At 54.4% G+C, this 57,671-nt stretch carries 51 protein-coding genes (2 of these 51 running past the window's edge); 16 read left to right on the top strand and 35 right to left on the bottom strand.

All coding sequences use genetic code 11. From position 1 onward, the window contains the following. The 8 genes from ACRQU7_RS02530 to polA form a co-directional block, all read right to left on the bottom strand. Window positions 1-501, bottom strand: partial view of a 16S rRNA (uracil(1498)-N(3))-methyltransferase gene (locus ACRQU7_RS02530; RefSeq protein WP_444643435.1) — the 5' portion only. 222 nt of this gene lie to the left of the window's left edge; only the first 501 of its 723 coding nucleotides appear in the window; the start codon lies at window positions 499-501; its stop codon lies off the left edge, out of view. Window positions 502-633: 132 nt separating this feature from the next. Beyond that, the gene (locus tag ACRQU7_RS02525) at window positions 634-2,079 is read right to left on the bottom strand and encodes an NCS2 family permease (RefSeq protein WP_444643433.1); all 1,446 of its coding nucleotides are present in this window, start codon (window positions 2,077-2,079) and stop codon (window positions 634-636) included. A gap of 302 nt (window positions 2,080-2,381) precedes the next feature. Further along, window positions 2,382-4,145 (bottom strand): phosphoenolpyruvate carboxykinase (GTP), encoded by a 1,764-nt coding sequence (locus ACRQU7_RS02520; protein WP_444643431.1) that lies wholly within the window; start codon window positions 4,143-4,145, stop codon window positions 2,382-2,384. A 162-nt stretch (window positions 4,146-4,307) separates the two neighbouring features. Continuing rightward, a complete protein-coding gene (tsaD, locus tag ACRQU7_RS02515) occupies window positions 4,308-5,318 on the bottom strand; it encodes a tRNA (adenosine(37)-N6)-threonylcarbamoyltransferase complex transferase subunit TsaD (protein WP_444643429.1) in 1,011 nt (336 codons plus the stop codon). Window positions 5,319-5,393: 75 nt separating this feature from the next. Then, window positions 5,394-5,843: a ribosomal protein S18-alanine N-acetyltransferase gene (gene rimI / locus ACRQU7_RS02510; RefSeq protein WP_444643427.1), complete on the bottom strand. Its 450-nt coding sequence runs from the start codon at window positions 5,841-5,843 to the stop codon at window positions 5,394-5,396. After that, window positions 5,840-7,006, bottom strand: coding sequence for a hypothetical protein (locus ACRQU7_RS02505; RefSeq protein WP_444643425.1), 1,167 nt, complete (start codon window positions 7,004-7,006; stop codon window positions 5,840-5,842). The genes rimI and ACRQU7_RS02505 overlap by 4 nt, the downstream gene beginning before the upstream one ends. Continuing rightward, the gene (locus ACRQU7_RS02500; RefSeq protein WP_444643423.1) at window positions 6,985-7,833 is read right to left on the bottom strand and encodes a putative RNA methyltransferase; all 849 of its coding nucleotides are present in this window, start codon (window positions 7,831-7,833) and stop codon (window positions 6,985-6,987) included. The genes ACRQU7_RS02505 and ACRQU7_RS02500 overlap by 22 nt, the downstream gene beginning before the upstream one ends. Then, window positions 7,830-10,397 carry a DNA polymerase I gene (gene polA / locus ACRQU7_RS02495; RefSeq protein ID WP_444643421.1) on the bottom strand — a complete coding sequence of 856 codons (2,568 nt, stop codon included), beginning with the start codon at window positions 10,395-10,397 and terminating at the stop codon, window positions 7,830-7,832. The genes ACRQU7_RS02500 and polA overlap by 4 nt, the downstream gene beginning before the upstream one ends. Window positions 10,398-10,565: 168 nt before the next feature. Here polA and dusB point away from each other — a divergent pair, with 168 nt between their 5' ends. Continuing rightward, window positions 10,566-11,552: a tRNA dihydrouridine synthase DusB gene (gene dusB, locus ACRQU7_RS02490; protein ID WP_444643419.1), complete on the top strand. Its 987-nt coding sequence runs from the start codon at window positions 10,566-10,568 to the stop codon at window positions 11,550-11,552. A 225-nt stretch (window positions 11,553-11,777) separates the two neighbouring features. Here dusB and ACRQU7_RS02485 read toward each other — a convergent pair whose 3' ends face one another. Further along, window positions 11,778-12,626: a DegV family protein gene (locus ACRQU7_RS02485; RefSeq protein ID WP_444643417.1), complete on the bottom strand. Its 849-nt coding sequence runs from the start codon at window positions 12,624-12,626 to the stop codon at window positions 11,778-11,780. An 8-nt stretch (window positions 12,627-12,634) separates the two neighbouring features. Further along, window positions 12,635-13,477, bottom strand: coding sequence for a DegV family protein (locus ACRQU7_RS02480; RefSeq protein ID WP_444643415.1), 843 nt, complete (start codon window positions 13,475-13,477; stop codon window positions 12,635-12,637). A gap of 191 nt (window positions 13,478-13,668) precedes the next feature. Here ACRQU7_RS02480 and ACRQU7_RS02475 point away from each other — a divergent pair, with 191 nt between their 5' ends. Further along, a complete protein-coding gene (locus ACRQU7_RS02475) occupies window positions 13,669-14,727 on the top strand; it encodes a hypothetical protein (RefSeq protein ID WP_444643413.1) in 1,059 nt (352 codons plus the stop codon). A gap of 103 nt (window positions 14,728-14,830) precedes the next feature. Here the strand turns inward: ACRQU7_RS02475 and ACRQU7_RS02470 are convergent, their stop codons facing one another. Together ACRQU7_RS02470 and ACRQU7_RS02465 are read right to left on the bottom strand one after the other, a co-directional pair. Then, complete coding sequence (locus ACRQU7_RS02470; RefSeq protein WP_444643411.1) at window positions 14,831-15,784, bottom strand: ComEC/Rec2 family competence protein; 954 nt, start codon at window positions 15,782-15,784, stop codon at window positions 14,831-14,833. Window positions 15,785-15,899: 115 nt separating this feature from the next. Next, on the bottom strand, window positions 15,900-16,157 hold the full coding sequence (locus ACRQU7_RS02465) for a hypothetical protein (RefSeq protein WP_038321998.1): 258 nt from the start codon (window positions 16,155-16,157) through the stop codon (window positions 15,900-15,902). A gap of 215 nt (window positions 16,158-16,372) precedes the next feature. On the opposite strand from ACRQU7_RS02465, the gene ACRQU7_RS02460 reads away from it, so the two are divergent. Continuing rightward, window positions 16,373-17,014, top strand: coding sequence for a GNAT family N-acetyltransferase (locus ACRQU7_RS02460; RefSeq protein WP_444643409.1), 642 nt, complete (start codon window positions 16,373-16,375; stop codon window positions 17,012-17,014). Here ACRQU7_RS02460 and ACRQU7_RS02455 read toward each other — a convergent pair. Then, a complete protein-coding gene (locus tag ACRQU7_RS02455) occupies window positions 17,004-17,678 on the bottom strand; it encodes an ABC transporter ATP-binding protein (protein ID WP_279231019.1) in 675 nt (224 codons plus the stop codon). The genes ACRQU7_RS02460 and ACRQU7_RS02455 overlap by 11 nt on opposite strands. 75 nt (window positions 17,679-17,753) lie before the next feature. Between ACRQU7_RS02455 and ACRQU7_RS02450 the strand changes: the two genes are divergently transcribed. Next, window positions 17,754-19,277 carry a phosphomannomutase/phosphoglucomutase gene (locus ACRQU7_RS02450; RefSeq protein ID WP_444643407.1) on the top strand — a complete coding sequence of 508 codons (1,524 nt, stop codon included), beginning with the start codon at window positions 17,754-17,756 and terminating at the stop codon, window positions 19,275-19,277. Window positions 19,278-19,317: 40 nt separating this feature from the next. On the opposite strand, the gene spoVAD is transcribed toward ACRQU7_RS02450, so the two are convergent. Both spoVAD and spoVAC read right to left on the bottom strand, forming a co-directional pair. Beyond that, window positions 19,318-20,337, bottom strand: coding sequence for a stage V sporulation protein AD (gene spoVAD / locus ACRQU7_RS02445; protein WP_038322001.1), 1,020 nt, complete (start codon window positions 20,335-20,337; stop codon window positions 19,318-19,320). A gap of 17 nt (window positions 20,338-20,354) precedes the next feature. Next, the gene (gene spoVAC / locus ACRQU7_RS02440; RefSeq protein WP_042081179.1) at window positions 20,355-20,798 is read right to left on the bottom strand and encodes a stage V sporulation protein AC; all 444 of its coding nucleotides are present in this window, start codon (window positions 20,796-20,798) and stop codon (window positions 20,355-20,357) included. Between the two features lie 227 nt (window positions 20,799-21,025). Between spoVAC and ACRQU7_RS02435 the strand changes: the two genes are divergently transcribed. After that, window positions 21,026-21,853 (top strand): lytic transglycosylase domain-containing protein, encoded by an 828-nt coding sequence (locus ACRQU7_RS02435; RefSeq protein WP_444643404.1) that lies wholly within the window; start codon window positions 21,026-21,028, stop codon window positions 21,851-21,853. A gap of 133 nt (window positions 21,854-21,986) precedes the next feature. On the opposite strand, the gene ACRQU7_RS02430 is transcribed toward ACRQU7_RS02435, so the two are convergent. The 4 genes from ACRQU7_RS02430 to ACRQU7_RS02415 all read right to left on the bottom strand — a co-directional run bounded on the left by ACRQU7_RS02430 (window position 21,987) and on the right by ACRQU7_RS02415 (window position 27,883). Beyond that, window positions 21,987-23,885 (bottom strand): NAD(+) synthase, encoded by a 1,899-nt coding sequence (locus tag ACRQU7_RS02430; protein WP_444643402.1) that lies wholly within the window; start codon window positions 23,883-23,885, stop codon window positions 21,987-21,989. Window positions 23,886-23,971: 86 nt separating this feature from the next. Beyond that, window positions 23,972-25,021: a lysylphosphatidylglycerol synthase transmembrane domain-containing protein gene (locus ACRQU7_RS02425; RefSeq protein ID WP_444643400.1), complete on the bottom strand. Its 1,050-nt coding sequence runs from the start codon at window positions 25,019-25,021 to the stop codon at window positions 23,972-23,974. Window positions 25,022-25,045: 24 nt separating this feature from the next. Beyond that, window positions 25,046-26,035, bottom strand: a complete 990-nt coding sequence (locus ACRQU7_RS02420; RefSeq protein ID WP_444643398.1) for a glycosyltransferase family 2 protein — start codon at window positions 26,033-26,035, stop codon at window positions 25,046-25,048. A gap of 195 nt (window positions 26,036-26,230) precedes the next feature. After that, window positions 26,231-27,883 carry a VanW family protein gene (locus tag ACRQU7_RS02415; RefSeq protein WP_444643396.1) on the bottom strand — a complete coding sequence of 551 codons (1,653 nt, stop codon included), beginning with the start codon at window positions 27,881-27,883 and terminating at the stop codon, window positions 26,231-26,233. Between the two features lie 283 nt (window positions 27,884-28,166). On the opposite strand from ACRQU7_RS02415, the gene ACRQU7_RS02410 reads away from it, so the two are divergent. Next, window positions 28,167-29,288 (top strand): MGDG synthase family glycosyltransferase, encoded by a 1,122-nt coding sequence (locus tag ACRQU7_RS02410; RefSeq protein ID WP_444643394.1) that lies wholly within the window; start codon window positions 28,167-28,169, stop codon window positions 29,286-29,288. 167 nt (window positions 29,289-29,455) lie between these two features. Here ACRQU7_RS02410 and ACRQU7_RS02405 read toward each other — a convergent pair whose 3' ends face one another. Next, on the bottom strand, window positions 29,456-29,863 hold the full coding sequence (locus ACRQU7_RS02405) for a Fur family transcriptional regulator (RefSeq protein WP_444643392.1): 408 nt from the start codon (window positions 29,861-29,863) through the stop codon (window positions 29,456-29,458). A gap of 175 nt (window positions 29,864-30,038) precedes the next feature. On the opposite strand from ACRQU7_RS02405, the gene ACRQU7_RS02400 reads away from it, so the two are divergent. The 6 genes from ACRQU7_RS02400 to ACRQU7_RS02375 are packed head-to-tail and all read left to right on the top strand — an operon-like array spanning window position 30,039 to window position 37,026. Next, a complete protein-coding gene (locus ACRQU7_RS02400) occupies window positions 30,039-31,175 on the top strand; it encodes a cysteine desulfurase family protein (RefSeq protein ID WP_444643390.1) in 1,137 nt (378 codons plus the stop codon). A 13-nt stretch (window positions 31,176-31,188) separates the two neighbouring features. Beyond that, entirely contained in the window at window positions 31,189-32,364 is a 1,176-nt protein-coding gene (gene thiI, locus ACRQU7_RS02395) for a tRNA uracil 4-sulfurtransferase ThiI (RefSeq protein WP_444643388.1), read from the top strand. A gap of 13 nt (window positions 32,365-32,377) precedes the next feature. Further along, a complete protein-coding gene (locus ACRQU7_RS02390) occupies window positions 32,378-33,649 on the top strand; it encodes a competence/damage-inducible protein A (RefSeq protein ID WP_444643386.1) in 1,272 nt (423 codons plus the stop codon). 32 nt (window positions 33,650-33,681) lie between these two features. After that, a complete protein-coding gene (srtB, locus tag ACRQU7_RS02385) occupies window positions 33,682-34,722 on the top strand; it encodes a class B sortase (protein WP_444643384.1) in 1,041 nt (346 codons plus the stop codon). Continuing rightward, a complete protein-coding gene (locus tag ACRQU7_RS02380; protein ID WP_444643382.1) occupies window positions 34,719-35,216 on the top strand; it encodes a hypothetical protein in 498 nt (165 codons plus the stop codon). The genes srtB and ACRQU7_RS02380 overlap by 4 nt, the downstream gene beginning before the upstream one ends. Before the next feature lie 4 nt (window positions 35,217-35,220). Further along, window positions 35,221-37,026 (top strand): serine hydrolase domain-containing protein, encoded by a 1,806-nt coding sequence (locus ACRQU7_RS02375; RefSeq protein ID WP_444643380.1) that lies wholly within the window; start codon window positions 35,221-35,223, stop codon window positions 37,024-37,026. Between the two features lie 71 nt (window positions 37,027-37,097). On the opposite strand, the gene ACRQU7_RS02370 is transcribed toward ACRQU7_RS02375, so the two are convergent. Further along, entirely contained in the window at window positions 37,098-38,501 is a 1,404-nt protein-coding gene (locus ACRQU7_RS02370; protein ID WP_444643378.1) for a S1C family serine protease, read from the bottom strand. Window positions 38,502-38,779: 278 nt separating this feature from the next. Here ACRQU7_RS02370 and ACRQU7_RS02365 point away from each other — a divergent pair, with 278 nt between their 5' ends. Then, window positions 38,780-39,304, top strand: a complete 525-nt coding sequence (locus tag ACRQU7_RS02365) for a cob(I)yrinic acid a,c-diamide adenosyltransferase (protein ID WP_444643376.1) — start codon at window positions 38,780-38,782, stop codon at window positions 39,302-39,304. Between the two features lie 6 nt (window positions 39,305-39,310). Here the strand turns inward: ACRQU7_RS02365 and ACRQU7_RS02360 are convergent, their stop codons facing one another. Together ACRQU7_RS02360 and nifJ are read right to left on the bottom strand one after the other, a co-directional pair. Beyond that, the gene (locus tag ACRQU7_RS02360) at window positions 39,311-41,563 is read right to left on the bottom strand and encodes a vitamin B12-dependent ribonucleotide reductase (protein WP_444643374.1); all 2,253 of its coding nucleotides are present in this window, start codon (window positions 41,561-41,563) and stop codon (window positions 39,311-39,313) included. A gap of 155 nt (window positions 41,564-41,718) precedes the next feature. Then, the gene (gene nifJ, locus ACRQU7_RS02355; protein ID WP_444643372.1) at window positions 41,719-45,282 is read right to left on the bottom strand and encodes a pyruvate:ferredoxin (flavodoxin) oxidoreductase; all 3,564 of its coding nucleotides are present in this window, start codon (window positions 45,280-45,282) and stop codon (window positions 41,719-41,721) included. 343 nt (window positions 45,283-45,625) lie between these two features. Between nifJ and ACRQU7_RS02350 the strand changes: the two genes are divergently transcribed. From ACRQU7_RS02350 to ACRQU7_RS02340, 3 genes are all read left to right on the top strand, one after another. After that, the gene (locus ACRQU7_RS02350) at window positions 45,626-47,029 is read left to right on the top strand and encodes a hemolysin family protein (protein WP_444643370.1); all 1,404 of its coding nucleotides are present in this window, start codon (window positions 45,626-45,628) and stop codon (window positions 47,027-47,029) included. A 190-nt stretch (window positions 47,030-47,219) separates the two neighbouring features. Beyond that, a complete protein-coding gene (locus tag ACRQU7_RS02345; RefSeq protein WP_038322016.1) occupies window positions 47,220-47,738 on the top strand; it encodes a QueT transporter family protein in 519 nt (172 codons plus the stop codon). Window positions 47,739-47,757: 19 nt separating this feature from the next. Beyond that, a complete protein-coding gene (locus tag ACRQU7_RS02340) occupies window positions 47,758-49,143 on the top strand; it encodes a TrkH family potassium uptake protein (RefSeq protein ID WP_444643368.1) in 1,386 nt (461 codons plus the stop codon). Between the two features lie 86 nt (window positions 49,144-49,229). Here the strand turns inward: ACRQU7_RS02340 and ACRQU7_RS02335 are convergent, their stop codons facing one another. The 12 genes from ACRQU7_RS02335 to ACRQU7_RS02280 form a co-directional block, all read right to left on the bottom strand. Beyond that, the gene (locus ACRQU7_RS02335) at window positions 49,230-49,895 is read right to left on the bottom strand and encodes a potassium channel family protein (RefSeq protein WP_038322018.1); all 666 of its coding nucleotides are present in this window, start codon (window positions 49,893-49,895) and stop codon (window positions 49,230-49,232) included. Between the two features lie 41 nt (window positions 49,896-49,936). After that, the gene (locus ACRQU7_RS02330; protein ID WP_444643365.1) at window positions 49,937-50,560 is read right to left on the bottom strand and encodes a potassium channel family protein; all 624 of its coding nucleotides are present in this window, start codon (window positions 50,558-50,560) and stop codon (window positions 49,937-49,939) included. Window positions 50,561-50,682: 122 nt separating this feature from the next. Beyond that, window positions 50,683-51,135 (bottom strand): ASCH domain-containing protein, encoded by a 453-nt coding sequence (locus ACRQU7_RS02325; RefSeq protein ID WP_444643363.1) that lies wholly within the window; start codon window positions 51,133-51,135, stop codon window positions 50,683-50,685. A gap of 90 nt (window positions 51,136-51,225) precedes the next feature. Next, on the bottom strand, window positions 51,226-51,435 hold the full coding sequence (locus tag ACRQU7_RS02320; protein WP_038322021.1) for a helix-turn-helix transcriptional regulator: 210 nt from the start codon (window positions 51,433-51,435) through the stop codon (window positions 51,226-51,228). Next, window positions 51,432-51,752, bottom strand: a complete 321-nt coding sequence (locus tag ACRQU7_RS02315) for a DUF6442 family protein (RefSeq protein WP_444643361.1) — start codon at window positions 51,750-51,752, stop codon at window positions 51,432-51,434. Before ACRQU7_RS02315 ends, ACRQU7_RS02320 begins: the two co-directional genes overlap by 4 nt. A gap of 172 nt (window positions 51,753-51,924) precedes the next feature. Further along, the gene (locus tag ACRQU7_RS02310; RefSeq protein WP_444643359.1) at window positions 51,925-52,341 is read right to left on the bottom strand and encodes a pyridoxamine 5'-phosphate oxidase family protein; all 417 of its coding nucleotides are present in this window, start codon (window positions 52,339-52,341) and stop codon (window positions 51,925-51,927) included. Between the two features lie 232 nt (window positions 52,342-52,573). Beyond that, window positions 52,574-53,023 (bottom strand): helix-turn-helix transcriptional regulator, encoded by a 450-nt coding sequence (locus ACRQU7_RS02305; RefSeq protein ID WP_444643357.1) that lies wholly within the window; start codon window positions 53,021-53,023, stop codon window positions 52,574-52,576. 908 nt (window positions 53,024-53,931) lie between these two features. Further along, entirely contained in the window at window positions 53,932-54,798 is an 867-nt protein-coding gene (locus tag ACRQU7_RS02300; RefSeq protein WP_341547692.1) for a DUF1016 N-terminal domain-containing protein, read from the bottom strand. An 84-nt stretch (window positions 54,799-54,882) separates the two neighbouring features. Further along, window positions 54,883-55,254: a hypothetical protein gene (locus ACRQU7_RS02295; RefSeq protein ID WP_341547693.1), complete on the bottom strand. Its 372-nt coding sequence runs from the start codon at window positions 55,252-55,254 to the stop codon at window positions 54,883-54,885. 14 nt (window positions 55,255-55,268) lie between these two features. After that, entirely contained in the window at window positions 55,269-55,550 is a 282-nt protein-coding gene (locus ACRQU7_RS02290; RefSeq protein WP_341547694.1) for a DUF4314 domain-containing protein, read from the bottom strand. Window positions 55,551-55,649: 99 nt separating this feature from the next. Continuing rightward, on the bottom strand, window positions 55,650-57,269 hold the full coding sequence (locus ACRQU7_RS02285) for a recombinase family protein (protein WP_341547695.1): 1,620 nt from the start codon (window positions 57,267-57,269) through the stop codon (window positions 55,650-55,652). After that, window positions 57,251-57,671: the final stretch of a recombinase family protein gene (locus tag ACRQU7_RS02280; protein ID WP_341547696.1), read on the bottom strand. The gene runs 467 nt beyond the window's last position; only the last 421 of its 888 coding nucleotides appear in the window; its start codon lies beyond the right edge, outside the window; it ends in the stop codon at window positions 57,251-57,253. The genes ACRQU7_RS02285 and ACRQU7_RS02280 overlap by 19 nt, the downstream gene beginning before the upstream one ends.

Below are 57,671 nucleotides of genomic sequence, written 5' to 3'. Positions count from 1 at the left end.
GAGAATGATCTCCCCGGCTTGGGCCGCCTGTTTCACCGCCTGACGGAAATCCGTGAGCGGGGCGACCTGCGGAATGACTCCCCGGCCGCTCTGCTTGGCCGCTTCGTGTGCGATCTTCTGCCAGCGGATATTTTTTTTGGCCGCCGCTTTTTCGTCCGGCTTTGAGACACAGCGCGCGGTCATGACGGGCACAATCCCCACCGCGCCCGTTTCCACGGACTTCTGCACAATGCTGTCCATCTTATCCGCCTTGGGCAGGCCCTGGTACACCGTGACACGGACCCCCGGCTCCGCCACGCTTTTGCAGAAATTCAGGACGCGTACAACGACCCGGTCGTCCGCCACGCTCTCAATTTTGCCGTTGTAGTCCGTCCCGATGCTGTCGCAGAGAATCAGGCTTTCGCCAGACTGCATCCGCAGGGACCGCGCAATGTGGCGGGCGTCCTCCCCGGCGATCACCACCTGCTCCTCCGGAACATAGTTGATAAAAAATCTGGGCATAATCCACCTCAGGTTCCAATAATAAAATACAAATTTTCTGTGGCTATTATACCACAGGAAACCGCAGGAATAAAGAAAAAAAGGCCCCGCACGATGCCGTGCGGGGCCTTTCTAAAAAACAGGATGAACAAATCAGGAAATAACCGCCAGAATCGCGAAGTTCAGAACGAACAGGCCGGTGGCAACCCAGAGAATCGGGTGAATCTCCTTGGCCTTGCCGCGGAAAATTTTGATAAGGCAGTAGAAAATGAAGCCTGCCGCAATACCGTAGGAAATGCTGTAGCAGAACGCCATGAAGATCCCGGCAAAGAAGGCGGGAATCGCTTCTTCCAAATTGGTCCACTCAATCTCCTTGAAGGCGCTGAGCATCATAATGCCGACAACAATCAGGGCGGGAGCCGTAGCGGCGGAAGGAACCGCGCTGATCAGCGGGGCGAAAAACGCGCTGATGATAAACATGGCCGCGGTCACAACGCTGGTCAGGCCGGTACGGCCGCCCGCGCCGATGCCCGCTGCGCTTTCCACATAGGTCGTGGTGTTGGAGGTACCGAAGATCGCGCCGATGGAGGTCGCCGTTGCGTCCGCAAACAGGGCCTTGTCCATCTTGGACTTAAAGCCGTCGCTGGTTTCCAGTGCCAGCTGATCCTCTGCGGTGAAGATGCCGGTCTTGCGGCCGGTACCGATAAAGGTTCCGATGGTGTCGAAGGTATCGGAAAGGCTGAAGGCGAAAATAGTCATCAGTACAAGCGGGATTTTCGCCGGGTCGGCAAAGAGCGAAACCAGGCCGGGGTTGCCGAAAGCGGCGCCGAAGGTTTCCGGCAGCTGGGAGCAGGCTTCCGCGAAGCCCATGCTCTGGCCGACGGTGGTGATTCCCATCGGGATGCCCAGAATCGTGGTTGCAGCGATGCTGATCAAAATAGCGCCCTTGACGTTTTTGACCAGAAGAACGACGGTCAGCGCAAGTCCGAACAGAGCAAGCAGCACAGCGGGTGCGTTCAGCTTTACAATGGCCGGAACCGCGGCGCTGGAGGCGATGACTGTTTTGCTGTCCAGAAGGACATAAGTACCCGGGTCGGAGGTAAACTGAATCAGGCCCGCGTTTTTAATGCCGATGTAGGCGATGAAAATGCCGATACCACCGCCGATGGCATTCTGAAGGCTTTCCGGAATGGATTTGATGATGAGCTTGCGGATCTTGGTTACCGTAATGAAAATGTTGACAAGACCGCAGATGAAAACCATTGCGAGCGCTTCCTGCCATTTGAACTGTAAGCCGAAGCATACGGTAAACACAAAGAAGGCGTTAAGGCCCATGCCCGGAGCCTGAGCATACGGAACATTTGCAAACAGACCCATAATAAGAGTGCCGATTACGGAAGCAATGATGGTCGCAAGGAATACGGCGCCCCACTTCATGCCTGTCTGGGACAGCATGGTCGGGTTCACGATGATGATGTATGCCATTGCGAAGAAAGTGGTCAGACCTGCTCCGACTTCTGTACGGACATTCGTATGATTGCCCTTTAAATTAAAGAAGTCTCCCTTCGGATGGTATGCTGTTTCTGAACTGCCTGCCATAATTTTTCCTCCTGATAAATAAAAGTGCCCGACATAGCGCTGCCGGGTAATCACATGATTTATTTATAGTATAGAGCTTTCGGCAGGATATGACAATGTGATATTTACACAAACTTTTTGAATTAGAAACAATTTATTCATACTTTTTGAGACAATTTCGTTTGCAAAATGCAAAAATATGGGTTTGAATGCCAATTTTATAGTACTCTATCCCAAAACATGCATGAAACCGCTTTCAAGTTGCAAAACGTATAAAACAAGCGGCGGCTTTCCAACAAAGCCGCCGCCGAAAATCAGTATGATTATTTCAGGTTGTTCTTCAGAGTATCGAGCTGACTCCTCAGCTCCTTCGGAAGCTTATCGCCGAACTTCTTGTAGAATTCCTCAATGCCCTCGGACTCTTTGACCCACTGATCGTTCTTGATTTCAAGAATGCTCTTCAGGGTGTCTACGCTGAAGTCAAGGCCTTCCAGATTGATATCCTCCGCCTTCGGAACAAAACCGATCGGAGTCTTGACGGCGTCGGCCTTCCCGTCGCAGCGGTTGACGATCCACTCCAGCACGCGGAGGTTGTCGCCGAAGCCCGGCCAAATGAAGTGGCCTTCCTCGTCAAGACGGAACCAGTTGACGTTGAAAATCTTCGGAGCCTTATCGCCGAGCTTTTCGCCCATTTCGATCCAGTGCTTGAAGTAGTCGCCCATATGGTAGCCACAGAAGGGCAGCATCGCCATCGGGTCACGGCGGACTACGCCGACTGCGCCGGTTGCGGCAGCGGTTGTTTCAGAAGCCATGATGGAACCGACGAACACGCCGTTGTTCCAGTCGCGGGACTGATAAACCAGCGGAGTGGTCTGTGCGCGGCGGCCGCCGAAGATGATGGCGGAAATCGGAACGCCGGCGCCCTTGTCAAACTCGGGGCTGACGCAGGGGCAGTTCTTTGCGGGAGCGGTGAAGCGGCTGTTCGGATGAGCGCCCTTCTGGTCGGAAGTAGTGCCGTCCCAGGGCTCGCCTTTCCAGTTGATCGCATTCTTCGGGGGATTCTTGTCTAGGCCTTCCCACCAGACGGTGTTGTCGTCCAGATTCTGAGCAACATTGGTGAAGATGGTGCCGGACTGTGTGGAAGCAAGCGCGTTCGGATTTGACTTTGCGTTTGTGCCGGGGGCAACGCCGAAAAATCCGTTTTCAGGATTGATCGCGTACAGCCTGCCGTCCGGACCCTGGCGCATCCAGGCGATATCGTCGCCGACTGTCCAGACTTTATAGCCCTTCTTGCGGTAGCCTTCCGGCGGAATCAGCATCGCCAGATTGGTCTTGCCGCAGGCGGACGGGAACGCGGCGGCGACATATTTGATTTCGCCCTGCGGGTTTTCAATGCCGAGAATCAGCATATGCTCCGCCATCCAGCCCTCGGTCTTGCCAAGGTAGGAAGCGATGCGCAGCGCAAAGCATTTTTTGCCCAGCAGAACGTTTCCGCCGTAGCCGGAGTTGACGGAGATAATGGTGTTGTCCTCCGGGAAGTGGCAGATGTATCTCTTTTCCGCGTCGATGTCGCACTTACAGTGCAGACCCTTTACCCAGTCGGTGCTGTCGCCCAGCGTATCCCAGACCTTCTGGCCCACACGGGTCATAATCGCCATATTTAATACAACATAAATGGAATCTGTGAGCTCTACGCCGATTTTTGCGAGCGGCGAGCCGATCGGGCCCATGGAATAGGGAATCACATACATGGTGCGGCCCCTATAGCTGCCTCTTGCAATGTCGTAAAGCATTTTATAGGTTTCCTGAGGGTCCTTCCAGTGGTTGGTCGGGCCTGCGTCCTCTTCTTTGCGGGAGCAGATAAAGGTCCTGTCCTCAACGCGGGCAACGTCGTTTACCGCGGTGCGGTGCAGGTAGCAGCCAGGGAGTTTTTCCTGATTCAGCTTGATGAGCTCTCCCGAAGTACAGGCTTCGGCGCGCAATGCCTCAAGCTGAGCCTCTGATCCGTCAATCCAGACTAATTTATCCGGACCAACAAGTGCTTTCATTTCCTCAATCCAGTTCAAAACAGACTTGTTGCTTGTCATGACTCATTTCTCCTTCCGGTCCAATGACCTTCCAAAATTGATGATATTGGTTCTCATTATAATACATTGCGGCGTTTTAATCAATCTTGAAATATTGAATTTGTTAAAAATTTACCATAGTAAAATGCACAAAGCTTTTGCTCCACTTTTGGAGGATTTTCATCAGCTTCCTTCAATCGGCAGCGCAGCGTGAGCATTCAGGTCCATTTTCGCAATGTTTCCTGCAAGAAACTCATAGTATCCCTGCGCGCCGACCATGGCGGCGTTGTCCCCGCAAAGCTTCAGCTCCGGCATATAAAATTCCCAGCCGCGGTCCCCGCATTCCTTCTGCAGGCGGCTGCGCAGAAGAGAATTGGCGGAAACGCCGCCCGCGATCACCAGCTTGGTGCTGCCGGTATCCTGTGCGGCCTTGACAAAATTTTTGACCAGACAGTCGACCACCGCCTTGCGGAACGAAGCCGCCAGGTCCTGCACCGGCAAAGTCTGTCCCTTCTGCTGCGCGTTGTGGATCAGATTGATGACCGACGTTTTCAGCCCGGAAAAGCTGTAATCGTACGGCGAGCCGTCCACCGTCGGGTGCGGCAGCGGAAAGGCTTTGGGATTCCCGCCCTCGGCGCGCCTGTCCATCTCCACCCCGCCGGGGTAAGGCATCCCCATGGCTCTTGCAGCCTTGTCAAAGGCCTCGCCCGCCGCGTCGTCGCGCGTGCGGCCCAAAACATGAAGGTCCGTATAATCCTTTACCTCCACAATATGACTGTGGCCGCCGGAGACGATCAGGCACAGAAACGGCGGCTTCAGCTCCGGTGAAGTGATGTAGTTCGCGGCGATGTGTGAGCGGAGATGGTGCACCGGCACGATCGGCTTTCCGGAGGAGAGGGCCAGCCCCTTTGCAAAATTCACGCCCACCAGCAGCGCGCCGATCAGTCCGGGCGCGTAGGTGACGGCGATGGCGTCGACCTCGTCCAGCGTCATTCCCGCGTCGTCAAGGGCTTTCTGCGTAACGCCCACAATCGCCTCGCAGTGACGGCGCGACGCGATTTCCGGCACGACGCCGCCGTAAAGTTTGTGTTCCTCTACCTGTGAGGCAACCACCGAAGACAGAACCGTTCTTCCGTCCTCCACCACTGCGGCGGCGGTTTCGTCGCAGGAGCTTTCCAGTGCTAAAATCCGCATTCTCTATTTTCCCCTTATTCTTTAAAATAAAACCGTCCGGCCCGCTGTCTGACGGAAAACCGGCGCGTTCATCCTTTAATTCTGAAAAAATCTCGTCATCAGCAGCGCGTCCTCTTTCGGCGCCGTGTAAAAGTCCTTCCTGACCCCGACCGGCTCAAAGCCGAGCCCAGCGTAAAGCGCGACGGCGGCATCGTTGCTCCGACGCACCTCCAGCGTCATAAATTCCGCGTGGTTTTTGACCGCGGCATCTATTAAATACCGCACCAGCGCCCGCGCGATCCCCCTCCGGCGAAAGCCGGGGTGGACGCAGACCTTGTCGATATAGCATTCCCCGCAGATACAGTGCATTCCCGCACAGCCCACGGTTTCCCCCCCGCACTCTGCCGCGGCAAAACAGGCCGTATCGCTGGAGAGCTCCGCGCGGAGCCCCTCGGGCGGCCAGGGGTCCGAAAAGCAGAGGGCGTCGATGTTTTCCAGCGCGCCGAGGTGCTCCCCGCCCATCGGCACGATCCGCACCCCGCTCATCCCGGCACCTGCCCCGGCTGCTCCGACTGAAGGTCAATCTGCCGCACCGTGTGCCTTGCGACCTGTATCAGAATGAAAAGCATCACGACCGCCAGCAGCTGCACGCTGAAAAAGTCCGTATTGAACAGGTTGTGGCAGACGGCGTAGGTGGAGCTCAGCACCGTGACCACCGGCACGTAGAGCATCTTCGGGAAATAGAACGCAAAGACGACCGACAGGATATCCGCCAGATAGAAGTACCGCTCGTGCATATGCGGGAGGATGAACGGCAAAAACAGCGCAAAAAAGAGCGCCAGCGAAACAAACAGCTCGTCCGTAAAAACGAACTTCCTTTTATATAGATAGAACAGCGCGGAAATGGTCAGCGCGCCGGCCAGAATCACCGCGGCGGCGCTGATGTACTCCGGCGTGTCCTCCGGCAGCCAGGTGTACAGGTTCGGCAGGAACATGGCGATCATCTTATACTGCCCCGCCTGGGAAAAATATACCGTCAGAAGTCCCCTCATGCTGCGCCCCAGAAACATGGCGGGAAGGATGGCCAGCAGATACACGAACGGAATCATCAGGAAGGTGCTGAGGCGCACCCTGCGCTTGACGAGCAGGAGCAGCAAAAACGGCGCCAGAAACACCGCCTGTAGTTTAAAGACAAACGCGATGGCAAAAGCGGCGACCGCCTGATATTCCTTATCCAGCATGAAATAGTACACACAGGCGACGAGCGCGGCGGTAAAAATCGCGTCGCACTGCCCCCATACAGCCGAATTCAGCACCACGCTCGGCAAAAACAGAACAGCCGCGTATGCCATTCCCCCGTACAGAGGGTCGTCAACCTTCAGCCGGACCGTTTTCATCACGTAAACGGCCAGAACAATGTCCGCCAGGCTGGAAACAAGCTTAATGGCGGTCAGCCCGGAAACGGGAAGATATGTAAACCCGGCAAGCAGATAGAGATAGGTCGGCATATAATCGCCGATATTCATCCCCACCGCCGCAAAGCCTCCGTTCTCCTTCAGCGCGGTGTACCATCCCTGCAAAAACTGGTGATAATCCCCGGACTCAAACGGGAAAAGCAGAAAACGGCACAGCAGGGCCAGCACCGTAATCAAGACAAGGAAGCCCATGTTTTCAAACTGTTCGTTTGTCAGCTCTTTGCGCCTGCGCAATTTTCTCCCACCTTTTCATAGATTAGAAAATCAAATTTCAGATGCGTTTCCAGTGTCCGTACCTGTTTCAGCCGCTGTACGCCCTCCGCCCCGGTTTTGTAGAAATAAGGCGTCATGGCGAACAGGTCCTGAATCAACGCGCCGGAAATCACGGCGTTGGTCTGTGCCGGCACGCGGCCGATAAAGGCAAATCCGCTGTAATGCGCCTCAAAGGACTCGTTTTCATAGGGCTCGTCGTACAGGATTTCCTTTAACCCGTACAGATGACGGCGGCCCGGCACGGCTAAAATCAGAATTCCCCCCGGTTTGAGCACGCGATTCAGCTCGCTTTCCACCACCGGCGCGAACACGTCCAGTACGAGGTCCGCCGCACCGTCCGAAACCGGGATACCGAAGCTGCTGGCAACGGCGAAGGAGATCGCTTTGTATTTTTTCGCCGCGGCCTTTACCGCAAACTTGGAGATATCGAACCCAAAGACCTGCGGGGTAAACCCATGGGAAAGCAGTTCTTCGCGGAGCCGCCCGGTATAGTAGCCCTCCCCGCAGCCCGCGTCAAGGATGATTGGACTTTTTGTCCGGGAATATGCGCGCACCAGCTCATTGAGCTTGTCGCTGAAAAGCCGGTAGGCGCCGGATTCCAGAAAACGCCGGCGCGACGCGGTCATTTCCTGATTGTCGCCGGGTACTTTGGCGTGCATTTTGTTCGGCGGCAGAAGGTGGACATAGCCCTCCCGCGCAAGATCGTAGCTGTGCCCGTTTTTGCAGACATAGGCTTTCGCAAGCCTTTCCAGCTTTTCCCCGCAGACGGGACAGGTGAAAATGGTCATGCCTTCGCCTCGTACCAGGTTTTCCCGATTTTGGCCTCGGCAACCATCGGGACGGAAAGGGAAACGGCGTTCTCCATTTCCTCCGTCAGAATCCGCGCGGCCTTCTCCGCCTCGTCCTTCGGGGATTCCACAATCAGTTCGTCGTGTACCTGTAAAATCAGACGGGACCGCATCCCCTCTTTTTCCAGCCGCTTTTCCACTTTCACCATGGCGATTTTGATGATATCGGCGGCGGCGCCCTGAATCGGCATATTGCGCGCCACCCGCTCGCCGAACGAGCGCATGTTGAAATTGCTGGAGGTCAGTTCCGGCAGGTAGCGCCGGCGGCCGAACATCGTCTCGGCGTAGCCGGTTTCCTTCGCCAGCGCCACGACCTCTTTCATATACCGGTCAATCCCGGAATAGTGGGCAAGGTAATCCTTAATATAGGTATCGGCTTCGCTTCGCGTAACATGGATGTTTTTCGCAAGAGAAAACGCGCCAATACCGTACACGATGCCGAAATTGACCGCCTTGGCGCGGCTGCGCATCACCGGGGTCACCATCTGCTCCGGCATATGGAACACCTGCGCCGCCGTGCTGCGGTGGATATCGTCGTTATTCAAAAATGCCTGTATCATATTTTTATCGTTGGCAACGTGCGCCAGAACGCGCAGCTCAATCTGGGAGTAATCCGCGTCCACCAGCACCCAGTCCTCGCGCGCGACAAAGAAACGGCGCATTTCCCGGCCAAGGTCGGTGCGCACGGGGATGTTCTGCAGATTCGGCTCCGTGGAGCTGATGCGGCCCGTGCGCGTTTCCGTCTGGTTAAAATTGGAATGGATTCTTCCGTCGGGCCCAATCACCTTTAAAAGGCCCTCGCAGTAGGTGGATTTCAGCTTTGCCAGGCTGCGGTAATTCAGCACCAGCTCCACCGCCGGGTGCTCGTAGCGCAGGTTTTCCAGAATTTCGACCGCCGTGGAATAGCCGGTTTTCGTCTTTTTCCCGTGATTCAGCCCCAGCTTTTCAAACAGCGCTTCGCCCAGCTGTTTGGGGGAATTGATATTGAATTCATAGCCGACCGTTTCATAAATCTGCGTCTGGATCGTGTCGATCTGTGCCTGTAAAACCTCTCCGTACGAGCGGATGCCGTCCTTGTCCACGGCAAACCCGACGGTCTCCATGCGGGCCAGAACTTCTGCCAGCGGCATTTCGATGTTATTTAACAGCTCCGTCTGGTTTTTCTTCCCGATTTCACCGGCCAGCACGTCCGCAAGCGCGGGCATCACACAAGCGTCCGTCAGCCGGGCATCCTCCTGCCGGGTCAGGGCAACGTCGTACTCCTGCGCCAACCGGGACGGCTCATACCCGGACGCCGATGGGTTGAGCAGGTAAGCCGCCAGCATCGTGTCGATCCCGGGGTTTTTCAGCACGATATCCCGCGCCAGCAGAGCGGCGTAAAGCGGCTTGATGTCGTGCGTATTCTTGCGGATGCTTTGGTCCTCACAGAGCCGTTTGATCAATCCGGCGTCGTCGATCACATAAATCCGGCTGCCGCTGTTGAGATACAGCTTCAGGTTTCCGCCGTCATCCTCCGCGATAAAGTCGGCGCGGCCCGCCTTTTCAAGTTCCTTCAAAAGCGCCGCCGGGTCGGTGTTTTCCGCAACGCCCGGAGCGGCTTCCTCCGCCTTCTCCGCCTCCGGAGAAGCAGCGGGCTCGCGCAGACCCATTTTGTCGATCAGCGAGAAAAATTCCAGCTTTGCCATCAGGCGCGCGGCGGCGTCATTGTCGCAGGGCTGCGGAACATAGTGTGAAATTTCCAGATCGACCGGCGCGTCCGTGCGGATGGTCCCGAGGTAGCGGCTCAGATAAGCGGTTTCCTTGTCCCTGACCAGCTTCTGGCGCATTCCTTCCTTGATATCCAGCGTATCGATATCTTTATAAATAGAATCAAGATCGTGGTATTTCTGAATCAGGTCGCCCGCGCCCTTCGGGCCGATGCCCGCGACGCCCGGAATGTTGTCCGACGAATCCCCCTGAATCGCCTTGATGTCGATCAGCTGCTTCGGGGTCACGCCGTAGTCCTCCATAATTTTGGCCTCGTCGTAAACCGTGACCTGCGGCTGGCCGAATTTGGTCGCGGCAAGACGGACGTTGACACGCGGCCCGACCAGCTGAAGGCTGTCGCGGTCGCCGGTGGCGAGAATGCACTCGTCCCCGCTTTCGCTGCACCGGTGCGCCAGTGTACCCAGAATATCGTCGGCCTCGAAGCCCTCGCACTCCACCAGACGGTAGCCCAGAAGCCGCAGCAGTTCCTTGAGGTTGGGAAGCTGCTGGGCCAGCTCTTCGGGCATCCCCTTGCGCTGCGCCTTGTAACCCGCGTATTCCTTGTGGCGGAAGGTCGGCGCGCGCATATCGAACGCAATGGCCACCGCGTCGGGGTCGGTTTCGTTTTTCAGTTTCTGCAGCATCGTCAGAAAACCGTAAATCCCGTTGGTAAAAATCCCTTCCTTCGTGGTCAGAAGGCGGATGCCGTAGAACGCGCGGTTCAGTATGCTGTTTCCGTCAAGTACAAGCAGCTTCATGTTGTTCTCCTTTTTCAGCGGTATCGTCTGCGGGCGGACCGGAAAGCAACACAGCCAGCCGGAAAGCCTCGCCTCTTTTCGAACATATACATTGGTATTATAGCACTTTCCAAAGAAAAAAATAAGTGTTATAATGAACGCGGATTTTAAAACGGAAAGGAATTTTGCATGAAAATCGGCAATTTACAAATAGATGGCTTCGCCGTGCTCGCGCCGATGGCCGGCGTGGCCGACCGGGCTTTCCGAGAGACCTGCGTGCGCTTCGGGGCCTCCTATGCGGTCAGCGAAATGGTCAGCTCGAAGGGGCTCCAGTTCAACGACAAAAAGACCGGCGAGCTGATGGAGCTGAGCGAAGCGGAGCGCCCGGCGGGCATCCAGCTTTTCGGGAGCGAGCCCGCCGTAATGGCACAGGCCGCGGAAAAGGCGATGAAGTACCGCCCGGACGTGATCGACATCAACATGGGCTGCCCCGCGCCGAAGGTGAGCTGCAGCGGCTCCGGCAGCGCACTGATGAAAAATCCCGGACTCTGCGGGGAGATCGTCGCGGCGGTCAAAAGCGCCGTCCCCGTACCGGTCACGGTGAAAATGCGCAAGGGCTGGGACAGCGGCAGCGTCAACGCGGTGGAAGTCGCCAAAATCTGCGAGGCCGCCGGAGCGGATGCCGTCACCGTCCACGGCCGTACGCGCGAGCAGATGTACGCCCCCAACGCGGACTGGGAAATTATCCGTCAGGTCAAGCAGGCGGTCGGCATCCCCGTAATCGGAAACGGCGACGTTGTTTCCGCACAGACCGCCGCGCAGATGCTGGAACAGACCGGCTGCGACGCGGTGATGGTCGGGCGCGGGGCGCTGGGCAACCCGTGGATTTTTTCCCAGATCAACGCCTACCTGACCGATTCGTGCCGGATCGTCCCTCCGCCGGATATCCACGAGCGTATTCTGGTCATGCTGCAGCATATCCGGCTGATGTGCGAATACAAGGGCGAGCACCGCGCCATGAACGAGGCACGCAAGCACGTGGGCTGGTACCTGAAGGGGATAAAAAACGCCGCGTCGTTCCGCCGCCGGGCGGGAGATCTGGAAAGCTGGGAACAGCTGGAGGAGCTGGCCCGGGATATCCTTCTGGCGAACAGCGAACCCATCCAGCCGCTATAAATGAGGCTGTTGCAAAATGAATTTGCGATAGCAGATTGCCAGACAAAACACGTTTCTCCCCCGCCTTTGGCGGGGGAGAAACGTAAACTTCTTGCAGAATCAACTGAAAATGCCGGAAAATCATAAAAATACGCCTCGAAACGACATTCAGCAGTCCGATCGAGACGTATTTTTTGTACCCTATTTTTCAAAAGAGCGATTATGCAGCAGCCCCCGCCCTTTTCCTTACTTTTCCATATAAACAATGGCGAAGGTCCCCGGCCCGCAGTGAACCGAAACGGAACAGCCGCAGTCCCCGACCACGATTTCCTCAAAATTCTGGTATTCCAGGATCTTCTGCCTGACCGCTTCAATGGTTTCATTGTCCACGTCGTAGTGGGCGATGATCAGACGGGAAAGATCGATGTTTTCCGCGCCCTTCAGCCTGTCCTCCGCCAGCTTGCAGACCGCCGATTTCAGGCTTCCACGGTACTTTTTGGCGACGCCCATTTTGCCGTCCTTCACATCGATGCAGGGCTTCAGGTTCAGCAGATTCGCGCCCAGCGCCTGCACCCCGGTGCAGCGCCCGCCTTTATACATATAAAGGAGCGTGCTGATCACGCAGGTGGTGCGCACCTTCCCGGTCATCGCCCCGACCCGCTGTGCGATTTCCGCCGCGGAATATCCCTGATCGCGCAGCTCGGCCGCTTTCACGGCAAGGATGCCCATGCCGCTGGACACGTTGCGGGAATCCACGGGATAAACGCCGTCAAACTTTTCGGCTGCCATCTTCGCGATATTCGGCGTCACGGTCAGCTCCGCGCTGATGCTGAAATGCACGACCTCCCAGCCTTCGTCCGTCCACCCGCGATAGAACTCCTCGTAATACGCGGGAGTCGGCGCGGAAGTAGTGGGAAGCTGTCCAGTCTTTTTATAATATTCGAACAGGTCCGGCGTATGGACGGTTACCCCGTCCAGATAGGACTTGTCGCCCAGATTCACGTTGAGCGGAATGACTTCAATCTGGCAGCGTTCCAGCATCTGTGCGTTCAGGTCGCAGGTGCTGTCGGCTACAATTTTTACCTTTCGCTGCATAGCTCCTCCTATTTTTCCTTGTAAAACAAAACAAGCGTGTTGGGGCCCGTGTGGACCGTCATGCTGCATCCCGCGCGCGAGGTGAGGACCTGCCGGAACTTTCCGCTTTCCTTGACCATTCTGACTACGCTGTCAAAAAGCGACTGGTCCATCCCCGTGGTGGAAACAAACGCGCGCTCGTCGTCCATATTCGGCTGGTCGAGCACAAACCGGATATATTCCTTGCAGACCTGCGCAAAATTTCCGCGGAATTTCCGCCGCACGGAAAGCACGCCGTGGGTGTCCAGCAGAAGACAGGGGCGCAGCTTCAACAGGTTTGCCCCGAACATCTGCAGCATGGTGGCTCGTCCGCCCCGGTAGGCAAATTCCAGCGTATCCAAAAGCACGTTGGTGCGCATTTTGGTTTTGTCTGTTTCGATCCTGTCAAAAATCTCTTTCGCGGACATCCCCGCGTCGCGCATGTCCGCGGCCCGGAGCACCAAAAGGCCCTGAGCGGAGCTCAGCGTAAAGGTGTCCACCACGTAAACGTTGTCGAATTCCTGCGCGGCGATCACGGCGTTCTGGTAGGACGAGGAAAATTTGGAATTCATCGCGATATGAACCACGTCGTTTCCGTTTCCCACCTGCTTTTTGAAGAGTTCAAAAAAATCGGCGGGCGGCGGAGCCGACGTTTTCGGCAGCCGGTGCGTTTTCTCGTAATCCGCAAAAACGTCGTCCGGCCCGATTTCAAAAACATCCCGGCGGGTGCGGCCTTCCACCGTAATATAAAGCGGGACAATCTCTATCCGGTACTGCTTATATAAATCGGGAAACAAGTCGCAGGCACTGTCGGTGCTGATAATTACGCCCATAATCGCACTCCTACAATCATTTTGCATACTAATTTTTTAATTATATCATCCTAAAACTGTTTTTTCAATGTTCTTCTGCCGCAAATGTATTTCTATGGAAATTTTACAGAAAATTCACAGTTGTATGGGAACCATAATATATGATATTATATGTTTATGTCAGCTTATCAGCATTGAGAGGATTTGTGATAATGAATATAAAATCGAAGAGATTTCTGACAGTGTTTCTGACACTGATTTTTGCGGTCACAGTGTTTACGTTGACTGCTTTTGCCGAAAGCAATGCTACCGTTGCGGTCGACCCGCCGGGGCAGGAATCCACAGGCTCCGTTTCCACGGGCGGCAGTTCTTCCCATTCCGAAGATACTTCGCAGGGGGGGACTTCTTCCCAGCCGGGAGAGACGTCCCAGCCCGACGGTAATTCACAGGGTGAATCTTCTCAGCCCGACCAGAACAGCCAGGCCGAGTCCGCCGTGAGCAATCCGGAAAGCTCCAGAGCTACCGCGGTTTCCAGCAAGGAGCCGGTGGTAAACCACTATGTCGATACCCACACCAATGAGGTCGAAAAAAGAGCTTCTCAGGCGGCGCAGACCGTCAGCGACCCGGACGTGCTTTCTTCCCAGGACTGGGGAGAGCTTCTTTCCAGTGGGGATTCCTCCTCCAGCGAAACGGTGGCGGCCGCCGGTACTGTCAGCAGTGAAGCCGAAACCCCGTCGGGGATCGGCGGCGTATCCTGGCTTCTGATTTTGGGCGTTGTGCTGATCGTTCTTGCGCTGTGCGGAATCGGCCTGTTCATCTACCTTCAGTTTTTTTTTCAGGGACGCCGTCAAAATCTGAAGTTCGCCCCCGCGGGCGGCGTTCAGGAAAGCGAAGAACCCGCAACCTTTGAGGACATCAGCTCCTACAGCGACGAAGCGCAGCACCCGACCGACGCCGTTTCCGACGATACGCAGTCCTTTACCGATATTCAGTCCAGCTCGAACGAAACCGAAGCCCCCGCCGCCGCAGAGCCGACGCCCGCTGCAAAATCCCGGACCATCGCAAAACACCGGCCCGCTGCGAAGCCGCAGCCGGAGAAAAGGCCGGTGAACCCCGACCAGGAAGAAACCGCGCCCATTCCGCAGGATCTTTTAAACCGGAGCGATCCGTCCGCTTCTTCCTCGGACCCCGATTCTCTCCCGAAATCGCAGGCGCAGCCGATACAGGACAGCAACTTTGACTGGGAGAAGTTTTTCAACGAAGAAAAGTAAGCGGATGCTTTTTTAAAATAGAAAATTGATAAATCAAGCGCTTTGAACCGGGTTTTCCGTTCAAGGCGCTTTTTTATAATCCTCTGAAATTGTCTATTCTGTGTTATCCGGCGACCGATTGTAATCCCGTGGTAAACCGGATGGTTTTTCCGTCGCATTGCGCCAGAATGGTTTTCTGCTGGTCGGTTCGGTAAATGGTCACTCCGGCTTTCTTCAGCCGGTCCACCACTTCCTTGTGCGGGTGGCCGTAATCGTTGTTCAGGCCGCAGGAGATCACCGCCGCGCTAGGGCCCGCCGCCTTTAAGAAGGCGGCGCTGGTGGAGGTGGAGCTTCCGTGATGCCCGCATTTCAGAACGTCGCAGCGCAGGTCGTACCCCTTTTTCACCATCTCCTTTTCGCTGTCCGATTCCGCGTCCCCGGTAAACAAAAAGCGCTTTTCGCCGCTCGTGAGCATTGTAACGATGGAGTAGCTGTTCAGATCACCGTATTTTTCGGAATTCGGAGCCAGTATTTCCAGTTTTTCCTCCCCTGTGTCAAAAATTACCGTGCCCGCTTTTGCGGCGGTGATTTTCAGCCCTTTCCGGTCAATGGCGGTCAGCAGCTTTTCATAGGTTGCCGTGGTGGGAATCTGGCTGTCGGGAATTCTGGGCATATAGACCTTCCCGATGGAAAAGCGGTCGACGATCTGCTCCATCCCGCCGATGTGGTCGGCATGGGGATGCGTCGCAATCAGGAAGTCGATTTTTGAAACCCCCAGATCCGCCAGGTAGTCGGCAAGCTCCTGCGCCGTTTCCGGGGTACCCGCGTCGATCAGGATATTTTCGCCTGTTTTCAGCCGGATCAGCTCGCTGTCCCCCTGCCCTACGTCAAGAAAATAGACGCTTGTGGCGTCCTGCTCCGTCCCGGACGGCTGTGCGCCCGAGGAGCCCTGCGGCGGCGCCGGGCCGGCGACCGTCCCCGTTCCGCCGCGGGACCCGAACGCCATCGCCGCCGAAATCGCGGCAAAAATCAGCAGAGAGACCCAAAAAGGAGTTCTCCGATTTCTTCTGTGTGACAATGATGTTCCTCCTTATGTTCCCGTGTACTAAAAAAACCGCCCTCACGGGCGGCGAGAGTGTCGAAAAACCTGTCAGGCGGAATCGTTGCCGGGACGGCATATCCGTTCCTGCCGATTATGCTTTTTCCGTTCCGAAAAGATTGAAGCGGAAAAGCTTTGATTCGTCCTCCGGTTTTTCACAGACAATGAAGGCCTCTGCGATTTTTCCGCCTTCGATCAGCTGTGTCAGCCCGACCAATTGGCTGAGCTTGCTCTTTAAATTGAGATGGTCGCCCTCACGTGTTACCAGAAAGACGTTTCCTTCACACTGGTCAAGCACCTTAATAAATGCTGGAACATCCACATCATGCAGTTGAAGCGTAGACGACGTCATAATAAACCTCCTTCAGCGGTGAATTTCACCGGTCAGTGATCCTAATATCTTCCAAGGTCATTATAACATTTTCTTCCCGATTGTCAATGAGCCGGCACGTCTTCCGCTTGCCGGGACGGCTTGCGGTTTTCAGGGCGGATGTGCTATAATGCCTATTGATTACTTTAGCAAAGTCCGCATCCGGAGCTTTGCTATCTAGACAGGAGATTGTTAAAATGACTTTCGCACCCGAGTCCGCCATTGTATTGGGTGACAAAAATGACCTGCCCATGATTTACGAGGACATGAAGCAGCAGTTCCCGCCCTCTGAGCTGTATCCGTATCCAAGGTATTTACAGCTGCTGAACGGCGACCGGTATAAAATCCTGCTGTTCCGTCGGCTTTCCGACAACGAGCTGATCGGCTACGCTTTGGTGTATGCGATGGAGGACAGCAATATTCTCTGGCTGGATTATCTGGCCGTCCTGAAAAAACACCATGCCTGCGGATATGGCAGCGCGCTGTTCCGCGCACTCTGGCAGAAATATTGCGGACCGTTCGACGGCATCCTGTTTTCCGTGGAGTATGTCTCCGAAACCGACCCGGAGCTTGCCGAACAGCAGAAACGGCGCATCCGATTTTACGAAAAGCTGGGCGCGCACCGCCTTCACGCGAAATTTCTTCAGCCCTGCGAGGACGGGGGCTTTCCGATGTACCTGTATTTCAAACCGCGCTGCGGATATATTACCATCAGCCGCTCCGTACAGATGCAGGCGGTCAGCCAGATGTACGAATACTGCTTCTTTTACCTGAAGCATATCCGGGAGCTGCTCCCCAAATTCAGGGACACCATTGTCGACGAAAAATTTACTGACTGACGATCTGCCCGTCCTGTATCTGTACCACGCGGCCCGCAGAAGCGGCAATTTTTTCATCATGCGTAATCAAAACAACCGTTTTCCCTTCTTCATTTAAAGAATTCAATATCCGCATGACCGCCGCGCCGGACTTTGAGTCCAGATTGCCGGTCGGTTCATCGGCCAGAATAATGGGTGGCTTTGCCGCGATCGCGCGCGCAATGGCCACCCTTTGCTGTTGCCCGCCGCTCATCTGGTCCGGCTTGTGGTTCTCGCGGTTCGTCAGCCCGACCTTTGAAAGGGCCTCCTGCGCAAGGGCGCGGCGCCCGGATTTTGGAATCCCGCGGTAAAGCAGGGGCAGCTCCACGTTTTCAAGCGCGTCCAGCCCGCTGATCAGATTGAACCCCTGAAAGACGAACCCGAGCTCGCAGTTGCGGATCTGCGTCAGCCGTTTTTCGCTCAGACCCGCCACGTTTTCCCCGTCCAGATAATACTCGCCCATGGTCGGCGTATCCAGACAGCCCAGAATATTCATCAGGGTCGATTTTCCCGAGCCGGACTGACCGACGATAGCGACGAATTCCCCTTCGTCTATGGACAGGGAAACGCCGTTCAGCGCGCGCACTTCGTTCTCCCCTTTGTTGTATATCTTATAAATATTACTGATTGTAATCAAATTTTCGATTGTGAACACCTCGTTTACAAATATCCCTGAATCGCTTATAATAAGACCAAATAACAGCATAAAGGGGACAGATTGATGCTTACAAAGTATTGGAAACAGTTTAAGAGCGGCACCGATATCCGCGGAGTGGCCAGCGAAGGAGTACCGGGGCAGAAAATCAGCCTTACCGATGAAAATATTGAAAAAATGGCGGCGGGCTTTGTCCTGTGGCTCGAAGCCTTTACCAAAAAAGACGCTTCTATGCTGACCGTCGCCGTAGGGCATGATTCCCGCATTTCCGCCGACCGGATTCAGGCGGCGGTGACCCGTTCGCTCACCGGAGGGGGCGTGCATGTGCTGGACTGCGGGCTGGCCTCCACCCCTTCCATGTTTATGACCACAGTCGACCTCGGCTGCGACGGCTCCATACAGATTACGGCAAGCCATCACCCCTTCAACCGCAATGGACTGAAATTTTTCACCAGAAGCGGCGGCCTTGACGCACCGGATATCGAGCAGATTCTGCTGCACGCGCAGGAAGGCGGAAGACCCCTTCCCGGCTCCGGAACAGTGGAAAAAGTCGATTATATGGCGCGGTACTGTGCGAACCTGAGAGAAAAAATCAAATCCGGTGTGAACGCCGCGGACTATGAGCATCCGCTTGCGGGATTTAAAATCGTGGTGGACGCGGGCAACGGCGCGGGCGGCTTTTACGCGCGGGATGTTCTGGCCCCGCTCGGCGCAAATACCGACGGCAGCCAGTTCCTGGAGCCGGACGGTACCTTCCCGAACCATATCCCCAACCCGGAAAACGAAGCCGCCATGCAGTCCGTGTGCGCGGCGACCGTTGCCGCGAAAGCAGACATGGGCGTGATTTTCGACACCGACGTGGACCGCGGCGGCGCGGTGGACGCAAAGGGGGATGAAATCAACCGCAACCGGCTGGTAGCCATCGCCTCCGCGATTGCGCTGGAGGGCAACGCGGGCGGCACCGTCGTAACGGACTCCATTACTTCCAGCGGACTCAAGACCTATATTGAAGAAACGCTGGGCGGAAAGCACCACCGTTTTAAAAGAGGATATAAAAACGTCATCAACGAGGCGATCCGGCTGAACGAAGCGGGCGTCAACTGCCCGCTGGCCATTGAGACCTCCGGCCACGCCGCCCTGCGTGAAAATTATTTTCTGGACGACGGCGCGTATCTGGTGACAAAGATCATTATTAAAATGGCGCAGCTGCGCGCGCAGGGGAAGACGCTGGAAAGCCTGCTTCTGCCGCTGGCGGAACCGGCCGAGGCCGCCGAGCTGCGCTTCCCGATTCTGGAAGAAAATTTCCGGGAATGCGGCAGCCGGATCATTTCCGATCTGGAGGCTTACGCCAAACAGCAGCCGGGCTGGCAGATTGCGCCCGACAACCGCGAGGGCATCCGCATTTCCTTCGGGAAAGAGAACGGAGACGGCTGGTTCCTGCTGCGCCTGAGCGTGCACGACCCGCTGATGCCGCTGAACGTGGAAAGCGACACCCCGGGCGGGAACAGGCTGATCGCGGAGCAGCTGTACGGTTTCCTGCGCACCTGTTCCGGTCTGGATATCTCCCCTCTGGAAAAATTCATCGGTTAAAAAACAACAGGGGCGGCTGTGAGCCGCCCTTGTTTTTGCGTCATGCTTTCAAAAGGACCAGATGCGCCACGCCCGGGATACTTTCTCCCTGCTGTGAAGAGGTAGGCGACATCAGCGCGCCCGTCCCCAGGAACAGCACCTTGTGCAGCTTTCCGGACAGCATCTGCTGCATGATATAGGAGCACAGCACCGCTCCGGAGCATCCGCAGCCGGAACCGCCCGCGTGGACGTCCTGCTTTTCAATATCGTAGATCATCAGTCCGCAGTCATTGTGTACGGCGCTGATATCGATTCCGTCCTTCATCAGCAGCTTTTCCATCAGGTCGCTGCCGATGCTTCCGAGGTCCCCCGTCAGGATCAGGTCAAAATCCTTCGGTGAAGAGCCGGTGTCCGATAAATAATCGATCAGAGTCTGCGCCGCGGCCGGAGCCATAGCAGCCCCCATGTTTGCCGCGTCCTTGATGCCGAAGTCGGTGATCCGTCCAAAGGTGACGGAATCCACGACAATCTGGCCCTCCTGTTTCTGCTGCGGGGAGCCCATCACAATCGCCCCCGCAGCCGTGGCCGTCCACTGGGCCGTGGGCGTCCGCTGCCCGCCGTATTCCAGCGGGAACCGGAACTGGCGCTCTGCGGAGCAGAAATGGGACGAGGTCACCGCGACCGCCCGTCGCGCCGCGCCGGACTCTGTGAATAAAGAAGCGATCGCCAGCGTCTGCGCCATGGTGGAACAGGCGCCGAACTGCCCGAGAAACGGGATGTTCAGGCTGCGCAGGCCGAAGGTGGAGGAAATGCACTGATTCAGCAGGTCCCCCGCCATAATGCAGTCGACATCCGAATTTTTCAGGTTTGCTTTTTCCAGCGCAAGCACGACCGCCTCATTCTGCAGGCGGCTTTCCGCTTTTTCCCAGCTTGACTCCCCCAGCGTCGTGTCGTTGTGACACTGGTCGTAATACTGTCCAAGCGGCCCTTCGCCCTCTTTTTTGCCGACAACCGAGGCAGAACCGAGAATCACAGGCTTACTGGTCAGTTCAACCGTATATTTGCCGATTCGGGTAGGCATAGCCATTCCTCCTCATCTTAGTATAAATGGAAAAACCATACAATCAGGCCGTATAAGATCGAGGCCGCGATTCCGTAAACCAGCACCGGACCCGCGATGACGAACATTTTTCCGCCCATTCCAATGACATAGCCCTCGCTTTTAAACTCCATGGCGGGAGCGACGATCGAGTTGGCGAACCCCGTAATCGGCACCAGCGTACCGGCCCCGGCGTGCTTTGCGATATTGTCGTAGATTTTCAGCGCAGTCAGCAGCGCGCTGAGCGCGATTAAGCTGATGGAAACCCACGCGCGCGCGTCCTTGAGCTCCAGCCCGTAGTTCATGTACAGGTTAACCAGTGCCTGTCCGAGTGTGCAGATACCGCCGCCGACCACAAACGCGAGAATGGTATTTTTCACGTATGTTGTACCGGGCGAAGCTTTATCCGCCATCTTTTTGTATTCCCCTTTTGATATTGTCATCTCGGCACCTCCTTCAAAAATATTCTGCCAATCCAGCCCGCAAAATATACGAATCCGGCACGATTTTTCGGCATCTGTTTTGCGCCCGTAAAGAGTTCTTTCCGCGCATGGGAACCGCTTTATCAGGAAAAAATTATTTTTTTGTTAAAAAGGTTGGATTTTTCGACAAAATACGTTATGATAAATAAAGATTCCAATATCAGGAAAATAAACTGTGGAGCATGATCATGGACAATCGTATTCTTTCCGGTTACTACAATCAAATATCCGCTCTGAACCGTACAAATGCAGCGGTTAACAAAAGTGCGGCGACCTCCGTATTTTCCAATCTGCTGCAAAACGCGATCGGCGCAGAGGACAGTCAACAGAAAAAGGGCAGCATGGACGATATCTTCCAGACCGCCGCCCAGAAATATAATCTCCCGGTGAACCTGCTCAAAGCGGTCGCCAAGGTGGAATCCGGATTTGACGCGGACGCCGTCTCAAGCTGCGGCGCACAGGGCGTGATGCAGCTGATGCCGGGAACCGCCGCCTCGCTTGGGGTGGAAAATCCCCTTGACGCGGAGCAGAACATCATGGGCGGGGCAAAATACCTGAGCCAGATGCTCGACCGGTACGACGGCGATACCAAGCTGGCGCTCGCCGCTTACAACGCGGGCAGCGGCAACGTTGCCAAGTACGGCGGAATTCCTCCGTTCAAAGAGACGCAGGCTTATATTTCCAAAGTGCTGAACGAAGCGGGCGGGGACGTTTCCGCGCCGACCGACGCGCTTTCCGGTTTAAGCTCGCTTCTGAACACTTCCATTGCCGGAACGGGACTGACGGGCCTTTCGGCGCTGACCGGTTCCCCGTCGGCAGGCTCCCTGTCGGCCGGAGCCCTTTCGTCTGTTTCCTCCGGAACCGGCGCTTCCGGCACCTCTTTCACCTATGACGATTATCTCGCATTCCTGCAGCTTTTTATCGCCCAAATGCAGATGAACACCACCCAGATGATGTCCTCCGACCTCTCGGGCCTTACGTCCTCCGACACGGATAGCTCGATGTCCCTGTTATAATAAAATTATCATAAAAATCCCCTTTCCAGTGCCTCCGGGCGGTTGGAAAGGGGATTTGTTGTGTCGTATTTAAGGGACTCCTTCCGTCGCGCCGAGCGCGCCACCTCCCTCATGGAGGGAGGCAGGGGTTAGATTACAGCGATTCGATCTCCCTGAGCCAGAGAGTCGAAGAAGCGTCGCTGGGCATCCGCCAGTCCCCGCGTGGGGACAGCGTGACGCTGCCGACCTTCGGGCCGTCCGGCAGGCAGGAACGCTTGAACTGGTGCGTAAAAAACCGCTGGTAAAAGGTCGTCAGCCATTTTTTGATCGTCGCACCGTCGTAGGTCCCGGCAAACGCGCTCTGTGCCATATGGTAAATCTTCGCGGGCGTGAACCCGAAGCGAAGCATGTAGTACAGGAAGAAATCATGCAGCTCGTAGGGACCGACAATATTTTCCGTTTTCTGGGCGATGACCCCGTTTTCCGGCGGGAGAAGCTCCGGACTGACCGGAGTGTCCAGCACGTCCTCCAGCAGCGCGCACAGTTCTTTGCCGCTGTTGATGGCGGCGTGATGCACAAGATGCCGCACCAGCGTTTTTGGGATGGAGCAGTTCACGCTGTACATGGACATAATGTCGCCGTTATAGGTGGCCCAGCCGAGCGCGACCTCCGACAGGTCGCCCGTGCCGATGACCAGCCCCCCGCACTGATTCGCCAGATCCATCAGGACCTGCGTGCGTTCGCGCGCCTGTGCGTTCTCATAGGTGACGTCACGCACATTCGGGTCGTGGCCGATATCCTCAAAATGCCTGGATACCGATTCTCCGATGGGAATCTCCTTCAGGGTGACCCCCAGCATTTCGGAAAGGCGCTGGGCATTGCCTTTGGTCCGCTTCGTCGTGCCGAAACCGGGCATCGTTACCGCCAGAATTCCCTTGCGGTCCAGCTTTAAGAGATCGAACGCGCGCACAATGACAAGCAGGGCAAGCGTGGAATCCAGCCCGCCTGAAACGCCGATCACCGCGCATTTGGAGCCGGTGTGCTTCAGTCTCGTTTTGAGACCCGCGGCCTGCATGTTCAGGATCATTTCGCACCGCTCGCTCAAATCTTTGGTATCGTCCGGCACAAAGGGAAGCGCCGGGAATTTCCGCTCCAGCGCGGGATCGGGCATGTCCATGTCAAAGCCGACCTCACAGGCTTCTCCCGCGTTTGACCACGTGGTGGTGCGCAGGCGTTCCTGAAGCATGCGCTGCAGGTCGACATCCGCCACGGTCAGCCCCGTCGTAAACAGCTTCGATTCGGCAAGAACCGTTCCGTTTTCGGCAATCACGTTGTGCCCGGAGTACACCAGATCGGTGGAGGACTCTCCTTCCCCGGCGTCGGCGTAAGCGTAGGCCGCGAGCAGCCGCGCGGACTGCCCGTTGACCAGATTGCGGCGGTAGGGCGCCTTCCCGATGATCTCGTCGCTCGCGGACGGGTTGAGCAGCAGGGTTGCCCCGCACTGCGCCAGCTGCGCGGACGGCGGGCAGCAGGTCCACAGGTCCTCACAGATTTCCACGCCGACCACCAGCTCCGGCGCGCTTTCGCACCGGAAAATCAGGCTGTTTCCCAGCGGAACGGTCTCGCCGCAGAAGCGGGTTTCCGCGTACGCGGGCGCGGGCGTGAAATGCCTGGCTTCATAAAATTCGCTGTAATTCGGAATGCTGCTCTTGGCCGGCAGCCCCAGCAGCTTCCCGCGGCAGATAACCGCCGCGCAGTTGTAAAGATCCGCCCCGACCGGGACGGGAAGACCGACCACCGCGAGCAGGTTCATCCCGCGGGTCTGCTCCAGAATTTCGCCGAGCGCCTTTTGCGCGGCGGAAATCAGCGTGCGGTCGCGGAACAGATCGCCGCAGGTGTACCCGGTCAGGCAAAGCTCCGGGAAAACCACCGCGGCCACCCCGCGCTTTTCGCACTCGCGCATCTGATCGAGAATCTGATTTTTATTATATTCACAGTCGGCAACCTTAATGGACGGCGTCGCCGCCGCCACCCTGAAAAAACCGTCCTTCATGTAACACGGCACCGGGCCTGTCCCGTTTTCTGCGCCGCAGCATACGGAAAACCCAATGCCTGCCCCCTCCCATGATAAAATTGATATTACGAAGATCTTCCACGCGGGCTTCGCTTTCCGCTTTTCCGGTCCAGCCCAGCAAAAAACGCCCCGACGATGATACAGGAATAATAAGCGGTAAACCGCCAGAGCAGCATGGCCTGATGAAGAATGTCCTGCCCGAAAAAGATCTGAAAAATAACCAGAAAACTGCCTTCCGCCGCCCCAGCGGCACCCGGCAGCGGCGTATAGGTGGAAATCATGGTGACAAAGCTCTGCGCTGCCACCATATCCACAAACGGTGCGCCGGGACTGTGAAAAGCCTTATAGATAAAAAAAGGCACCGCGAAAACGGCGGTAAGCTGAACCGCGGTGTACGCGTACACTTTTCCTTTCATCCGCCGGTTTCCCATCATGGCCCTGTTGTTTCTCATGTAAAATTCCAGCTGGCTTTTTACCTTCTCATCGGCCTGCTTCGGATTTTTCACAATATGGAGCTTTGTCAGAACCCACACGCAGCTATGGATCAGCCTTGTGGTGAAAGCCGGGCTGTGGGTAAATAAAAGAAGCAGGATCACCACCGCGGACTGACAGAGAAACCCGACGACTGCCAACGCCATAAAGCTCTGAAATTTGCTGCGAAAAAACGAATATTTGATCAGGATGACCGCCATGGAATAAACGGTGATGGAAATCTGATAAACCAAAAATTTGCGCACCAAAGCAGACAGAGCGATCCCGGAGGCAACACCCTGCCTTGTCAGAGCAAGCACCTGCATCGGCTGGCCGGCCGCCGCGAACGGCGACACGGAGTTGAAATACTGTCCGACCATCGTCACCTTAAAGGCATGCCGGAAGCCGTACTCCCCGTGACAGGAAGCGGCGACAAGATTTTGGGTGACAAGGCCTTCCATCATCCAGCTGAGCACCACACAGCCAAAAGCGCCCAGAAGCCAGTACGGGTCAAGTGTGTGAAAGCTGTACAGCAGAGTAAGCAGATGATTGTCCGTAAGACAGAAATAGGCCAGCAACCCCAAAGTCAGCGCAAAAAGCGCAATCCGAAATATTTTAGACGGCCTGTTTCTGCTCTCGCTCATATTCTCCGTTTACTCCCACTTTCTTCAGCGGGTGGAGTAGTCCTTTTCCAGCTTTTCGGGAGCATCCACCACATCCGGCAGCTCGCTGAACATGGTCGTAGGACTGAACTCATCCGCGGAATAATGCCTGATGGCACGCGATATCCGGCGCATGTTGGCCATGCACCCACGCATACATTTTTTCTCATTATGCAGCTTTAATACATACAAATAACAGCAGGCGCATGTTTTTCTGGTGAGCGCCAGATAGCTCTTCTTGTATTTTTCGTAAAGCCCGTTTTTTTCCAGCGAAATACGGACCATGGCGATCGCGCGGATGAAGTCGTTGATCTTGTCCGCATTCATGGTGGCCAAGGTGCTGGCCGGATGCTGATTGTAGTAGTAGAGCGGGCGGTCGATGACGACCACCTGGTTTGCATGTACAAAAATTTTGTTCGCAACGGCCATATCTTCAAAGCACATGGTCGGGAACTTGATATCATAATCTGTAAAAAGGGAGCGTTTATACATCTTGTTCCAGACAAGGCTCTGAATTTCCACATCGCGCAGAAGTTTTTTCATCGCCTCGGCAGGCTTCAGAATCCCGCGGCAGCGGAACGGATATTCAAACAGGAAATCATTTTCAACAAAGTGGAAATAGTAATAACAGCAGGCGATATCGCTGCCCGTGTCCACACAGGCGTTGTACAGCTCTTCCAGATAAGTGGGCGAGACATAGTCGTCGCTGTCCACAAAACAGACGTATTCGCCGCGCGCGGCCGCAAGGCCGTTGTTGCGCGCATTGGCGATGCCGCCGTTTTTCTGGTCAACCACCTTCACAAAATCGTATCTCTCCTCAAAACGGCGGAGGATATCGAGGGAATCGTCTTTGGAGCCGTCATTGACGGCGATAATTTCAAAATCGCTAAATGTCTGGCCGACCAAAGCAGACAGGCATTTGCCGATATATTTTTCAACATTGTAGACCGGTATGATAATGCTAATCTTCGGTGCAGCTACCTTTTCAGACAACATCAGCTCATCCTTTCTTGGCCTGCGGCAAAACAGCCGCCTTTTTAGAATTGTATCGTTTTAAACAGTATGTTGTTTATTTTGTTTACGTAATGAAAGAATATCCCGTTCGTCTTTCTCATTTTTGCAGAAATAAGACAAAAAGTCAAGTCCAATTTAAAACCAGGGTGCAGCCTGAGCCACACCCTGAAAAGCCGGTTATTCGGGAATGATAATGTTCGCCGGAACCGTGTCGGACTCGGTGTCATCGGACTGCCCGCCGTTGTCCTGATCCGCCTGGGAGGACACGGGGGATGAACTGCCCGCACCCGGCGAAGAGGAAGAACCTGCCGGTTTAGAGGAACTGGCGGGCGGTTTGGAAGAACTTGCCGGCTTGGAGGAAGCGGTGGATGCGGGATTACCGCTCACCGTTGTTCCGGGACCCATGGAATAATACGCGGGCTGCGCACGATAATAGGAGGAGGACAGGTTTTCCGTTTTTACCACGACGCCGTTTTTATAAAAAACGCGCTGCGCGGTCGCCCTTGCCCCTGTACGTGCTTTGGAGTCCAGCTTGACGACCCCTTTTGCCAGCGTTTTGTCAACAATGTATTTCGGGGTGGTCGGCGCGGCGATCGTCTCTGTCTTCTGCGAGGTGACGGTAATGCTGTCATAATCCGGCGACTGGTACCCGTAAAAAGTTACGGTGAGCACCTTTCCCTTGATGCCGGAGACAATGTAGATGGGATATTCCGTGGGATTTTGGAATTTAAAATCCAGATCCGGGTAACTGACCGCAGCGTCCTGGCCGATCGGGCAGTAGGTGGACTGAAGCGTATGGTTGGAGCGCTGTGTGATCTTCATGCTGGAACGGAGCGCCGCGCCGTAAACGGTGGTGGACGCCTGACAGATTCCGCCGCCGTAGGACTGGATCAGCCTGCCGTTCAGAATCGCTCCCGCCTCAAGGAAACCGCTTGCCTTGCTGGTAGAATCGCCGACGATCCCGTTAAAGGAAAACGTGCCGCCCGCCGGAATACTGGTTCCGTTGATTTTGGAGAGGGCCAGCGCCATGTTATGGGTGCCGTTCGCGTTGTTGGTGGACGTGGTGCTGTAGGTCCCCAGCTTCTGCAGGTGGCTTTTTACCTCCGCAATGGTTTTGCTGAACGGAACCACCGTCGTCGGTACTTCCACCGTTCCGGTGCGGGGTCCGTTGATCAGCGCTTCCACCTGTGTGTAAAGCCTGTTTTCATCGACCGCAAGGCCGTTTTTACCGTCGGTATAACGGAAGGTCGCGGTGTTCGTGTCAAAGGAGGCCACCGTCGCGTCGACCGGGTCATAGGCAATTCCCTTGACCGTCTCTTTCAGCTTGGCGTCCAGATTATCGTAATTCATCGTATTGGTGACATTGTACGTTTTAGGAGCAGTCTGCAGCGCCAGCACCTGCTGATAGCGCTCTTCCCTGTCCCCCGTGCGCGCATAGGCATACGCCTCTTTCAGCACGGCGTCCGTATTGAACTGAAAGTTGAGGTCGTCCTCGGTCAGCTGCCAGGTTTTATTCTGATAAACGATCCTGATATCGTATTTATCGCGCAGTCCGGGCTCGGCCGCGGTAACGGCAGCTTTGGCCTGCTCCATGGTCTTTCCGCCCAGATCGACGCCGGCGACGACGATTCCCTTATAAAAGGTATCCACGTCAATTGCCGCCGAAACCTCCTGGCGGTGCCGATAAGCCTCATACAGCTGTTTGCCGAACAGGCCGCCGACCGTAGCAAGCAGGACCACCCCGGCAATCACAGCCGCGATCCTTGCGCGTTTTTTTCCGCCGGAGTTCGGCGCCCCGGAAGAAATGTCAATCATGTTTGCATCGGTCATATTGGGCCTCCCAAATAACAGTAAATTCTCAAGTTGCTGATACATCCTCAGAATGCTGGTATCATTATATAACGCGGCCCTGTAAAAGTAAAGTTACAGCTTTATAACCGTCTGCGGGCCGTGGGCGGGACTTTGAGGGAATTTCATTGGCAACTTTTATAAATATATGATATAATTACCAAAGATATAGCAATCCGGAAAAAACGGTTACAGGTTTCCCGTTTCTTTTCAGATCAGCCGCAGTATGATGGGAAATACGATCCCTGACTAAAGGAGGATTGGTGTGAAGATCTTAATTCTTTCGGCTGCAACGGGCGGAGGACATCTGAGAGCCTCCCATGCCATTGAAAAATATATTGCAGAAAATTCCACGGGCAACGAGGTGGCCGTGGTCGACGCGCTGAAGAGCATCAACGCCATATTGGACAAGACGGTCTGCGAGGGGTACCATTTTCTGGCAACCAAAACGCCGAAGGTGTTTGGGCAGCTTTACCGGAAAACCAATCAGGAAAGCCTGCTTGCCAATCTGGTGACCCGTTTTTCCAGCGCGTTCAGCCAGAAACTGATTCCTTTGATGGAGGAGCAGAAGCCCGACGTGATCATCTCCACTCATCCGTTTGCAACGGAAATGGTTTCCCACTTAAAGGGCAAAGGGATTGTGAAGGCCCCGCTGATCTGCCTGATGACGGACTACGGCCCGCACCGGGCGTGGATTGCGGAGCATGTGGACGCGTATATCGTTTCCACAAAGGATATGATTCCGGAAATGAACGCGATGGGCGTCCCCACCGAAAAGATTTACCCGTTCGGCATTCCCGTGGGAGATGTTTTCTACTGCGAGGGCGACAGGCCCACCCTGCTAAAAAAATTCGGCCTGGACGAGGACCTGCCGACCATCCTGATTATGGCGGGCAGCTTCGGCGTCACCAACATCATGAAAATCTATAAGCACCTGACGCAGCTTCCTATCGAGTTTCAGGCGATCGTCATCACCGGCCGCAACCAGAAGCTGTACGAGGCTTTCGCCCCGGTGATCGCGCAGAGCCCCAAAAAGACCAAGCTGGTCTTTTTCACCGACGAAGTGGAAAACTATATGCACGCGTCCGACCTGATTATCACTAAGCCCGGCGGGCTGACCGTTTCGGAAGCGCTTGCGTGCAACATCCCGCTGGCGGTGTTTGACGCGATTCCCGGTCAGGAGGAGGATAACGCAAACTTCCTGCTTTCCCACAACATGGCGGTCAAGCTGGAAAAAGGCGTCGATCCCGGCGAAACCATCCTTTCCCTGCTGGCGGACAACAGGCGGCTGGAGGAAATGCGGGCGTCTCTGAAGACCTTTGACACGTCCCAGTCAGGAAAAAACATTTTTTTCCTGATCAACGAACTGTCGGAGCGCAATTCATAAAAAGTGCACGGCAAAATTGCATATACAGCATAAAAATGCGCCTTGAGACGGCTTTTACAGCCCAATCAAGACGCTTTTTTTGTGTACTCTTTTTACAGCAATCCCATTTCAGTGTTGCAGAATCAACTGGAAATGCTGTAGGTAAAACTATTTTTCCAACAGTCCCTTTACTGATTCTGCGCTTTCCGCGCTTTTTCACGCCGGACGCATTTGGGACATTTTCCGTAAATGGTCAGCGTGTGCCCCTCTATCTCATAGCCCGTGTCGTGGGCCAGTCCCTGCTCGATCCCGGTCAGAGGACAATCCTCTATCCTGATTTTGGCGCTGCATTCGGTGCAGATCAGATAATGCCCGTGATGCTCCTGCGCAATGGAGTACCGCACGATCCCGTCTCTCCAGACGTCTTTTTTAATCAGCCCGTCCCCGGCGAAGCGCTCCAGATTGCGGTAAACGGTGGAGAGGGCCAGGCTTGGATTTTCGGCCTTCAGCGCCGCAAAAATATCCTCTGCGCTCACAGGGTCGCTGCTCTGCTTCAGAATCTGCATAATGGCGCAGCGCTGTTTTGTGTTTTTCACCGTTTTTCCCTTTCCTCTCTGTCCCGGATACGGGTTCCGTGCCGGCATCCCGTCTTCGTTTATTATAATACAAATTTATAAAAATGCAAATCGCTCCGGGGGTGTTTTCATTGCTCAAAATACATGCAAGGTGTATAATATAGTAATATCAATTAATGACTTGGAGGTATCCCCATTGGGTGAAATATATCTTGACAATTCCTCCACCACCATGGTTTGCAGAGAGGCCGCCGACAAAGTGATGGAGATGATGATGGACAATTACGGAAACCCCTCCAGCCTTCACACGAAAGGCTTTTACGCCGAACAGGAGCTTTCCGCGGCAAGACAGGAAATCGCCGATCTTCTCGGTGTTTTACAGGAAGAAATCTACTTTACCTCCGGCGGGACGGAGAGCAACAACCTTGCGGTTTTCGGCGCGGCACACGCGATGCGCCGCCGTGGGAACCACATTGTAACCACGATGATAGAGCATCCTTCCGTACTCAACACGATGGCGCAGCTTGAAAAAGAGGGGTTTGCCGTTACCTATCTGAAACCGGACGGCAGCGGAAAAATCAAGCCGGAGCAGGTGTTCCGCGCGGTGACACCGCGCACCGTTCTGGTCAGCATGATGTGTGTGAACAACGAGGTCGGCACCTTTCTTCCGCTGGAAGCGGTTCCCGCCGCGATTGCCGCCGCGAAGGCCCCGGCGCTTTTTCACGTCGACGCGGTACAGGCATTTGGCAAAATCCCTTTAAAACCGGGCAGACTAAAAATTGACCTGATGAGCGTGAGCGCGCATAAAATCCACGGACCGAAGGGTGTGGGCGCGCTGTACCTGCGAAAGGGCGTACACCTCGTTCCGCGCACTTACGGCGGCGGGCAGGAAAAAAATATCCGCCCCGGCACGGAAGGCGCTCCGCTGATCGCGGGCTTCGGCGCGGCAATCCGGGCGCTGCCGGAACCCGGCACCCAGATGGAAGCCATGGCAAGGCTCAGCTCGTACTGCCGGCAAAGGCTGCTGGAAATCGACGGCGTCACGCTGAATTCCCCCGAAGACGCCATCCCCTATATTGTGAATTTCTCCGCCGGCGGCGTGCGCGCGGAAACCATGCTGCACTATCTCTCCGCCAAAGAAATTTACGTTTCCTCCGGCTCCGCCTGCTCCAAAGGAAAGGCAAGCCATGTGCTGGCCGCTATGGGCCTTCCCCACGACCGGATCGCCTCCTCCCTGCGGCTCAGCTTTTCCCGCTACAATACCCACGAGGACATTGACGAGCTGGTGGACGCTTTAAGAGAGGGGCTTTCCTCACTGACTAAAAAACCGTAACAGGAGAATTTAAATGGAAGAAATCATCTTAATCAAACTGGGAGAAATGGTTCTTAAGGGGCTGAACCGGAATGTGTTCGAGGCCGCCCTGATCCGGAATATCAAGCGTCGTTTGAATCCTCTGGGCGGTTTTGACGTAAAGACCGCCCAGTCGACCGTTTACGTCACCCCCCGCGAGGGGGCCGATCTGGACGCGGCTGTGGAGCGGGTTTCCAAAATATTCGGGATTGCCGCGTTTTCACGCGCCTGTGTGGTAAAAAAAGAGATGAACGCCATTCTGGAAGCGTCCGCCGAATACCTGAAGCCGGAGTTGCTGGCCGCGAAAAGCTTTAAGGTGGAGACAAAGCGCGCCGATAAGATTTTTCCGCTGAAATCGCCGGAGATTTCCGCGCAGGTGGGCGAATACCTGCTGGAACGGTACCCACACCTCTGTGTCGACGTACACGACCCCGACATCACCGTGCGGGTGGAGGTACGCGATTTCGGGGCCTACGTTCACGGACCGGCACTGAAGGGCGCGGGCGGAATCCCGGTGGGTACCGGCGGAAACGCCGCCATCCTGATCAGCGGCGGAATCGACAGCCCCGTTGCCGCGTGGACGATGGCAAAACGCGGCTTGGAGCTGACCGCCGTCCACTTTGCCAGCCCGCCGTACACCAGCGAGCGCGCGGAGCAGAAGGTGCACCGGCTGCTGGCCCGCGTCGGCGAATACTCCGGCAGAATGCACCTGTTTACCGTTCCGTTTGCAAAGGTGCAGGAGGAAATCATGGCGAAATGCCCGGAGGACCTGTTCACCTTAATTATGAGGCGGTTTATGATGCGGATCGGTGAAAAAATCGCCCGCAGGGAAAGCTGTTCCGCGCTGATTACCGGCGAAAGCCTGGGCCAGGTGGCGAGCCAGACCCTGCGGGCCATTGTCTGCACCGATCAGGCCTCCGAGATGCCGGTCCTGCGTCCGCTGATCGGAATGGACAAGTTGGAAATCATTGAAATTTCGCGCAGGATCAATACCTTTGACATCTCCATAGAGCCGTTTGAGGACTGCTGCACCGTGTTCACGCCGAAGCATCCGCGCACACAGCCCAAGCTTCCGGAGCTTCTGGAAGCGGAACAGGCGCTGGACTGCGAAAGCCTGATCGAGGAATGTGTCCGGAACGCCGTACTTACAAAAATCTATCCGAATCAATAGCGGGGGAAAAAGAATGAACGCTGAAATTATTTCCGTAGGAACCGAGCTTCTGCTCGGCCATACAATCAACACCGACGCCTCCTTTGTCGCGAGGGAGCTTTCCACCATCGGCGTCAACCTTCTGTTCGCGGGAACCGTGGGCGACAATGTCTCACGGCTGAAGGAAGCGCTGGAAAGCGCGCTTCGCCGCAGCGACCTTGTCATTACCACCGGGGGCCTGGGGCCTACCGGCGACGACCTGACCAAAGAAACCATCGCGGAAACCGCGGGCAAAAAGCTGGTGCTGCATCAGGAAAGCCTGGACAGGATCGTCCGCTATTTCAAAGGAAGGGTGCTGGGCGAAACACAGAAAAAGCAGGCGCTGCTTCCCGAGGGCTGCACCGTGTTCCCCAACGACCACGGCACCGCGCCGGGCTGCGGCTTTGAAACAGACGCGGGCAAAATCATCATCATGCTGCCCGGCCCGCCGTCCGAGCTGATTCCCATGCTGAAAAACTACGCGATCCCCTACCTGACAAAGGACGGGCAGGCGGTGATCGTTTCCAGAATCGTCCGCGTGTTCGGCCTGGGGGAAGGCTTTGTCGCGGAAAAAATCCCCGACCTGACGGACTGTGCCAATCCGACGGCGGCAACCTACGCCAAGGACGGCGAAATGTTCGTGCGCGTCACCGCCCGTGCGGAAAATCAGGAAACAGCACAGGCCATGTGCGCCCCCGTTGTGGAAGAGCTCAAAAACCGTTTTCACGAGTTTATTTACGGAATCGACGTGGAAAGCCTGGAAGAAGTCGTGGTCACGGAGCTCGGCAAGCGCGGCCTTCACCTTGCCACCGCGGAGTCCTGCACCGGCGGCCTGCTCGCCAAGCGCATCACTGATATCGCGGGCGCGAGCAAGGTCTTTCAGATGGGCGCCGTCACCTACGCGAATGAGATCAAGACGCTCCTGCTCGGCGTACCGGAGTCCACCCTGAAGCAGTACGGCGCCGTCAGCGAGCAGACCGCGCGCGCGATGGCCGAGGGGGTCCGGGCGAAATCCGGCAGCGAGCTGGGCATCGGCATCACCGGGATCGCGGGGCCGGACGGCGGAACGCCGGAAAAGCCCGTCGGCCTGATTTACATTGCTTTCTGTGACGGGGAACATACCTGGGTGCGCAAAATGCAGCACGGCGCTTCCAAGGGACGCGAATACCTGCGCTGGCTCGCCGCCTCCAACGCGCTGGACATGGTGCGCCGCTATCTGGCGGGCTGCGGAGGGCTGGAAGAAGCCGCCTACGCGAAAAAAGTATAAAATATTCCGAAAGGAAACAAGGGGGTGCCGCCATGAAACCGCAAAACGGGGAACACACGAAAAAAAGGCTTCCTTTTTACCGCGTTCTGCTGCCCTGGAAGGGGGACGGCAAAAAGCTGATTCTTTATAAGACCGTCTGCCTGATCGCCGTCTGCGTTTTCCTCGGCTGCGCCCTTTATCTGGTCTGGGACCTTGTCGTCCTGCCCGCCGCCGCGGATACGGAGCAGCAGGATATCAAAAGCGTCTATTACGCCGAAAGCTCCGAAACGCCGGACACGGGGGACGATTCGCCCGTGTCTTCCACCCCGCCGGAACGCGACGGACAGGGGCGGCTGATCCGGTTTCTTGAGCTGCAGAAAATCAACCCGTCCATTGTGGGCTGGATCAAGGTTCCCGGCACCGTCATCGACCTGCCGGTTCTGCAGGCCGACGCGAAGGACCCGGAATTTTACCTGACCCACGACTACCGCGACCGGTACTCCGGATACGGAAGCGTCTTTGCGGACGCGCACTGCTCTGTGGAAAAGGGGAAATCCCGCAGCATCGTCCTTTACGGGCACTCGCTCAATTCGGGGCGGATGTTTACGCAGCTGGACCGGTACAAATCGCTGGATTTTTACAAAAAGAACCCGGTATTTACCTTTGATACGGTCGACAGCCAGTCGCAGTGGAAGGTTATTTCCGTTTTTCTGACCAACACCCTGACGGAACAGGGCAAGCCGTTCAATTACATGAAAACGGATTTTAGGGATGACAGCGATTTCCTGAATTTTGTTTATCAGATGCGGATACGGTCCCTTTACAACACCGGCGTCGGCTTCAACAAGGACGACAGCATCGTGCTGCTTTCCACCTGTTCCTATGAGTTCAAGGATTTCAGGGAAGTCGTGGTCGCCCGCAAAGTCCGCGACGGCGAAAGCAGCGAGGTGGACGTTTCCAGGGCGTCGTACAACGGCAAAACGGTGTACCCGGACTGCTGGTATACAAAGAACGGCGGGAAAAAGCCGGTCTGGCCGGACAGCTATGAAGAGGCCGTCAAAAAGAATCTTTTATCATGGGGGGAAGGAATATGAACGCGGGACTGATTTTTTATTTCGCGCACAGGACCCTGCGCTGTCAGAATAAAATAGAGGAAGCGCTTCGTTTTTACGGGTCGGGTATCGCCGACGTGAAAATCTGCGCCAAAAAGACGGACCTCAGCTCCACTATGGCGCGCCTTCTGCGGACGCTCCCCGCCGTCTTTGTGGTGGGCGACTCGCCCGAAAGCATGCCGGACTGCGCGCCGCCGCTTTTCAAAATCCTGCATATTCCCGTCGGCAGGTCCGGGGAACCGAAAGGCGTTCTGCGCCTGAACGGCACGGATAAAACCGGCCATCTGATCGAAAGCCTCAATCAGGCGATCGTCGTGCTGCCGGACGTGCCGGAGGAGCTCTCGCAAATGCTTCCGGCCGCCTGTGAACGGCTTGCACTGAAATTCGGGCTGACGGGGGATTTCCCTTCCGATGATCGGGAGCCGTTCGAAGAAATGATCGAGAATTCCATGAAGACTTTTAACCCGGGGGTTTAAATCCATGTTGGATCTGCTGTCCCAGATGAAAACCGTTGATCTGGTCATAAAATTTGTCCGCGGCGATATGCGGCGCATCACGCCGTATCCGTTTCAGCCGCAAAAGAAAAAGAATACTCCGAAAATCGATTTCGGCGGGATTCCCGCCTCCACACCGGAGGACGAGGGGATTCCCAGCGAATATATCGAGCAGTTTTTTGAGGAGCTCGCCGCCTCCCACGCCATCCGTCCGCACAGCGTGCTGCTGCTGCGGCATGGAAAGCTGATTGCGCAGGGCAGCTTCAAGCCCTATTCCCCCGCGTATCCGCACATGATGTTTTCCCTTTCCAAAAGCGTTACCGGCATGGCGGTGGGAATCGCCATGGAGGAGGGCCTGCTTTCCCTTGACGAAAAGGTCATCGACATCTTTCCCGAAAAGGGCGTCATGTTCCGCAGCCCCAGAATCAACAGCATCACCGTCCGGCACCTGCTGAACATGACCAGCGGCATCAAGTTCAACGAGGCCGGTTCCTTTGTGGAAAGGGACTGGGTGAGGGCCTTCCTGACATCGGACTGCATTTTCGAGCCCGGAAGCGAATTCAGCTACAACAGCATGAATTCCTACCTGCTCAGCGCCATCGTGCGTAAAAAAACCGGTATGGGGCTGGTGGAGTATCTGACCCCGCGGCTTTTCGCTCCGCTGGGGATTGAGGATGCGGACTGGGAAACCTGCCCGCTGGGAATCGAAAAGGGCGGCTGGGGGCTTTCCCTGCATATCGCGGATATGGCAAAGCTCGGCCAGCTTTATCTGCAGGGCGGCCGCTGGGACGTCGGCGGCGAAACACGGCAGCTCATCCCGGAGGAATGGATTCGGGAATCGACCAAAGTGCAGACCCCGTCCCGCGAAAACAACCGTCCGGTCGGCTACGGGTATCAGGTATGGGATTTCCACGCGACGGACGCATACCAGTACAACGGCGTATTCGGCCAGTACGTCATCGTCCTTCCGAAGCGCGACATGGTGGTGGCTATCACAAGCGGAAGCCAGAACCTGTTTTCCGACGTTTCCATCGAAACGGTGGAAACCTATTTCGGCGACGGCGCAGAAAAGATTTTCGACCATCCTTTACCCCGGAACATCCGCGCGCTCCGCTCGCTGAAAAGCAGGCTGGACAGCCTATACGCGGTCCCCGAAACGGCGCCCAGACCGCGAAAATCCAATCCGTTCCACACGTTCCTGCAAAGATTTTTTCCCTCGAAAGCCGAGGAACTGCCTTTGCTCGCCGCGGGAATCGACAAACAGGAGTACCGGCTGGGCAGCAGCTACGGAACGCTGCTCCCTCTTATTCTGCAGTGCGTGACCAATAATTTTTCCGGGGGGATCACCCGCGTTTTCTTTTCCTTTGAACCCGGCCTGTGCAGGATCACGATGTACGATGGGACCGACGAAAACGTAATTACAGCCGGGCTGGACGGTGTTCCCCGTCGCAGCGACGTAACGCTGAACGGCGACGTTTACACGGTGGGGGCGACGGCAAAGCTGACGACGGACGAAGAGGACCGCACGGTCATGCTCCTTTACCTTTCCTATATTGAAACACCCAGTCTGCGCGTGATGAAATTCATCTTCTACGGGGAAAAGCTTCTTATCCGTTTTTACGAGCACCCCACCGTGGAGGCCGCGACAAAAATGCTGTTCGGTCTGGTCGGGGGAAGCGGAAACTCCATCGACAAGATGCTGATCGACGCCATTTCGCAGGAGCGCATGGCCGCCCGGGTGGACAATATCATGATGCCCCGCGCAAAGGGCACCGTGTTTGATAAAACATAAAAGCGACGGGACCGGTTCGGTTCCGCCGCTTTTATGAAAGAAGGGAGTATTATGAAAAAGTTGCTGTAAACTTATTTTCCTGTTGACTGGGCCAGCTTTACTTTGGCGGTAGAGCTTTCCCCCGTAAGAGAACTGGTAACGCTCAGCGTAACCGTGTCCCCCGGCTTCTTCCCCGTAATCACGTTCGTAATCACGTTCTGACTGGTCACATCCTTGCCGTCGATTTTCGTGATCACGTCGCCCTTTTTAATCCCTGCCGACGTCACTTCGGGATTCGTGACGGAGCCGACGTACATGCCGACGGGCAGGTTGTAGAAACGGGAAGTCATCGTATCGATAAACTGGCCGGAGATTCCGAGCACCGCTCTGTCCTTGACGTAGCCGTACTGCTTCAGGTCGCTGATGATCGGCTGCGCCACATTGATGGGGATGGAGAAGCCGAGGCCTTCATACCCGGTGGCTACGATTTTGGAAGAATTGATGCCCACGACTTGGCCGTACATGTTGACCAGCGCGCCGCCGGAGTTGCCCGGATTGATCGCTGCGTCGGTCTGGATGCATTTCATGGTATAGCCGGTATCGGAATTGGTGATTTCACGGTTTAATGCGGAAACATAACCGATGGTGACGCTGGAGTTGAACTCCAGGCCGCCCGGGTTGCCGATCGCCATGACGGTATCCGCGACTTTGAGGTCGTCGGAGGAACCGAATTCCGCCGCGGTCAGGCCCTTTGCGTCGATTTTGATAACGGCCAGGTCGGTGACGCTGTCGCTGCCGACCAGCTTCGCTTCATATTTCGTTCCGTTGGATAAAATAACTTTAAGGGAAGACGCGCCCTCGACCACGTGCGCATTGGTAATGATGTACCCGTCGCTGGTCGCAATAATGCCGGAACCCTCGCTTGTCGGGGTGACGGAGCTGTCCTCGTCGCTGCTTCCCGTGTTGCCCGTACCGTTCCCGCCCATCGTATAGCGGGTGCTCTGGCCCAGCTGGTAATTTTGGATACAGACGACCGACGGGACCACCTTTTCGGCAATCTGCTGCTTGGTCAATTCCCCGGTCACTGCGGCGGTGTTGGTGGTGCCGCTGTTGACCAGCTTCGTTACGGTAAACGCCGGATCACTGGTGCTTGCGTTCCCGAGCTTGACATACCCGTTGTTGACCAGCGCCGCGAACCCTGCGATGGAACCGGCCGAAATCATCAGGCAGCACATGACCCCCGCCAGTACCTTGACGAAAGTCCTTCTGCCTCCGCGCTTTTTTTTGCGCGGCTCCTGAAAATCGAAAACGGGCTGCTGGGGAACGGAGGGCCGCTCCCAGCTGTAAACCGGGGGCTCGTTCGACGGCTTGCTGTAATGGTAAAAATCCCCCTGCCACTCCGTCTGGCTCGAGCTTCTGTGTTCCGTATCGTTACTGTTTAAATCACGATTTGCCAGGTCTTTTTTCTTTTTATCATCTGCAAATGGATTAAACATCTGAATCATTCCTTTCTGCGGTGATTTGCTTGCTGTGATTGTTATGATACCGGTTCTATGTGAAAAGGATGTGATTATTAGTTTATATTTTTATGATATTTTTAAGAAAAATATGTAACCTGAATTTAACCAAATTATGAATGCAGAAAGGGAATGTTTTTTCTTTCTGCGATCTTACCGTAAAATCTCCCGAAAATGCATGGATTCCCGGCGGATTTGCGCCAAAATGTGCTATGATAGGATCAGAAATAAATTTTTATACGGATGGAGAATGTGCGATGAACGGACTGACTCATGTTTACTGCGGGGACGGAAAAGGCAAAACCACCGCCGCCGTCGGGCTGGGGGTACGCGCCTGCGGAAGCGGGAAACGGGTGCTGATGGCACAGTTTCTGAAGGGGAACGGCTCCGGCGAGCTGGCCGTCCTGAAACAGCTGGAAAATTTCAGCGTGCTCCCCACGGTGCCGACCGTAAAGTTCACCTTTCAGATGACTAAAAAGGAGCTGGAGGCAGCCGCCGTCCTGTGCGGCAACCTGTTCTGCAAGGCGGTTGCCGCCGCCAAAGCGGACGAGTGCGATCTGCTGATTCTGGACGAGGTATTTGCCGCGGTCAACTGTGGCCTGCTCGACGGCGCAATGCTGACCGACTTTATAAAAAACAAGCCCCAGAAGCTGGAGCTTGTTTTGACAGGGCGAGGCCCGAAGCCGGAGGTTCTGGAGCTCGCCGATTATGTTTCCGAAATCAGGAAGGAAAAGCACCCCTACGACAGGAACATCCCCGCCCGAAAGGGAATTGAATTCTAAACTGCTTTAGCCGCAGCGGGAGTACCCGCACTGGCGGCACGTCACGCATCCGCCCTCGTGCTCCAGCCTTGCCCCGCACTCCGGACAATAATGCATTTTCCCCGGGGCGTCGTCCGCCGCTTCTCTCACAGGCGGGGACTTCCGCGGTGTGGGCGCGGTCCACTTTCCCAGCTGGACTTGCTCTTTGTAAACGCGTTCAATCGTCTTTGCAATCGCGTCCGGGCAGGAGGTGCATTTCAGCCCCGGCTGGCGGATGGTCGACGGACAGCGGATTCCCCTGAGCTGGTCCACAATGCTTTCGACCTCCATCCCGCTGCGCAAAGCGACGGATGCAAGGCGCGCGGTCGCCTCCGACTGGGACGGGCATCCCCCGGCCTTGCCGGTATTGGTAAACACCTCGCAGATTCCCTGATCGTCGTAGTTGACGGTAATATACAGGTTTCCGCAGCCGATTTTCACCCGCTCCGTAATCCCGGTCACCGTATCGGGCCGCGGGCGCGGCACAATCCGGCCATGCTCCGGCGTCTCCGCCGCGGGCTGGCCTTCTTTTTTTACCTGCCCGATGTTGAGCACCTGTTCCGCGCGGCTGCCGTCGCGGTAAATGGTCACGCCCTTGCAGCCGAGATGGAACGCGAGCGTATACACGCTGGCAACGTCCTCTTTTGTGGCGCTGTTGGAGAAATTCACCGTCTTGGAAACCGCGTTGTCCGTTCCCTTCTGGAACGCCGCCTGCATCCGGATATGGTACTCCGGGCTGATGTCGTGCGCGGAAACGAACACCCGGCGCAGGTCCTCCGGCAGCTCCTCAATATGGGCGACCGTCCCTTCTTTGGCAATGCGCTTCATCAGCTCGTCCGAGTACAGTCCCCGCTTTTCCAGCTCTGCCTTCAAAATCGGGTTGACCTCGATCATTTCCGTGCCGTCCATGATGTTGCGGATGTAAACATAGCCGAAAACCGGCTCTACGCCGCTGGAGCAGTTCGCGATGATGGAAAGGGTCCCGGTCGGCGCAATGGTCGTGATCGTCCCGTTGCGCATCGGTCTGTCCTGCGGCAAGATACTTTCGCCGAAAAGCGGGAACGCACCGCGTTTTCCGGCAAGTACGGCGCTCTCCTCGCGCCCGCGTTCGGTAATGAATTTCATCACCTTTTCTCCGAGCGCGATCGCTTCGTCGGAATTGTACGGAATCCCCATCTGCAGCAGGCTGTCGGCCCAGCCCATGACGCCCAGACCGATTTTCCGCGTCTGTTTGGTTACCCGGTCGATATTTTCCAGCGGATACTGGTTGGCGTCAATGACGTTGTCCAGAAAATGCACGGCGTTTTTTACCGTCAGCCCAAGCTTGTCCCAGTCGAACTCCGTTTTTCCGTCCGCCGTTTTCAGCATCTTCACCAGATTGACGGAACCGAGGTTGCAGGACTCATAGGGGAGCAAAGGCTGTTCCCCGCACGGATTGGTAGACTCGATTTCACCCTGCGAGGGCACAATGTTGTCCCGGTTCAGGCGGTCGAGAAAGATAATGCCCGGCTCGCCGTTGTGCCACGCGGCGTCCACGATCCGGTCAAACACCATGCGTGCGCGCAGAGTGGAAACGGCTTTCTTCGTGTGGGGGTCGACCAACTCATAGTCGGTATCCTTTTCCACCGCTTCCATAAATTTTTCTGTCAGGCCCACCGAGATATTGAAGTTGTTGATTTCGTTGTTGTTGGCCTTACAGTCGATAAAATCGAGGATATCCGGGTGATCGATACGCAGGATGCCCATGTTTGCGCCGCGGCGGGTTCCTCCCTGCTTGACGGCCTCCGTCGCCATGTTGAACACTTTCATGAAGCTGATCGGGCCGGAGGCGACTCCGCCGGTCGAGTTGACGGTGCTGCCCTGCGGGCGTAGACGCGAAAAAGAAAAGCCCGTTCCGCCGCCCGATTTGTGAATCAACGCCGCCTGCTTGATCGCTTCAAAAATATCCTCCATGCTGTCCGCGACCGGCAGCACAAAGCACGCCGAAAGCTGCCCGAGCGGGCGGCCGGCGTTCATCAGCGTGGGAGAATTGGGCAGGAACTCCAGCTCCTGCATCATATGGAAAAAGGCTTCCTCCGTCTTTTTAACGTCCGCCTTCCCGTCGTGCAGCCTGTCTGGCTCCGCAATGGCGGCGGCCACGCGGCGGAACAGGCCTTCCACGGTTTCCGTAGTTTCTCCCTTTTCATTTTTGATCAGGTACCGCTTTTGCAATACCGTCAGTGCATTCTGTGATATGGTCATGGCCACAATTCCCTTCCCTGTCCATTTTGTGATACTATATATTGTACCACTTCATACATATAAGTCAATATATTGTGAATATTTTATCGTATTCAGAAATAAACAAAGAAGGCCCCGCGCGGTAATCCGCGCGGGGCCAACTGATTCAAGAAAGATTATTCCATTTTGGAGAGTTTGACAAGGTGCTCGTAGTTTTCGGCCGCAACCTTTTCAGCCTTCTGGAACAGAACCTCTGCGCGCTCCGGGAATGCACGGGTCAGGGAGTTGTAACGAACCTCGCCCATGATGAAGTCACGATAGCTGGCTGTAGGAGCCTTGCTGTCGAGATGGAACGGATTCTTGCCCTGCTCCGCAAGACGCGGATCATAGCGGAAGTTGGTCCAGTAGCCGGCTTCAACCGCCTTCTTCTCTTCCATCTGGGAGATGCTCATGCCGCCCTTGATGCCATGGTTGATACAGGGAGCGTAAGCAATGACGATGGAAGGTCCGTTGTAGCTTTCAGCTTCCGAAATCGCCTTGATGGTCTGGTTGTAGTCTGCGCCCATTGCGACGCGGGCCACGTAAACATAACCATAGGTCATTGCAATAGCGGCAAGGTCCTTCTTCTTTGTCGCCTTACCGGTTGCCGCAAACTGAGCGACGGAACCGATCGGGGTGGACTTGGAAGCCTGGCCGCCCGTATTGGAGTAAACCTCGGTGTCGAATACGAGAATGTTGACATTCTCACCGGAAGCGAGAACATGGTCAACACCGCCGAAGCCGATATCATAAGCCCAGCCGTCGCCGCCGAAGATCCACATGGATTTCTTGGCGAGGTAATCTTTGTCAACAAGCGTTTTCTTCGCAAGCTTTGCAACATCGTCGCTGCCGTTTGCAGCTTTTTCGAGCTCCGCAATCAGAGCGTCTGCCGCGGCGCGGTTCAGGTTGCTGTCTTCCTTGGTTGCAAGGTAGTTCTTGCAGGCTTCCTTCAGGGAAGCGGAGGCCACCTCGGAAGCTTTAATATTTTCAACATACTCGGCGAGTCTGCCGCGGATCGCGTTCTGGGCAAGAGTCATGCCGAACCCGAACTCCGCGTTGTCCTCGAACAGGGAGTTGTTCCACGCGGGGCCGTATCCCTTCTTGTTGACGGTATACGGTGTGGCCGGTGCGGAACCGCCCCAGATGGAGGAGCAGCCTGTCGCGTTGGCAATATACATTCTGTCGCCGAAGAGCTGTGTGACGAGCTTTGCATACGGTGTTTCACCGCAGCCCGCGCACGCACCGGAGAACTCAAGCAGAGGCTGCTTGAACTGGCTGCCCTTGATGGAGGTAGGCTTAAACTTCTCGATGACTTCCGGCTTCTCGTCAAGAGTAAGGCCGTAATCAAAGCCCTTCTGGCTTTCAAGCTGTGTTTCCATCGGCTTCATGACCAGTGCCTTTTCACCCTTCATGCCCGGGCAGACGGATGCGCAGGAACCGCAGCCGGTGCAGTCATAGGAGGAAATAGTGATCGCGTATTTCATGCCGGGCATACCGGTCATATCCTTGGTCTTCTGGCTTGCAGGCGCCGCTGCGGCTTCTTCCGCAGTCATAGCGACCGGGCGGATAACGCCGTGCGGGCAGACATAGGAGCAGAAGGTACACTGGATACAGTTTTCCGGATGCCACTCGGGAATATCAATGGCGATGCCGCGCTTCTCGTAAGCGGCGGAGCCGGCCGGCACGGTGCCGTCGGCCATCTTGACAAAGGCGGATACGGGAAGCTGATTGCCCTTATATTTGTTTGCGGGAACCATGACGTTGTTGACGTAATCCAGCGTTTCCGGTCTGCCGTCCGTAAAGACATGCGCCTGGGTGTCGTCCGTGCTGTTCTTCCAGGATGCCGGAACTTCAACCTTGACGAAATCGGTCGCGCCGCGCTCAATAGCGGCATAGTTCATATCGACAATCTTCTGGCCCTTCTTCGCGTAGGAATGCAGGGCGGCGTCCTTCATATACTGGATCGCCTGTTCGGAAGGAATGATGTTCGCAATCTTGAAGAATGCGGACTGGAGAATGGTATTGATGCGGCCGCCGAGGCCGATCTCTTTACCGAGCTTGATACCGTCGATGGTGTAGAAGTTGATGTTGTTGTCGGCAATGAATTTCTTCATTTTGCCCGGCAGTCTCTTGTCGAGCTCTTCCAGATCCCACTGGCAGTTCAGAAGGAAGCTTCCGCCCGGCTTCAGGTCCTGTACCATGTCGTACTCGTCGACATAGGAGGGCTTATGGCAGGCGACGAAGTCGGCCTGGCTGATATAGTAGGTGGACTTGATCGGCTTGCTGCCGAAACGCAGATGGGAAACGGTCAGGCCGCCGGACTTTTTGGAGTCGTAGGCGAAATAGCCCTGAGCGTACATGTCGGTGTGGTCACCGATAATCTTAATGGAGTTCTTGTTTGCGCCGACGGTGCCGTCCGCGCCAAGGCCCCAGAATTTGCAGGAATGCGTGCCCTTCGGGGTCGTGTCCGGATTTTCCTTAATGTCGAGGGAAAGATGGGTAACATCATCGATGATGCCGATGGTGAAACGCTTCTTCGGGGTGTCGGTTTCCATGTTGCGGTATACGGCGACGATCTGGCCCGGGGTGGTGTCCTTGGAGCCGAGGCCGTAGCGGCCGGTGTAAATCGGAACAGAACCGAATTCCGTGCCGTTGACTGCGGCGAGAACATCCAGGAACAGCGGCTCGCCGATGGAGCCCGGCTCTCTTGTTCTGTCGAGCACGGAAATCTTCCTGACTGTCTTCGGCAGGACGTCGAGCATATATTTCGCAACGAACGGTCTGTACAGTCTGACCTTGACCAGACCGACCTTGTCGCCGGCTGCGTTCAGGTAATCCACAACTTCCTCCGCCGCTTCGCAGACGGAACCCATTGCAATGATGACCCTTTCGGCATCCGGCGCGCCGTAGTAGTTGAACGGCTTATAATCGGTGCCGATTTTCGCGTTGACTTTATTCATATAGTCGACAACAACATCCGGAAGATCATCATAGAATTTGTTGCCGGCTTCACTTGCCTGGAAGAAGAAGTCGTCGTTCTGAGCCGTGCCGCGCGTGACCGGATGCTCCGGATTCATTGCGTTGCGGCGGAAGGACTCCACAGAGTCCCAGTCGAGCATCTCGCTCAGATCGGCGTAATCCCACATGTGGATTTTCTGTACTTCATGGGAAGTACGGAAACCGTCGAAGAAGTGCAGGAACGGTACGCGGCCCTTAATGGCGGAAAGATGGGCGACTGCGCCCAGATCCATAACCTCTTGCGGGCTGTTGGAGCAGAGCATTGCGTAACCGGTCTGACGGCATGCATAAATGTCGGAATGATCGCCAAAAATGCAAAGTGCGTGGGTCGACAGGGAACGTGCCGAACAGTGGATGACGCTCGGAAGGAATTCGCCGGCCATCTTGTACATGTTCGGGATCATCAGGAGAAGTCCCTGAGAAGCAGTGTAAGTAGTGGTCAGCGCGCCTGCTGCCAGCGAACCGTGCACTGCGCCTGCGGCGCCCGCTTCGGACTGCATCTCGGTAACCCTGACTTCCCTGCCGAAAAGATTTTTTCTGCCGGCCGCGGCATATTTGTCCGTTTCATCTGCCATAACGGACGACGGGGTGATGGGGTAGATAGCAGCAACATCTGTAAACGCATAAGACACATGTGCGGCAGCGTTATTGCCATCCATAGTTTTCATCTTTCTTGAATCCATTATAATTATTTTCCTCCTTTTAAGGATAATCTATTTGCTATAGGCGCCAACATACTGCACCTTGTCTAAATTTTATCATCTTTTATAAGATATGTAAAGAAATTTTGCAGAATTGACCATAGAATTTACATTCCCAATAAAATTTGAAAAAATTTATCCTGAATTCGTTCATTTTGGCGGCGATTCCACCCTGTGAAGCGGCTTTGCCCGGCCACACCTCTGCCTCTTTGCTTTGCTCGTGCGCACAAATGCGCAGATACTCCATAAACTGTTTGACATTAGTATGAATAATAATATACAATAATATTATTATATTTTATTTCCGAAAGGGGAAAAACAATTCATGTCACCCGAACCTGACGGCTCATTTTTTCATTTACTGAGCGCGCTGCCCGCCGCCGCTGAACAGGAGCCAAATGAATTTTTATCCATTCTGCTGCTGTTTGCCCTGATTTTGGTAAACGCTTTCTTTGCCGCGAGTGAAATCGCAGTGATTACCCTCAACGACAACAAGCTGAAAAAAATGGCGGAGGACGGCAATAAAAAAGCCGCCAAGGTACTGAAGCTGACGGAGAATTCCAGCCGTTTTCTCGCGACCATCCAGGTCGGCGTGACACTGAGCGGATTTCTGACCTCTGCTTCGGCTTCCCAAAGCTTTGCCGGCAAGCTTGCGAAACAGCTTGCTTTTCTGCCCGTGCCCACCGGCGTCGTCTACGGCGTATCCACGGTATTGATTACCGTGCTGCTGTCCTATTTCTCGCTCGTGCTGGGCGAGCTGGTCCCGAAAAAGATCGCCATGCAGCGCGCGGAAGAGCTGTCCTTCAAATTCATCGGCATTCTGAACGGCACTTCCACCGCTTTCCGGCCGTTTATTTCCTTCCTTTCCTTTTCCACCAACGTCGTTCTGAAGATGCTGGGCTTTGATCCCAACGCCTCGGAGGAAACCGTCACGGAGGAGGAAATCCTGATGATGGTCGACGCGGGCGAGGAGAAGGGCGTCATCGGCGAAACCGCCAAGGATATGATTTCCAATATTTTCGATTTCAGCGACATCACCGCGAGCGAGATCATGACCCACCGTACGGAGGTGGACGCCGTGGAGGACACCGCCTCCATACAGGACGTCGTAAACCTCTCCATTTCGGACGGACACTCCCGCATCCCCGTTTACCACGAGGATCTGGACAATGTGCTCGGCGTGATCTATGTCAAGGACCTGCTCCAGTATGTCGGCAGTGAAATGGATGAGAATATCAAGATTACCGATCTGATGCGCCCCGCGTACTTCGTGCCGGAGAGCAAGCGCTGCAGCCAGCTGTTTACAGAGATGGTTGAGCGCAGGACCCAGATCGCAATTATTGTCGACGAATACGGCGGGACAGAGGGTATTATTACCATGGAGGACCTTTTGGAATCCATTGTCGGCGACATTCAGGACGAATACGACCACGAGGAAGAGGAAATACATAGGGTGGACGATCACAAGTTTACTGTGGACGGTGGGACCGACATCGATGAAATTTCCGATCTGGTGGGGATTGATCTTCCCGAGGGGGACTACGACACCATTGCCGGCCTGGTGGTGGAGATGCTGGGAAGGATTCCAAAACCGGGTGAACACCCCGTCGTACAGGTCCAAAACCTGACGCTGACCGTTCAGGAGGTCGAGGACCGCCGCATTTCAAAAATCCTGATCGAGGTGCTGCCGGAACCGGACGACGGCGACAGTCCGGCGAAAGACGAATAACAGAAAAAACAGAGAGTCTGCTGCTTCGGCACAGGCTCTCTTTTCTTGTGCCGTGATGCCTGATATTTGCGGAAACGAGTTGCTTTTGTCGCAATTTTGTAGTATGGTATTGTAGTTATCGGACACAGCCTGTCCGGTATGGTCAGTCGCAAAATCCTGACCTTAAATAAAACTACGGAGGAATCTAAAAATGAAAAATCAGTCTCAGCGTGCGCAGTATCTTGCGCAGGGCGCCATGATCGGCGCCATTTACATGGTTTTGACCCTTCTTGCGGCCCTGGCGAACTTAGCCTACGGCCCGGTGCAGTTCCGCTTTTCGGAAGCGCTCACCATCCTGCCGGCCTTTACTCCGGCGGCTGTTCCGGGGCTTGCGGTCGGTTGCCTGCTTGCCAATATCTGGAGCGGCTACGGCGCGGCGGATATGGTGTTTGGCACTTTGGCGACCCTTTTGGCGGCGGTCTGCACCAGGATGGTCAGAAACATCCGGTTCAAAAACATTCCAGTTCTGGCCCCGCTTCCGCCGGTTTTGTTCAACGCGGTGATTATCGGGCTTGAGATCGCCATTTTGTCCACGGAAGGCTTCTCGTGGGCCGGGTTCTGGGCCGCCGCCCTTTCGGTAGGGGCCGGAGAGCTGGTGATCTGCTACGGTCTGGGACTTCCCTTGGCTGCAGCTTTGCAGAAGGTAGGGAAAAAAAGAAAAATATTCTGATTTTGGGGTGTAATTTGTAATGGGGGAAGAACAGTTCTGTGCGAAAAAGCGGCTGAGAGGCATGCCGCCGGTCAGGCTGATTGTGGTGAGCTTTGCGGTTGTCATTCTGATAGGAGCAGTTCTGCTTACGCTGCCGATCGCTTCGCGCAGCGGGCTGCCGACCGGATTTATCGATTCGCTGTTTACCGCGACCTCGGCGACCTGTGTCACCGGTCTGGTTGTATTTGACACATGGACACACTGGAATCTGCTTGGCCAGATCATCATCCTTCTACTGATTCAGGTCGGCGGGCTGGGCGTTATCACCTTCACCACCGGCTTTTCCATACTGGTCCGCCGAAAAATCGGGCTGCGGGACCTGCAGCTGGCGACAGAAAACACAAGCGGCGACACGATTAACATAAAGCATCTGATCAGGATCATTCTTTTCTTTACATTTTTCTGCGAGATGACCGGAGCGGTGCTGCTGACGTTCCGTTTCGTTCCCCAGTTCGGGGCAAAAGGAATCTGGATTGCAGCGTTTACGGCGATTTCCGCCTACTGCAACGCCGGATTCGATATTCTGGGCTTTTTGATGAAGGACGGCAACCTGATTCCCTATGTCGGGGATCCTCTGGTCAGCCTGACGGTCGGCGGGCTGATCGTGATCGGCGGGCTGGGCTTTGTGGTGATCAGCGATATCTATAATGCAAAACTTCTCCCGCGGATTCATAAGAAAAAACCGACCCATCTTCATTTCCATTCCGCTCTGGTGCTGATCATGACGACGATTCTGATTGTGTCCGGTACCGTGCTTTTTCTGGCCTGCGAATACGACAACACGCTCGCAGGCATGGATTTCGGAACAAAGCTCAACGCTTCCCTCTTTCAGTCCATCAGCGCGCGCACCGCGGGTTTCTGTACGGTGGACATTGCAAAGGAACACGATTTCACAAAAATCATCACGGTTGTTTTAATGTTCATCGGTGCTTCGCCGGCAGGTACCGGCGGCGGTATTAAAACAACCACCTTTATCGTACTGCTGGCTACGGTCGTCAGCGTCATGCGCGGAAATGAAGAAACCACCCTTTTCAAACGCCGGATAGACCAGTCCACGGTTTATCGCGCGCTGTCGATTCTTTCCGTCGCGGCTACTGTTGTAATAACCACAGCTGGTATCATTCTGACCGCCGACCCGGACGTTACCGGTATCGATGCCTTATTTGAGGCAACCTCGGGTTTTGGTACGGTGGGTTTAACCGCAGGCGTCACATCGACTTTAAGCTGGATTTCCAAGCTTACCGTTACTTTAACGATGTTTATCGGCCGTGTCGGCCCGGTTTCCCTTGGGCTTGCGCTGACGCTTCACAAAGGGCATCGCTGTGCAGGTACGATTTTGCCGGAAGGGAAAATCATTGTGGGCTGATACTCCAACGATAGCGGCCCCCGGCAGAGCCGGAGGCCGAGAATGATAAAATCCCACCGCGTTTCTCGCGGTGGGATTTTTAGTATTTATTCCTCTTGGGCGCCCAGAATTTCCATCAGTTTCTTCTGGCTTTTATTTTCACAGACGGCGACGATCTCGTCGTTGGCACGGATGACCGTAAACCCATTTGGAATCATCATGGAGTCACCGCGTACCACAGAGATAATCAGCGAGCCCTGCGGAAGAGTGATATCCTTCAACTGCACGCCGTCCAGCGCGGTGTTGCGCGGAAGGGTAATAGCGCAGATCCCGGCCTTTCCCTTATTCAGCGTTGCAAGCAGATGCATCTTTGAGACGTCCACTTCCTGTTCAATCAGGTTGGTGATAATCTCCGTACTGCTGACGGCAATATCCGCGCCCAGTTTGCGCAAGGCCGCCAGATTACGGGGGTCGTTCGCCCGTGCAATGACTTTTGCCGCCTTAAACTCTTTTCTGGCCAGCTGCGAGGCAACGAGATTGTCCTGATCGCTGCCCGTAACCGCAATCACGCAGTCGGCGTTTTTTGTGCCGGCTTCGTCCAGCACCTCAATTTCTGTTCCGTCGCCGCAAATCACTTCCACATCCAGCTCATTGGCGAGTCGCATACATTTGAGCTTATCTTTTTCAATCAGCTTCACGCTGTATTTTCTTTCCAGCATATTTCTTGCAATCTGATGTCCCAGCTTGCCTCCGCCCACAATTACAATTCTCATATCTTCCCAATATCCTCCAAATTCGGCATGACCGAAATCAATCAGTCAATCACCTTTGCAAAAATGACCTTGTCCCCTTCGGTAAGAATAATTCTGCGATCAGAAGAATACAGCTCCAGCGTACCGTTACGATGAAGGACCCCAAAAACGGTCTCTCCAATATCCTTTGGCGCCGCGGTAGCGGAAATGCCTTCATGCGCCTTATCCACGGCGCGGCAGTGAAAAGTCGCCGTCGCACTCTCAAAAGACACGTTTTTGGAAGCGAGCGGCTGCGTCAGCGCGGTGAAAATAGAATCGCCCGCCAGATTGGTCGGGCAGACGGTTTTCAGACCGAACCGCTCAAATACATTTTCACGGGCCGGGTCGGAAATACGCGCAACCACGTTCTGTACGCCGAAAAACTCACGCACAATCTGTGACACCGTAATGTTCAGATTATCGTCGGGAGTGACCACGGCAACTGCGTCACAGCTTTCCACTCCGGCGTTTTGCAGCACCGTCATATCCATCGGCATGCCGGTAACCGTGATCCCGCTGAAGTCCTCGCTCAAATTCCGGAACGTATCCGGATTAGAATCAATCACGGCGACGTCATGGCCGTGCTCATCGAGCAGTCCCGCCAGACGGGTTCCCAGCCTGCCGCAGCCCACTACAAGAACGTTCACAATAACCTCTCCTCTGCATAACACCATATACAAAATTATAAAATTTAACTGATTAAAGAAACCGGTTCCGCTCCCCGCCTAACCGGGATCGATCACAGGGAATTGTGTGCCTCACAACACGTTTATTTAGTCGGATAAACGACTTCAAACTCTTCGCAAACCACGAGCATTTCTTCCGTAAATTCCTGACCGATTTTTTTCAGTTCCAATGTAAAAAACTCGGAATGACATTTTTTCCAAGAAGAAAGAGTACGGTCACATTCCCCCTCTTTATACGCGTGTTCGGCTGTCACCTGATTAAACGGCGTTATGCAGACCCTCGTTGTTCTGGTTACACAAACCGCCTCGTCTCCGGTGTTTAAAATTAAATTGTATCCCCCAACGGGCGGCAATGGGGACTCTTCTTTTATGTAAGCGGGATATGCGCCGGCCGTCGCGGTTTTTGTGCCTTTTAATACAAGATCAGCCAGTACATCCGACATTTCGGGCGTATTCCCTCCGAATGACCAGGCATCATAGGATTCGGCATTCGGATTCACTTTCGTGTACTGATTCCACATCTGTTGTTCAGTCATCATCTATCTCCATCGAATATCTATCATACATAGTTGCCTGAATTTTGTCAACAGGGTATGCTCCGTAAACTTCATCTTACTCCCTTGCTATTACTCGAAGTAGAACAGATCTTCAAACTTTTTATCCAATGCAATACAGAGAATCAGCGCAAGTCTTGCCGTTGGATTGAATTGGCCTGTTTCAATAGAACTGATTGTGTTTCTGGAAACGCCGACCAATTCAGCCAAATCCGCTTGTGACAGGTTCTTTTCCGCACGGGCGACTTTCAGCCGGTTTTTTAGAATCAATTCGTTTTTCATGCTCCAATGCACAGAATGTTTGTAACATAACGGTCAAGAGTAAGAATAGACGCAATTGCCCCCAACACGGTAAGTACCACCATTGACTTTGCTTTCGTAATCCTATATTCCCCATATGCTTCAGCTGCTATATAAGCGAAGAACATACTGTCTGCCGCATAATTGTTTTGCTTTGTAAAGAGTCCGAAAAGCTTGATGATGACATAAAGAAAACCGAAGGCAATGTAACCGTAACGGCGTCCCTTGTTGTCCGCATAAACGGTTCCTTCATCTTCTTGCTGCTCGCGGCTTTTTTTCAAAATTTCCTCTTTATTCACGATAAGCCCTCCCAGTAATATTGTTATTATGACAAGTTTTATTGTCTATGACACAGTATACCTCTAACAAGTTTTCTTGTCAATCTTTTTGCAAAGTTTTCTATGCAAAATCCGCCGAGCAAGACAGAGGCAAGTCGATGTTTTATAGGCTTGCGTTATGTTCATAATGAAACTATAATTGAAAACTTTCTGTTTTTAAATCGCAATAATATCGCCCTTTAATCGCTGTAAATCTCAGCACACAGTAGTCTGGATCTGTTACACCCTTTTTGTAAAACATCGTATCTCCGGTCCGCCAAATATCCTGTTTTGTTTGAGAGTCTTCCAACACTTCCATTGTTCCAATTAACATGACGCCTTCATAGCGAAAGCGGCCTTTATTGAAAAAATAAATACTGGCTTTTTTGTTTTGCTGATATTGGCTCACACGCAGGGAAGATGTGTTCGTGGTGAAATAAAATAAATTTTCTTCTATTTTGCGCGGCATAAGCATGGCTTTGATATTGGGAAAGCCATCTTCATCAACAGACGCAATAAACGCAACTTTTTGTTTTCCAATAAACTCAAGAATTTGGTCTTTCGTTTTCATCGTAAACTCCTCTCAATGTCAATAGGCATAATAAATCATCTGAAATTGAAATAGATATTTGGCCTGATATTATTATAAAATAAATAATCGGGCTAAAGCAATACACTTTTGCATTCATTTTAGACTGATACCCTTGGCCCTCCAGATTTACTCCGGCAGTCTAATTTTGTGTCATTAGGTCAAAATAGATGCAGACATTTCGTTCTCATAATGCTCATTTTGTTCAATCACATTACTTTTTCTGCTTCCACACTTGCGCTAAAATATCCTTTAATACTAATAATGAGTCTACGTCATTATACCCATAATCATTGCTTAGTCGCTTTAAAAGTTTCGTTATTGTTTCTGCATATTCAGTGGTATCAACTTCATTTTGATAAATTGTAAGGATGGGATATTTTTCACCCCACACATTTGTCCAGTTTATTTTATCTTGTTTTTCTTGAGTAGTATTTTCAATAACACGCTCGATTTCTTTCAAATCAACATCAAACTCAATCAACTCATCTAGAGACAAATGATATAATGAAGCTAACTCTTTCGATTGACGAATATCTGGAAGTGTTTCATCCAGTTCCCATTTGGAAATGGTTTGTCTTCTTACGCCCAATTTTTCCGCAACTTCTTCTTGTGATAAGCCGCTCTGTTTTCTTGCTTTAAATAAATTCTCTCCTAAATTCATAAAATGCACCTCCGTTTATTTGTTAATATTATAATTCTTAAAAAGGTGCTTTATCTACCACTTTAACCTGGAAATTTTGCACTTTTTCTTAACATTTTTATATGGAGCGAATATCAATCTGAAGGTCAAATAAAACTTGCAAGTGTAGCATAAAAAACTCAGGCTAAAACGGACACAATTCAGCATCGTTTTAGCCTGATAACCTTGGCCCGCCCGGAGGGATTCGGGTGTTGGCACGCTTTACCCGCGTTCCGGACGCAGCGCGTCTTTCGCGCCTACGGCGGTGCTCTTCGAAAGCGCCATTAAAAAACTTTCATACAGAGACTCCTGCATAAAATGATTGCTGCTTAGAATTTTACCTCTACACCGGGGTTTTCGCCTCGTGACAGACGAAAAACAAGGATAGGGCTTTTGCCCTGTCCTTGTTTTTGGCCCGCCCGGAGGGATTCGAAGGTAGTGCCTATTCAGCCCGCGTTCCGCGAGTCCCTTCGTTTCCTCCGGGATAAAGATTTCCGGTACTGCTCCCTTGCCTGCGCCGGGGGGTTCTCACCCTCCGGGCCGGGAAACACCATCAGATTCACTCTGCCCTGTTTGTTTTTGGCCCGCCCGGAGGGATTCGAAGGTAGTGCCTATTCAGCCCGCGTTCCGCGAGTCCCTTCGTTTTCCTTCGGGATAAAGATTTCCGGTGCTGCTCCCTGCCTGCGCCGAGGGGTTCTCACCCTCTGGGCCGGGAAACACCACCAGATTTACTCTGCCCTGTTTGTTTTTGTGGACACCATGGAAAAAAGATTTCTTATCTTTCTCCAAAGAGAGCGCCAAATCCTCAAAATAAATCGGATTCTCCGCAGGCAATGATCAATTTTATGATACCATAAGCCCTCAGGCTTTTCACTGTTGTGTTCAGACATTCATGCGACTGTTTTCGGTCGGTGTACTTGCCATTGATAATTCCTGCTCTGCTTTCTGCTGAAAGACGGCGGGAACTTGTTCTGCTGAACTGTGCCGGGCGGTGGCTTTAAATAGATGATTTGTTTCTGCGCCAATGTTTTTGATGAAACAGGACGTTTCGGAAACGGATAATCCTGCCAGCATAAAAAAGAATGTTTTCGCATATTTTTTATTCTTCTGCCGTTCGGAATCATTGCGAGGATTTTGCTATAGCCGCTATCATTGTTTCGGTGCAGAGCATCCCCTTGGCGGGGAGGCTCACACGCTGTCACAAACGCCCCACACGCCGTTTCAGCGATTGCAGTGGTGTCTACTGCTTCATCGGGACAGCTATCGCTTACAGGGGCAAAGCTGGGTTCCATATTCGTGGCGCAATTTTCTGTATGCATAGCTTCAGCAAGGGCATCCTCCTGAATGGCTTTCATGAGCGCCAGCTTGGAAGGGTTCCGTTCCACGGCAAGGCCAATATAAAACGAACGCTGCTCATCGGTTTCACAGCATTCCAGTATCACGGCGTTCTGTGTCCAGCCAAGGGACTGTGCCCTTTCCATAAGAACCAGGTTGTTTTCATAAGTGCGGTAAAAATCACGCATCCTGCGGAGATTGCGAAGAGAGAAGCCTTTCAGCGATGGAAATCGGTCAGCGAGCATTTCAGCCAAATGTGGGATAAATGCTTTTTCTCCCTGACGGCAGATACATTGACCGATCCGTGTATAAAGCTCCAGCAGTGCCCGATTGCAGGGCTTCTCGTCTTTTTCATAGCATTCAGCTACCGCAGAGGCAATCTGTTCCAGATACAGGGCACTGTTCTTTTTCAATGCTTTCATAGACTTCTCCTTTCCGGCTCCGTGGGAGCCTGTTTTTTTATGTACCCGGCAGAGCAAGCTCCACCGGTGAAATGCTTGGAATTGTTAGTAGCTTTGTTTCATTTCAAGGCCGCCGTCCTGTTGTGCAGTTGCTTCATCCATATGAACGCCCAGCCGGTTGGGAAGATAATCACTCAGCCAAGTGCCGCCGAAGGCACTGTGTGACTGCAAACGCCATATGGCGAGCTTTCCCATATGCAAATCCACATTTTCCATGAAAAACAGCAGATTGGTGCAGCCGTCATGCTCAAAAGCGAAAACCTCCTTGAAGGTATCGCCGTTTTGCAGGATACCTTCCTGTGTCAGCAGCTCGTTGATGCCGTTTACCCATTCTGATAGCTCCCCGCCGCAGCCTTGAAGAATCAATCCCTCACGGTCTGTCATGGCGCGAAGCTCATCTGTCGTAATCCGTTTCACGGTATGGCCTCCCTTCATTCCATTTTCATGCCGAACTGCTGAGTAGGACTTTCCTCCGGCTCAGACGGTGCCGGACGTGAAAGCACCGAGAAGCCGTCCTCGCCGGGAACGACACCGAGGGTGCGCCCATTGTCAAAGGTGCAGTGAAGCGTGCCGATGTCATCCACGAAATTTACCGTCCCTTCCGTACCCGGCGCAATGGGGGCGTAGGGATCGTCCATACTGTCGAGGCGGATACGGGTTCCGCTGGGATACCGCTCCTTCATCCGCTGTGCTTTTTGGTAATCGAAAAACATTTTCATTCCTCCTGATATGCTTTGAATTTGTGTTCAGCTACTTATGGGATATAGAAAATCAGGTGCAGGATATTTTCCCGCACCTGATTGCCGTTGTCCTTATATGATCTGCTCAATCTCCGTTCCGTCCTTGAAACGGATGAGCAGTTTTTCTTCGCTGAGTACCGTGATGGCACTGATCAGCTGCCGCACCGTGACCTCATCGAATGTGGTGATGCCGGTGTCCACCGCTTCCAGCTGGGCGGCCAGCTGCTCCGCCCGTTCATCCGCCTGTTCGGTATCCTGCCGGTTTTTCTCCAGCTCACTCCGTTTGGCCACCAGTGCGGAGAATTCCATGCTGACCTTTTTTAGTTCCTCGTCGTATTGGGTGGAATCCGCTCCCACGGCGGCAGCAAGCTGGAGAAGCCTGTACTGCTGTTCCCGCAGTTGGGACAGCCTGCTGTCGATGGTTGCGAGGCTGGTTTCGCCGTTTTCCGGCAAAAGGGCAGTTCGGATGCTGTCCTGTAGAATCGCTTTCAAGCTCTTTTGGCTAAACATTTCGTTCATGGCACTGACCACCGCAGTGTGAATCCGGCTTTCCTCCAGCGTGGGGGCATCCTTGCAGAACTTCTTACCATTCTCCAGACGGCTGATGCACCGCCAGACAATTTTTTTACCCTCCGGTCTGGTCCATGTCACCCTGCGGTAAGGGCTGCCGCAGTTCCCGCAGGATAACAGCTCGGTCAGCACATATTTGCCGCTGTATTTGGCAAGCTCGGTCTTGGCGGCTGTACTGACTTTTTTCAGGCTGGAGCGCCGTGCCATTTCCTCCTGCACCCGCTGAAAGGTCAGCCGGTCGATGATGGCGGGATGGCTGTTCTCCACGTAATATTGGGGAAGCTCACCGGTGTTCTTCTTAGTCTGGCGGGTAAAAAGGTCTGCGATGTAGGTTTTCTGGAGCAGCGCGTCCCCCATATATTTTTCGTTTCGAAGCATCCCCCGTATCACACCGTCATTCCACTTTTTATGCCCCCGCGCCGTTTTGATGCCGTCCGCCTCAAGGTCTGCGATGATTTTGGCTACGCTGTGCCCAATCAGATACCGTGAATAAATCCTGCGGACGATTTCCGCTTCCTCCGGGTCGATTTCAGGCAGATCGTTCTCGCCCCTGCGATAGCCTAAAAATCCGGCATAGTGAAAGTAAACCTTGCCGTCCTTGAAATTTTTGCGGTGTCCCCAGCGGATGTTGCCGCTCATGGACTCGCTCTCGGCCTGTGCCTGGCTCATCATAAAGGTGAGGATCATCTCGTTGTCCATATAGAGGGTGTTGACATTTTCTTTCTCGAAGAAAACACCCACGCCCATTCGCTTGAGCCTGCGGACATAATCCAAGCCGTCCAGTGTATTCCGGCAAAACCGGGACACCGATTTAGTGATAATCAGATCCACCTTGCCCTTTTCGCAGGCTTTAATCATCCGCAGGAAATCCTTGCGTTTTTTCGTGGAGGTTGCGGTTTTGCCCTCGTCCGCGAACATATCCACCATGGTCCACTCCTGCTGGGCGGTGATTTTTTCGGTGTAATATTCAATCTGCGCCTGATAGCTGTCGAGCTGTTCCTCGGAGCTGGTGGAAACGCGGCAGTAGGGCGCTACCCGCAGGCGCTGTTTGCGGATATCCTTTTGGTTGTGTTTGGGATCGGCGGGAATCACCGTGACTTTTCTCACTGCGCTTTCGGGCACTTTGCTTCCTCCTTTCCATCTGCTTCAAGGGTTTTTCCGTTGATGAGCCGCAAGCGGAGACCGCCGTGGGCGGTAAATTGGATTTCCTGCACTGCGGTTGTAAAAAGCTCTTTGAGAAGTTCCGCATTGATAGATTGTGTGAGGATTTTCTCCTTCAGTCTCTGCATCTGATAATAAGGCATAGAATCAGGCAGTCCGCTGTATTGCTCGGCGGCACAGGCCAGTATCAGCATTTTGGTGTACTCCGGTTCCGGCTCCGCTTTGTTCAGCTCCCGGATGACCTCGTTCTGGATGCGTACTGCCTCCAGCGTCGGCTCCTCTGTATTCTGCGGCAGAAACCACTCTAAGAGATTGGGGGTCTGCGTCAGCACATCCAGCCTTTCGGATAGGGCTGTGCGGATG

Source organism: Caproiciproducens puteiluti (assembly GCF_052442865.1).
Taxonomy (GTDB): domain Bacteria; phylum Bacillota; class Clostridia; order Oscillospirales; family Acutalibacteraceae; genus Caproiciproducens.
Note: the sequence above shows the minus strand (reverse complement) of the source record. Positions and strands in the feature narration are given on the sequence as shown.

What these genes read in the sequence shown, in the direction of transcription:
- ACRQU7_RS02525 (WP_444643433.1), bottom strand. Translation starts at nt 2,079, where the DNA reads ATGGCAGGCAGTTCAGAAACAGCATACCATCCGAAGGGAGACTTCTTT.
- ACRQU7_RS02520 (WP_444643431.1), bottom strand. Translation starts at nt 4,145, where the DNA reads ATGACAAGCAACAAGTCTGTTTTGAACTGGATTGAGGAAATGAAAGCA.
- tsaD (WP_444643429.1), bottom strand. Translation starts at nt 5,318, where the DNA reads ATGCGGATTTTAGCACTGGAAAGCTCCTGCGACGAAACCGCCGCCGCA.
- rimI (WP_444643427.1), bottom strand. Translation starts at nt 5,843, where the DNA reads ATGAGCGGGGTGCGGATCGTGCCGATGGGCGGGGAGCACCTCGGCGCG.
- ACRQU7_RS02500 (WP_444643423.1), bottom strand. Translation starts at nt 7,833, where the DNA reads ATGACCATTTTCACCTGTCCCGTCTGCGGGGAAAAGCTGGAAAGGCTT.
- polA (WP_444643421.1), bottom strand. Translation starts at nt 10,397, where the DNA reads ATGAAGCTGCTTGTACTTGACGGAAACAGCATACTGAACCGCGCGTTC.
- dusB (WP_444643419.1), top strand. Translation starts at nt 10,566, where the DNA reads ATGAAAATCGGCAATTTACAAATAGATGGCTTCGCCGTGCTCGCGCCG.
- ACRQU7_RS02485 (WP_444643417.1), bottom strand. Translation starts at nt 12,626, where the DNA reads ATGCAGCGAAAGGTAAAAATTGTAGCCGACAGCACCTGCGACCTGAAC.
- ACRQU7_RS02480 (WP_444643415.1), bottom strand. Translation starts at nt 13,477, where the DNA reads ATGGGCGTAATTATCAGCACCGACAGTGCCTGCGACTTGTTTCCCGAT.
- ACRQU7_RS02475 (WP_444643413.1), top strand. Translation starts at nt 13,669, where the DNA reads ATGAATATAAAATCGAAGAGATTTCTGACAGTGTTTCTGACACTGATT.
- ACRQU7_RS02465 (WP_038321998.1), bottom strand. Translation starts at nt 16,157, where the DNA reads ATGACGTCGTCTACGCTTCAACTGCATGATGTGGATGTTCCAGCATTT.
- ACRQU7_RS02460 (WP_444643409.1), top strand. Translation starts at nt 16,373, where the DNA reads ATGACTTTCGCACCCGAGTCCGCCATTGTATTGGGTGACAAAAATGAC.
- ACRQU7_RS02450 (WP_444643407.1), top strand. Translation starts at nt 17,754, where the DNA reads ATGCTTACAAAGTATTGGAAACAGTTTAAGAGCGGCACCGATATCCGC.
- spoVAD (WP_038322001.1), bottom strand. Translation starts at nt 20,337, where the DNA reads ATGCCTACCCGAATCGGCAAATATACGGTTGAACTGACCAGTAAGCCT.
- spoVAC (WP_042081179.1), bottom strand. Translation starts at nt 20,798, where the DNA reads ATGACAATATCAAAAGGGGAATACAAAAAGATGGCGGATAAAGCTTCG.
- ACRQU7_RS02435 (WP_444643404.1), top strand. Translation starts at nt 21,026, where the DNA reads ATGGACAATCGTATTCTTTCCGGTTACTACAATCAAATATCCGCTCTG.
- ACRQU7_RS02430 (WP_444643402.1), bottom strand. Translation starts at nt 23,885, where the DNA reads ATGAAGGACGGTTTTTTCAGGGTGGCGGCGGCGACGCCGTCCATTAAG.
- ACRQU7_RS02425 (WP_444643400.1), bottom strand. Translation starts at nt 25,021, where the DNA reads ATGAGCGAGAGCAGAAACAGGCCGTCTAAAATATTTCGGATTGCGCTT.
- ACRQU7_RS02420 (WP_444643398.1), bottom strand. Translation starts at nt 26,035, where the DNA reads ATGTTGTCTGAAAAGGTAGCTGCACCGAAGATTAGCATTATCATACCG.
- ACRQU7_RS02415 (WP_444643396.1), bottom strand. Translation starts at nt 27,883, where the DNA reads ATGACCGATGCAAACATGATTGACATTTCTTCCGGGGCGCCGAACTCC.
- thiI (WP_444643388.1), top strand. Translation starts at nt 31,189, where the DNA reads ATGGAAGAAATCATCTTAATCAAACTGGGAGAAATGGTTCTTAAGGGG.
- ACRQU7_RS02390 (WP_444643386.1), top strand. Translation starts at nt 32,378, where the DNA reads ATGAACGCTGAAATTATTTCCGTAGGAACCGAGCTTCTGCTCGGCCAT.
- srtB (WP_444643384.1), top strand. Translation starts at nt 33,682, where the DNA reads ATGAAACCGCAAAACGGGGAACACACGAAAAAAAGGCTTCCTTTTTAC.
- ACRQU7_RS02380 (WP_444643382.1), top strand. Translation starts at nt 34,719, where the DNA reads ATGAACGCGGGACTGATTTTTTATTTCGCGCACAGGACCCTGCGCTGT.
- ACRQU7_RS02375 (WP_444643380.1), top strand. Translation starts at nt 35,221, where the DNA reads ATGTTGGATCTGCTGTCCCAGATGAAAACCGTTGATCTGGTCATAAAA.
- ACRQU7_RS02370 (WP_444643378.1), bottom strand. Translation starts at nt 38,501, where the DNA reads ATGTTTAATCCATTTGCAGATGATAAAAAGAAAAAAGACCTGGCAAAT.
- ACRQU7_RS02365 (WP_444643376.1), top strand. Translation starts at nt 38,780, where the DNA reads ATGAACGGACTGACTCATGTTTACTGCGGGGACGGAAAAGGCAAAACC.
- ACRQU7_RS02360 (WP_444643374.1), bottom strand. Translation starts at nt 41,563, where the DNA reads ATGACCATATCACAGAATGCACTGACGGTATTGCAAAAGCGGTACCTG.
- nifJ (WP_444643372.1), bottom strand. Translation starts at nt 45,282, where the DNA reads ATGGATTCAAGAAAGATGAAAACTATGGATGGCAATAACGCTGCCGCA.
- ACRQU7_RS02350 (WP_444643370.1), top strand. Translation starts at nt 45,626, where the DNA reads ATGTCACCCGAACCTGACGGCTCATTTTTTCATTTACTGAGCGCGCTG.
- ACRQU7_RS02345 (WP_038322016.1), top strand. Translation starts at nt 47,220, where the DNA reads ATGAAAAATCAGTCTCAGCGTGCGCAGTATCTTGCGCAGGGCGCCATG.
- ACRQU7_RS02340 (WP_444643368.1), top strand. Translation starts at nt 47,758, where the DNA reads ATGGGGGAAGAACAGTTCTGTGCGAAAAAGCGGCTGAGAGGCATGCCG.
- ACRQU7_RS02335 (WP_038322018.1), bottom strand. Translation starts at nt 49,895, where the DNA reads ATGAGAATTGTAATTGTGGGCGGAGGCAAGCTGGGACATCAGATTGCA.
- ACRQU7_RS02325 (WP_444643363.1), bottom strand. Translation starts at nt 51,135, where the DNA reads ATGACTGAACAACAGATGTGGAATCAGTACACGAAAGTGAATCCGAAT.
- ACRQU7_RS02320 (WP_038322021.1), bottom strand. Translation starts at nt 51,435, where the DNA reads ATGAAAAACGAATTGATTCTAAAAAACCGGCTGAAAGTCGCCCGTGCG.
- ACRQU7_RS02310 (WP_444643359.1), bottom strand. Translation starts at nt 52,341, where the DNA reads ATGAAAACGAAAGACCAAATTCTTGAGTTTATTGGAAAACAAAAAGTT.
- ACRQU7_RS02305 (WP_444643357.1), bottom strand. Translation starts at nt 53,023, where the DNA reads ATGAATTTAGGAGAGAATTTATTTAAAGCAAGAAAACAGAGCGGCTTA.
- ACRQU7_RS02300 (WP_341547692.1), bottom strand. Translation starts at nt 54,798, where the DNA reads ATGAAAGCATTGAAAAAGAACAGTGCCCTGTATCTGGAACAGATTGCC.
- ACRQU7_RS02290 (WP_341547694.1), bottom strand. Translation starts at nt 55,550, where the DNA reads ATGTTTTTCGATTACCAAAAAGCACAGCGGATGAAGGAGCGGTATCCC.